This is a genomic window from Flavobacterium sp., assembly GCF_043780635.1.
Classification (GTDB): domain Bacteria; phylum Bacteroidota; class Bacteroidia; order Flavobacteriales; family Flavobacteriaceae; genus Flavobacterium.
Window position 1 is genome coordinate 1 of sequence record NZ_JAYWCK010000136.1, and the last position, 57,671, is coordinate 57,671.

Genomic DNA, 57,671 nt, shown 5'->3' on the forward strand with positions numbered 1-57,671 from the left:
CGGTTTAGCGACTTCAAGATACTGAATTTCAGTATCTTGACCAATATTTATTCAATTTATTTTACTTTAAATAATTGCACCCAACGGGTTATATTTATATTTAAAACATTTCGTTTACAGCGAATATAATTGTTATTTTGTAGCTTCTTAATTATGACTCATTATGTTGAAAAACAACTTTAGATATATTCTGCTTTTACTTGTATTGGCAATGGCAAGTTGTGCCAAAAGAGGCAGTATCACCGGCGGTTTGAAAGATACTCTTGCGCCAGTTTTGAAAATGAGTTTTCCAAAAAATTTCAGCACCAATTTTAAAGGAAACGAAATTAAATTGACTTTTGATGAATACATCAAACTGAAAGACCTGAAAAAGCAATTGATTATTTCGCCACCAATGAAGAACGAACCTTTAATTTTACCTACAACTACAAGCAAATACCTTACTATAAAAATAAACGATACGCTAAAACCTAATACAACTTATAGTTTCAATTTTGGGCAAAGTATTGAAGATAACAATGAGGGAAATCCATATAATCAATTCAAATATATCTTTTCAACTGGTGCTTATATAGACTCTTTAACCCTTGGCGGGAGCGTCAAAGATGCATATAATAAAGAGGTGGAATCTTTTGTTTCCGTAATGCTGTATGATGTGAATGATAAATATAAGGATTCGGTGGTTTATAATCAAAATCCAAGATATATCACCAACACATTGGATAGTTTGAAAACCTTTAAATTAGAAAATTTAAAAGCCGGAAAATATCTTTTGGTTGCAATGAAAGATTACAATTCCAATAATAAATTCAATCCAAAAAAGGATAAAATCGGGTTTAGAAAACAGTTTATCACTATTCCAACAGATACAATCCAAGAAATAAAAATATTCAAGGAGGTGCTTCCTTTTAAAGCTTACAAGCCTTTTCAAACCTCGGGAAACAAATTGATTTTACCTTATGAAGGGAAATCAGATGATGTGAAAATTACTTTAAAAAACGGAACCGAAATCCTACCGACAATTATCACTAAGTTTCCAAAAAAAGATTCGCTTCAAGTTTGGTTTAAACCTTTGAAAGTAGATTCGTTGGCAATAGCTGTATCCAAAGACAAGTATCAAGCAAACTTCAATTTTAAAATGAAAGAGCAGAAAAAAGATACCTTAAACATTAGTGCCGTTCAGACAAGTTTGTTGAATTTTAGGGAACGATTTACTATAGAAAGCGCTACACCATTGACTAAATTTGACAATTCAAAAATAAAACTCATCAATAAAGATTCAGTTTCTGTGGATTTTAAAACTGAGTATGATGATTTTAACCAAAAACTGTATTTTGATTTCAAAAAGGAGCCTTCTGAAAAATATACTTTCAAGATTATGCCTGGTGCATTTACCGATTATTTGGAAAAATCGAATGACACGATTGTCTATAAGCTGAATACACAGAGCTTTTCTGATTACGGAAACCTTTCAGTAAAATTACAAAACGTAAAACATTTTCCTGTAATTGTTGAGCTGACAAATGAAAAAGGAGATGTTTTGGCTTCTGAATATTCTGAAAGTAATACTAAAATTGAATTTAATTTGGTTGAACCTACCTTATTTTGGCTTCGGTTAATTTATGACGATAACAAAAATAAGGAATGGGATTCTGGAAATTATTTAGAAAAACGCCAAGCTGAGGAAGTGATTTATTTTTCGAAAGGAATTGACGTCCGAGCTAATTGGGATGTAGATCAGGTTTTTGACGTGAGTATTCCTTATACTCCAGAGCCGAAAATAAAGGTCGAAAAAAAGAAAAAAGCTAAATCATCAATGGGACTTTAGTTCAAAAGTATCTCTATCGTTAAGAAATCCTAATTTTTTTCTGGTTTCAAGTAGTTTTTCTTTGTTTAATTCCAGGATGAAAACACCTTCTGTTTCTTGTGGCTCCAAAATATAATTTCCAAGAAAATCAACTGCTTGTGAATGCCCAACATATTCGAATTTACTGGCGTCAAAACCAATTCTATTCACGCCAATAGTATAACACATATTTTCCACAGCGCGTGCTTTGAGCAAAATATCCCAAGCATTGATGCGAGTTTTTGGCCAATTGGCAACATAAAGCAACAAGTCATACTCTTCTACATTTCGTGCAAAAACTGGAAATCGCAAGTCGTAACATACCAACGGGCAAATCTTCCATCCTAAATAATCTACAATCAATTTTTTAACTCCGGAAGTATAGACTTTATCTTCTCCAGCCAAGGTAAATAAATGTCGTTTGTTATAAAATTGTATTTCACCCGACGGAAAAACAAAAACTAATCTATTGTAGAAATTATTATTTTCCTTGACAATTAAGCTTCCAGTAATGGCGCTGTTCTTAGCTTTCGCCAAAGATTGAAGCCACAAAATCGTTTCTCCTTGCATTGTTTCGGCAAGACTTTTTGGATTCATTGAAAAACCAGTTGTAAACATTTCTGGAAGAACAATTAAATCAACTTTTTCATCAATGGTATTGATTTTTTCTTCGAAATAGTTTCGGTTGGCAGTTGGGTTTTCCCAGAATAAGGACGATTGAATAAGTGCGACTTTCATTTTATAAAATTAGTGAAATTTGGCACACAGATAACATAGATAAAAGGGATTTTAAATTTGTGCAAACAAAAAACGCATCCAAGTTAATGAATGCGTTTGGCTTTAAACCTTGTAACCATTAAAAAAACAGTAGCTTGAATCAGTTTGGAAAAAGTCACAAAGTAGTTTCAATTTTGCTAATACAAAACTAATTTCAAATTTTGTCCAAACCCCAATTACTTCATATGTCCATTGTTTATATGTTTTTTTAATCTAAATGCTATTTCCAAACTTTTGGTGTAAAAACAATGCAAAGCCCTAGTATAGAATAGAAAATAAATTCAGGAAGGTCAAATGAATTAAAAATGCCGTTGAATCTTATATATGTCCCATCATCTATAAAATACTGAGAGAAATTTTCACTTGGGTAACGAGCGGAATTATCAACAATAAATTCAGTAAAAGGGTAGAAATCTTCATTATATGTATCTCCAGTTAATCGTGGATTATAAAAAAACAAATATTGATATCTGCCATTACCAAAATCTATTTTACCTCCAACTTTTGCAGCATTCATAAAACATGCGAACCCACAAATTCCTAACCAAATAATAAGAAAGCGTTTTTCTTTTAATGTAATTATTGATTTTTTCAAGTTCTAAAGTGTTTTAGTTAAAATTTGATGCTGTCAATTAAAATGATCAAAATTGTGATTTTGCTACAGTAAAAGCTTCAATAACTTTGAGAAACATATCATCTGGTAATTTAACATTGAATCTGCTTGTTTCCTTATCATTTATGATATGAAAATATCCATTTTTATATTTTTCAATTTCTTTGACATCTTCGCTTAAGAGTTCAAACATTTTATCAAAAATTCTTTTTGTTATGAAGTCTGCTTCAAAATAATTTTTACTATTAATTGTAAAATCTTTTTTAATATCTGTCATAATATTTTCTCTTTTTAATCTTGTGTTTCATAAAAATTATACACAAAAACCTATAAGGTTTGATAGATTTTTATCCTTTCACACTTGCGCTCAAATATTCTCTGTTCATTTGTGCAATATATTCCAAAGAAATTCCTTTAGGACATTCCACTTCGCAAGCTCCAGTATTGGTACAGTTACCAAACCCTTCTGCATCCATTTGCGCAACCATATTCAAAACTCGCTCTGACGCTTCAACTCTTCCTTGTGGCAACAAAGCAAATTGAGATACTTTGGCAGCAACAAATAACATAGCCGAAGAGTTTTTACAAGTTGCAACACAAGCACCACAACCAATGCAAGTAGCTGCATCAAAAGCTCTGTCTGCATCGTGTTTTGGAATTGGAATAGTGTTAGCATCAACTGGATTTCCAGAAGTATTCACCGAAATAAATCCACCAGCGTGTTGAATTCTGTCAAAAGCACTTCTGTCAACCACTAAATCTTTGATTACCGGAAAAGCTTTAGCTCTAAAGGGTTCAATAAAGATTGTATCGCCATCTTTGAACATTCTCATGTGTAATTGACAAGTAGGTATTCCTCTGTCGGGTCCGTGCGCTTCTCCGTTGATAAACAAAGAACAAGTCCCGCAGATTCCTTCACGACAATCGTGGTCAAAAGATACTGGTTCGTCTCCTTTATTGATTAATTGTTCGTTAAGAACATCCAGCATTTCAAGGAAGGACATATCACCTTCGATGCCGTCTATTGGATATTCAACAATTTTTCCTTCTGCTTTGGCATTTTTTTGACGCCATATTTGTAATGTAAGTTTCATTGGTTTAGTCTTAATTTATTCTTTATTAATCTCTAAAATATTTGTTTCTCTATATTCGGCATTATATTTTTCATTAAAATATAATGCTTTGGATTTATTGGTTGCACTTGTAATTTTTGAACTTCTAAAGTTCATAACAACAATCATTTTCATTGTTTTGATACTTGGATATAAAGCTATAAAATGAGGAATAGTTATATCAAATTTTAAAACGGCATCATTCCTTTGACTACTTCGGTTTCTCATTTTAACATCTTTTGCTTCGATAAAATAAAATTCATTTTCAACAAAACAAATCCAATCACATTTTTTTAACTCATTTTGAGCCATTAAACAACCATCATTTTGAAAAAAATTAACAGTGGTTGAAGTGTTATTGTTCAAATTCAAATTCCATTTATCTACTTCTGACACAAAAGACGGAACATTGTTCAAATCATCATCATAAATAAAATATTGACCTTGATTTAATGGATAATAACAGTTAGATTTTAATAATTCCTGTATCATCTAACGTTTAATAAATCATCGAACTCATCATTCATTTCATCAGATACTTCATCAATAATATTGTCTGCAATTAATCCTATTTTTTTATCAAATATATCTAATGCTTCCCCTTCTTTTAATTCATAAACACTTAAATCATCAGGGTTTAACCAAGATTCTTTTTTTATTATTTTTTCAACTTCGGATTGATTTTTTTGTCCTTTTTTATAAGCTATTAACAAATCGTTTATTGCCGAAAGAAAATAAGGAGAATGTGTTGGTAACAAAAAGGAATGACCATTTAGATTAATATTCTCAATAAAAAATTCCATTAGTTTCTTTTGTGATTTAGGAAAAAGATTTAATTCAGGCTCTTCAACAATAAATGTTCTTTTTCTTCTTTCTACTTCTGTATAATATTTAATCGCTAAAACAATTGGTATAGTCGATTGATATCCACTTGCACCATTTCTTAAAGGATAAAAATTTTCTTCGTTTTTTTTACGAGTAAATCCTTGATTATTTTGGTATTTATAAAATATATTTAATGGCCCTATTTCAACTTCACTTTGGAAATTTTTATACGTTTTATCCAATAATGATAATTGATTAAACAATGAATCTGATAAATTTTGAATAGAATCTTTTCCGAGTGAAAAAATAGACTGTAAACCTCTTTCCGTGGGAAAATAAAAAGGATTATTCATTACTTCTTTAACTTCATTAAGCAAAAAAGTTGTAGGAATACTCCAATTTTGTGACAAATATTGAGTTAAGATCGTGCCATAATTAGTTTTTGATTTAATCTTATTTAATTCCCTGATTAAAAGCTTAAACTGTTCGGATTTTTCTTCTATTATTTTTGGTTGAAATTTAAGAAGGGGTTGTTGAATGTTTTTATCCAAATTGGTTAGAAATTCTCCATCGTGTACAATTGTAACTTCTAATTTATAATCTGAACAATCATATAAAAAATAACTTTGATCATTTACATATTCTTGAATTCCATAATCTTTAAAAATAACATCAAAATATAAATTTTCGATATGAAACAAATTATTAGTTACATCCGTTATAAAACTAAAATACCTACAAACCGCCAAAACTTTAGCAATCGTACTTTTCCCAGTAGCCTGTTCGCCAATCAGAACGGTAATTTTACCTAATTCTAATTCGACAGACTTAATTGGTCCAAAATTCCGTATGATTAATTTTTCTTTCATTGATTTTAAATAAGAGCTAACGAGTTTTAAAACTAGCTAGCTCTTTAAAAACTATTTATAACTTCTGGTTACTAATTTAATGTTTTCAAATACCAATGGTTCTTTGTGTAGAACCGCATCGCTAGGTTTTCCTTTGTATTCCCAAGCTGCAACATAAGCGAAATTTTCGTCGTCACGTTGTGCTTCTCCTTCTTCAGATTGGTATTCTTCACGGAAGTGACCTCCGCAAGATTCATTACGGTGTAAAGCATCTTTGGCAAACAATTCTCCTAATTCAAGGAAATCAGCAACACGTCCCGCTTTTTCTAATTCTTGGTTAAAACTATCAGCCGTTCCAGGAACTTTTACATCTTTATAAAATTCTTCACGTAAAGTGGCAATTTCTTCGATAGCTTCAGTTAACCCTTTTGCATTTCGAGCCATGCCTACTTTGTCCCACATAATTTTTCCTAATTTCTTGTGAAAATAATCAACAGAATGTGTTCCTTTATTGTTTATGAATTTTTCAATTTGTTCTTTAACTTTTTTCTCAGCTTCAACAAATTCAGGTAAATCGGTAGAGATTGTTCCTGTTTTGATATCTGGAGCTAAATAATCACCAATTGTATAAGGCAATACAAAATAACCATCAGCCAAACCTTGCATCAATGCCGAAGCACCTAATCTATTGGCTCCGTGATCTGAGAAATTTGATTCTCCAATAGAGAAACAACCCGGAATGGTAGTTTGTAAATTATAATCAACCCAAGTTCCACCCATTGTATAATGCACCGCTGGGTAAATCATCATTGGAGTTACGTATGGATTTTCATCAATAATTTTCTCATACATTTGGAACAAGTTCCCGTATTTATTCTCAACAACAGCCGCTCCTAAATCGATAACTAGTTTAGCGTCATTCGCATCCAAACCTTTTATATAAGCTTGCTCTTTTCCGTAACGTTGTATCGCTGAAGCAAAATCCAAATAAACGGCTTCACCAGTTTTGTTGACTCCAAAACCAGCATCACATCTTTCTTTAGCAGCACGAGAAGCAACATCACGAGGAACTAAATTTCCAAAAGACGGGTATCTTCTTTCCAAATAATAATCTCTGTCTTCTTCTTTTAAATCAGCTGGTTTTTTCTTTCCTTCACGAATTGCTTTTGCATCTTCTAATTTTGCAGGAACCCAAATACGACCGTCATTACGCAATGATTCTGACATCAAAGTTAATTTCGATTGGTGATCTCCTGATACAGGAATGCAAGTTGGGTGAATTTGCGTGTAACAAGGATTGGCAAAAAACGCTCCTTTTTTATGTATTTTCCAAGCTGCGGTTGCATTACTTCCCATAGCGTAAGTAGAAAGGAAAAATACATTTCCGTAACCACCTGAAGCAATAACTACAGCGTGAGCAGAATGTCTTTCGATTTCTCCTGTAACCAAATTACGAGCGATAATTCCACGAGCTTTTCCGTCTACCAATACTAAATCTAGCATTTCGTGACGTGTATTTGATTTTATTTTTCCACGACCAATTTGACGGTTCATAGCTGAATAAGCTCCCAATAACAATTGTTGTCCTGTTTGTCCTTTGGCATAAAATGTTCTGGCTACCAAAGTTCCTCCAAAAGAACGATTGTCTAATAATCCACCGTATTCACGTGCCAATGGTACGCCTTGCATAACACATTGGTCAATAATATTAGTAGAAACTTCGGCCAAACGGTGAACGTTTGCTTCACGAGAACGATAATCGCCTCCTTTTATAGTATCATAAAACAAACGGAAGGTTGAATCCCCGTCGCCTTGATAATTTTTTGCTGCATTAATTCCACCTTGTGCAGCAATTGAGTGTGCGCGACGTGGAGAATCTTGAAAGCAAAATGTTTTTACGTTATATCCTAATTCTGCCAATGTTGCAGCAGCAGAACCCCCAGCAAGTCCAGTTCCAACAACGATAATATCGATATTACGTTTGTTAGCCGGATTTACTAAATTAATATGATCTTTATAACTTGTCCATTTGTCCGATATTGGACCACTAGGAACTTTTGAATCTAATGCCATTATAATTGAATATTAAATTTGATTAAAATGATGAAATAATGCAATAAAAATGAACCCGAAAGGAACTACTATTGCAAAAGCATATCCTAGTTTATGTAGTGATTTTGAATATTTGTTATTAAACCCTACTGATTGAAAGGAAGAGTTGAAACCGTGCCATAAATGCAAGGACAATAATATAAAAGCCACACAATACAAACCAGTACGAATTGGACTTTCGAATTTGTGATTCAATTCTTCATAATATCTGGTTGGTTCGATTGAATTAACGTCTACATATTTGTAAACAATTTCTTGAACCCAGAAATCATAAAAATGCAATCCGATAAATGCTAAAACTACCAATCCAGAAATAATCATATTCCGAGATGCCCAAGAAGCATTTGCCGCTCCGTTGTAATTTACATAAGCAATTGGTCTGGCGCTTCGGTTTTTCACTTCTAAAACCATCCCCATAACGAAGTGAAAAATAACACCTGCAACTAAAACTGGCTGCATAACGAATTGAATTAATAGATTATAACCCATAAAATGTGACATCGCATTAAAAGTGTCGGCACTAAACACCGAAGTCATATTAATAAAAAAGTGCAGCGATAGAAATAGAATCAAAAAAATTCCAGAAAGTGCCATAGCCACTTTTTTTGCTATTGACGACTTCAACAACGTAGATTTTGCCATAAGAAATTTGAATAAAATTAAAAATTTAATGCAAAAATAAAGTAATTATTAGCGAACTACAACCTTTTCGTAACTATTTATAATGATTATTGAATTTATTGTGTAATAAATAATCTAACAGTATAATAGACTCTTCATTTTAGCATATTGTGATTTTTCATAACTTAAAAAAACTTGATGTATAAATTTTATTTGACTCAAAAATAGTATTTTCATCAATTAAAAAATTATTCATCAGATAATACAAATGGATTGATTAGACTCAATCCTTTTCTACCTAAAACACAAAATGTATTGAGAATACGTTCTATTATAAAGATCTCGATACATTTTTCAGTAAAAACATTCAAAATCTATTTAACTATACTTAGCCATGTATTGCTGTACGGTTAAATCTGTTTTTTCGTTTCTTGTTTTTTGTTCTAAATGGATGGGTTCCGAGGCTCTTTCTTGACAGTTTTTTACCGCACACGTTTCACAAGTCACACCAACAATCTGTTTTTGTAGCGAGGGATTATCAATGAATTTAAACTTTTTCTTCATCCCGGGTGTAATCAATATCCCAACTGTTATACTTCTTAAACAATCTTTCTTGAAAGGGTCTAAAGTTGCAGAGGAAAAAACCAGATATTCATTATTACTATTATCATAACGAGAAATCTGCGCATCGAAAAAATGGCTTTTATTTTGTTTCAAGGCTTCAACTATCGTTTTAATAGAAACCCATCTTCGGCAATAATGCTCATTCATTTCATTGGCATGCGGTTCTTGCTGATTCGTAATATGTAGTTCTTTCTTTATTTGATAGGTGTCAGCTCCTATTTGGTGAGACAGCCTAAGAAAAAATAAATTTTTTAACTGAAAATCTTTTGGTAAAATATTAGTAAGTCTTTGATAAAAAGATTCTGGAGAAACATTAAATTTTCCAATCAAATCAATCATTTCTTGGGGTTTTGGATCTGTTTTCGCCAAAAACAAATTCAATTCATCAATTAATGATTGTCTAGGTAAAAGCAAAGCCCCAGCAAAGTAGGAGGCATAAAAATTATTCAATACCTGGTCGAAATTATCAAACTTAATCCAACTAAAAGTATACAACCTTTCGGTGATTTCAAGATAGTTATAAGCAATTTCTTTGGCTAAAATAAATGCTTTTTGAGGTTCATCAATTTCCACTGACAATAGTAATGTTTTACTTTTTGGAACAAAAATAGATCTTAAATCCCCTAATTCCTCTTGCTCAGAAAAAGCAATTTCCTTAATTGTATATCCATACTCTTCAATCAGAATAGCACTTAATTCCTCTAAAGTAATCTGAGATTCAGTATTGATATGAAATGCTTTGCAAAACGACAGCACCTTTTCCTCTAAATCATCAAAATAATTATTGTGTGCTTCTTGGTACGAACGCAAAGAAGCTAAGAAAAAACTCTCGCGAGTTAAATTGTAATGCTGGGCGATTTCTATAATGGTACTTATAAACGCATTTACCTTTGCTGGAGCATTAGCAATAATATCAATTAAATCATTTTCCTGAATGCCAAAAATATCCAACGGAATCTCTTTTAAAATTCCAGATTTTAGGATTTCTCCAATTGGAGCCAGATTATTATCCAGCTTCAATGAAACCATATTGTCATAAGACACGTCTAATTTTTCAGACAAAAGAATAATTTTATCCGTCTTAGGATATTTTTTTCCTTTCTCAATTTCATTCAAATATGACTTGGAAAGGTCTGTTATTTTGGCTAAGCCAAATAAAGATAAATTTTTATTTGTTCGAGCCTGCTTGAGTTTAAGCCCGAAAATTAACTTGATGTAATCCTTTTCTATATTCATAATAATCAAATATAAGAATAAAAATATAATCCACAAAAAATATTTTTTTCATTTTTAGCGTACGTTCGCTTGTTTTGTAAAAAACTTTTTGTACTATTGCAGTGTTGAACAATTAATAATTGTCAACAAAACTTAATTATTGTTAAATTAAATACACTACGAGATGAATTTAGAAGAATTATACTCGACAAATTTGTTAAATTTTTCAGAAGAAACTACAGAACAGTATCCTGAAATCTTAACCGATGATGCTATGACTTTTTTGTCATTGCTTCACGAAAATTTTAATGAAAAAAGACTAGCTCTTTTAGAAGAAAGAAAAAGACAACAAGTATTATTCGATGAGGGCATATTGCCGACTTTTCCCGTCGAAACCAAAAGCATAAGAGAAAGCGATTGGGAAGCGTCAAAAACTCCAGAAGATCTTTTGGACCGTAGAGTTGAAATCACCGGACCCGTTGACAGAAAAATGGTTATAAATGCGCTAAACTCAGGAGCCAAAACATTTATGGCAGATTTTGAAGACAGCACTTCCCCTACTTGGAGCAATTTAATGGAAGGGCAACAAAATCTTAAAGATGCAGTTAACAAAACCATCACTTTAAATGACACTTTAAAAAATAAAAAATATGCGCTGAATGAAAATACGGCTGTATTAATTGTTCGCCCAAGAGGATTGCATCTAAATGAAAAACATCTTTTGATTGATAATCAAGAGGCCTCCGGATCACTAGTTGATTTTGGACTGTATGCTTTTCATAATCACAAGCAATTGATGGAGAATGGAACGGCTCCCTACTTTTATATTCCAAAATTGGAACACTATTTAGAAGCCAGATGGTGGAATGAAGTGTTTGAATTTACACAAGAATATTTAAAAGTAAAAAACGGAACATTCAAAGCAACTGTTTTAATCGAGACAATAACTGCTAGTTTTCAATTGGATGAAATAATCTTTGAGTTAAAAGATCATATTGTTGGACTGAATTGTGGAAGATGGGATTATATTTTTTCATACATCAAAAAATTTAGAAATAATCCAGCTTTTATTGTTCCAAATAGAGACCAAGTGACAATGACTTCTCCATTTATGAGTGCCTATTCACAATTAGTTATTCAAAGATGCCACAAAAGAAATATTCATGCTATTGGCGGAATGGCAGCGCAAATTCCAATAAAAAATGATGAAGAAGCAAACGAAATTGCTTTCAACAAAGTAAATGCAGACAAAGAACGTGAAGCGAAAAATGGTCACGATGGAACTTGGGTGGCGCATCCAGATTTAGTTTCAATTGCCAAGAATGTTTTTGATAAACAAATGCCGACTAAAAATCAAATCCATGTAAAAAGAGAAGATGTAAATGTCACCGAAGCTGATTTACTAGAAGCTCCAAAAGGAACGATTACTGAAGAAGGTATTAGAAAAAACATAAATGTATCCATTCTTTATCTTGCTTCGTGGCTTAACGGACAAGGCGCGGCTGCCTTACACCATTTAATGGAAGACGCTGCAACAGCAGAAATTTCTAGGTCACAATTATGGCAATGGCTTGAAAACAAAGTGACATTAGACAACGGCAAAGTGTTAAACGAAAAATACTATGATCGTTTAGCAATGGAAGAATTTGAAAAAATAAAAAGTTATGTCGGAGAAAACAATTATGAAAATGGTAAATACAGATTAGCAGAACAATTGTTAGACATTTTAGTTGTAAACCATAAATTCATAGACTTTTTAACAATACCAGGATACAAATACATTTAAAAAAACCACCAAAAAAAACAATAAATTATGAAAACCACAGAAACAAGAATTCAAGAATTAGTTACCGATTGGATTACAAATCCAAGATGGAAAGGTATCGAACGACCGTACACAGCAGAAGAAGTTGTAAAACTTCAAGGGTCATACCAAATAGAACATAGCGTTGCAAGAATTGGTGCCAACAAACTATGGAGCAAATTGAATTCTCAGGATTTTGTTGCCGGACTCGGAGCACTTACAGGAAATCAGGCTATTCAGGAGGTTGAGGCTGGTTTAGACGCAATATACTTAAGCGGATGGCAAGTTGCTGCTGATGCAAATGTTGCCGGAGAAATGTATCCTGACCAATCTTTGTATCCTGCAAACAGCGTTCCATTGGTTGTAAAAAGAATTAACAACGCCCTTTTACGTGCAGACCAAATACAAGTTGTAAACGGAACAACTGACAAAAAAGATTATTTAGTGCCAATCGTTGCCGATGCCGAAGCTGGTTTTGGAGGAAATCTTAATGCTTTCGAATTGATGAAATCAATGATTGAAGCTGGTGCTGCCGGAGTTCACTTTGAAGATCAATTGAGTTCTGCAAAAAAATGTGGACACCTTGGCGGAAAAGTATTGGTTCCTACTCAAGAAGCAATCAACAAACTAATAGCAGCTAGACTAGCTGCCGATGTAATGGGAACTCCGACCATTGTTGTTGCTCGTACTGATGCTGATGCTGCCAATTTATTGACTAGTGATATTGATCCTAGAGATGCCAAATTCATCACAGGAGAAAAAACAGGTGAAGGATTTTTCTATGTTAACTGTGGTGTTGAGCAAGGGATTGATCGTGGGTTGAGTTATGCTCCTTATGCTGATTTGATCTGGATGGAGACAAGTAATCCTGATCTTGAATATGCAAGACAATTTGCAGAAGGAATTCACGCGCAATTTCCAGGAAAAATGTTGGCTTACAACTGTTCCCCTTCTTTCAACTGGGCTGCAAAATTATCAGTTGCTGAAATGGAAACATTCAGGGAAGATTTGGCTGCAATGGGATATAAATTTCAATTCATCACATTAGCGGGATTCCACGCGCTAAACACGAGCATGTTCGAATTGTCAATGGCTTACAAACAAAGAGGAATGGCAGGTTATTCTGAATTACAAGAAAGAGAATTTGCTTTGCAAAAACAAGGATTCAAAGCTGTAAAACACCAAGGATTCGTAGGAACTTCTTATTTTGATGCAGTACAAAATACAGTAACAATAGGGAAATCTACAACAACAGCAATGAAAGATTCTACCGAAACGGCTCAGTTTTAAGAAAAGGCTATTTACTATTTAACTCTTCACGCAATCGATTGAAATTAAAATTTTAATCGGTTGCGTTTTGATTTTTTTACATAAAAATTGATGAATTCACAACAAAAACGATTTAATCTTAGTATTTTTGAGTAATCAAAAGTAAAAATCAAAATGTTATGAAATACCATCAAATAGATCGACAACTTTTTATAAAAAATCGCGCCAAATTTACGGCTCAAATGAAGCCAAAAAGTTTAGCCGTTTTCAATTCCAATGATATTTATCCCGTTTCTGCCGATAGCACTTTGCCATTTGCACAACATCGCGATATTTTCTATTTAAGCGGTGTTGATCAGGAAGAAAGCATATTATTGCTTTTCCCGGACGCTCCTTATGAGAATCAGAGAGAAATGTTGTTTCTAAAAGAAACCAGCGAACATATTGCGATTTGGGAAGGTGAAAAACTGACCAAAGACCGAGCGTTTGAAGTTTCAGGGATCAAAACCGTTCATTGGTTGCAGGATTTCGAGAAAGTTCTATTCGAAATAATGACGCATTGCGATACAATTTACATCAACACTAACGAGCATTATCGTGCCTCCGTGGAAACCGAAACCCGCGAAGCGCGTTTTGTGAAATGGTGGAAAGCAAAATATCCGGCACACGCTGTTGCCAAAAGCAATCCAATTTTGCAACGCATTCGTTCTGTGAAAGAAACGGAAGAATTGGATTTAATCCAAAATGCTTGTGATATTACCGAAAAAGGGTTTAGAAGATTATTGTCATTCGTGAAACCAAATGTAACCGAATACGAAATCGAAGCCGAATTGATTCACGAATTTGTTCGAAATCGTTCCAAAGGCTTTGCTTATACACCAATTATCGCTTCGGGTAACAATGCCAATGTCTTGCATTATATCGAAAACAACCAACAATGTAAAGCTGGAGATTTGGTTTTACTTGACGTTGCCGCAGAATACGCCAATTATTCCAGCGATATGACAAGAATGATTCCGGTTTCAGGAAAATTTACCAATAGACAAAAAGCAGTTTACAATGCCGTTTTACGAGTAAAAAATGAAGCAACAAAAATGCTTACTCCTGGAACATTTTGGAAACAATATCAAATTGAAGTAGGAAAAATAATGACTTCGGAATTACTTGGTTTAGGACTTATTGACAAAGCCGATGTTCAAAATGAAAACCCGGAGTGGCCAGCCTACAAAAAATATTTTATGCACGGAACATCCCACCATATGGGATTAGACACGCACGATTACGGAATTCTGACCGAGCCCATGAAAGCCAATATGGTTTTTACTGTCGAGCCAGGAATTTATATTCCAGCCGAAGGTTTCGGAATTAGACTAGAAGATAATCTTGTTGTTCAGGAAACTGGAGAACCATTAAACTTGATGAGAAATATTCCAATTGAAGTGGAAGAAATTGAGAGCTTGATGAATTCTTAAAAAGCAAACAGATAATAGAATATAGATAATAAACGGTTTGCAGTAATGTAAGCCGTTTTTTATGTACTATATAAGGCAATTAAGAACATTTAAGATTTTCATATATGAACTTATTTTTCTTATATGGTTTAAAAATTTTAGCCTTATTTTTGCTTCAAGTTTACAACGATGAAACAAATCCTCTACAAAAACACTAAAATCTCTTGTTCTGATACTGGAAAAGGCAATGCTATTGTGTTACTTCACGGTTTCTTGGAAAACCAAACAATGTGGTCTGATTTAATTCCAGAAATTAGCAAAAAACATCGTGTTATAGCCATTGATTTGTTGGGTCACGGCGAATCGGGTTGCTTGGGTTATTTACATTCTATGGAAGAAAATGCTGCTGCGGTTCGAGCGGTTTTGTCGGAATTTAGAATTCGAAAAGCAATTTTCGTTGGGCATTCTATGGGTGGTTACGTCGCTTTGGCTTTCGCCGAAATGTTTCCTGCAAAAGTAAAAGGATTGGTTTTATTAAATTCGACTTCAAAAGCTGACAGCGAAGAACGAAAAACAAACCGTGATCGTGCGATAAAAGCCGTGAAAAAAGATTACATTGGTTTTGTTAGGCTTTCAATCGCTAATTTATTCAATCCTGACAATCGCGAAAGACTGGCAGATGAAATAGAAAAGGTAAAAACCGAAGCAACAAAAACACCTTTGCAAGGCATTGTTGCTTCACTCGAAGGGATGAAAATCAGGAAAGATCGAGAAATAGTATTGCATTCAGCTACTTATCCTATGTTGTTAATATTAGGAAAAAAAGACCCCGTTTTGAATTATGAAGACGGTCTGAAACAAATTGAAAATACATCTTTAAAACTTGTCACTTTTTCCGACGGACATATGAGTCATATTGAAAACAAGGATGAATTGAAAACCGTTTTATTGGAGTTTTTTAAAGGAATTTAAACCTTTTCCGCAAAAGGAATTTCTTCATCCAGAATTTCATTTAACAACAAAACCATTTGCTCTAAATAATTATCCAAAATTCCTTCATCAATTATTGTGCTTTCTTCTTTTCCTTCTTTGAAATTAAATCGCAAAAACCCAGATTTCAAATTTTTGAAAGAGATAATCCCAGCTTCGATTGGTTTACCATTGGCTTCATTTTCATACATATAGGCATAAGCCAAAACTTGAATTATTTTGTCGTTTTTTATGTCTTGCGTTAAGTCTTTCCAAGATTTTAAAGTTACACTTGCTTTTTCAACTTTTCCGGTTTTGTAATCGATAATTCGAATGTTTCCATTGCGCTCTTCAATTCGGTCAACCGAACCACCAATTTTCACTGGAAATGGCAAACTGGGATGTTCCAAAATTCGTTCGAATCGCTGTTCCAATGCTAGGATTTTTATTGCATCTCCGTTTTTTATGCTTTCCAATTCTACTTTCAGAAAATTGGAAACATTACGTTTAGCAACTTCAAAAGCCAAAAGATTCCTGCCTTTTTTAATTTCCCCTTCTTTGTAAACGAGTTTGAATTGTTTTAGAACCTCATTATCCAAAAGTTTGAAACAAGTAAGAAGGTCATTTTCGGACAAGAATTTGCCAATAAAAGGTTCATACAAAACTTTCAAGGTTTCGTGAATAATTGTACCCAAAGTGTTTAACGCGATGTTTTCTTCAACTTCTTCGACCTCGCTAATACGCAAAATCTTTTGGAAATAAAACTGAATCGGATTCCTGATATAACTCGTCAATGCTGATGGTGAAAAACCTTTATCGGCAATCTCTTTCAATCGCAATATCACTAATTCCGATTTTGGAATAACCATTTGTTGATAAGCAGTTTCTGGTAAAACAGCATTGTAAATTTCGTGAGTCAACGTATGTTTTGGCTGTTTTTCAACTTCTAATTGAGTGATGAACCGACTTTTTTCACCTGCGTCCAATCCTTCACTTTCGGTATTGTATATCAAATAGATATTCTTGGCACGTTGTAATAAATGGTAAAAATGATAGGTATAAATGGCGTCTTTTTCTTTGAAGGTTGGCAAACCTAATTCTTTTTTCACATCATAAGGAATAAACGAATTTTGAGATTTTCCAGCAGGCAATTTTCCCTCGTTCATCGATGTGATTATCACGGTTTCAAAATCCAAAACACGGCTTTCCAAAACGCCCATAATTTGTAATCCATTCAACGGTTCTCCTTCAAAAGACACTTCGGCCAAATCGATTACTTGTTTGTAAATGGCATAAAGAGTTTCAATCTTATCGATATGTTCGTGTTTCGAATAGTAATTAATTAATTTGTTGATGACTTTAAAAATTGAGTAAACAAAAGCTTTGGTGATTTTCTCTTCTTCATTGTCGTTACTCAAATTAGTTTTGATTGTTAGCAATAAAGCAGAAATAGTTTCTAAAACTGCCATCGAACCATTTTCCCATTTTTGGAATAGTAAAAGAAACAGATCACTTGGCTTTGGATTCAATTCCAATAATTTATGATGCGTTATAAACGTATAATTATTCTGATTGATAATGCCTACTAACGAACTAGTTTTCGCATAAGGTTCAACTAATGGATGTGTCAAAATATCTAAAACATCTTTGTAATATAACACATAACTTTTGGCATTTCTGGACAAAGCATTCGTGTGCATTTTGAACAATTTGGCAATTAAAATCTGTGCGGGATTGTTCTTACTCGAATAACCCATTGTAATATTTAGAGCCCCAACACTTGAAGGTAACGAATATAAAAGTGGCACTAACAAGTTTTCCTCTCCAAGAACGACAGCAACTTTGTCTAATGTAGCATTAGGATTAGTATTGACAATATTTTCTAAAATGCTTCCGGCAATTTTGGCTTGACCGATGGTTTTTGGGGTGCCAATAATTTGTATGTTTTTCGATTGAGAAAAATCATCCACAATCCATTCAAAAGGATTAGACTTATAATGTTTCCAACTTTCTTTGAAACGGCGCACAAACAATCCTGCATCGTGAAACGGGTCATTAAGAAAAGTATGGTCAACGTCCCAATAAATTCTGGCTTGTTCAGAAGCCATTAAATGCTGAACAATTCTTTCTTCGGCAGTATTCAAGGCATTGAAACCCGCAAAAACAAATTGTTTTTCTTTGATAGAATCTGAAAAATGGTTGAGATTGTTAACAGCTTCCCGATAAATTAATCCTTGATAACCAATTCCTTTATTGAGTAAATGATTGTAAAGTGATTGATAATAATTAGGTAACATCTTCCAAAAATCAATGTAATTTTCGAGTAGTTGGGTTTTATTCTCAACTTCAATTCCCCATTTTTTAATATCTTCAATATCTTTTAGATACGAAAGAACGTGTGATGGCACTAATAAGTAACGGTCAATTTCGTTGAAATCTTGTAAAAGTGTTTTAGCCCAATTGGCAAAAAGTTCAAATGATTGTTGGTTTGCTTTTTCAGTAATCGACAGATAAACTTGATAGAATTCAAATAGTAATTCAATCTGATCAACGGCACGAATACTTGCAATGTCTTGAATAAATTCCTCAATACTAATAATATTGGGAGATAGAATATTAGTGTCAATTTGGTTTTTTAGAGCCTCGACCAGGAATATTTTAGCGCGTTTGTTTGGGAAAACGACAATTGTATTTGATAGTTTTCCTGAATAGTCATCAATTAAAACTTTTGCTATTTTATCTAAAAAAGAAGTATTTGTCATTCTATAAATATAAAAAAAGCCATTCAATTAAGAATGGCTTTTTAAAATTATTTATAAAAGTAAATTACAATTTACCTTCGTATATAGAACCTACGTGTCTAACTTCAGTTCTTCTGTTTTGAGCTTTACCAGCTTTAGTCTTGTTTGTAGCTATTGGTTTAGTTTCACCAAAACCTACAGCAGTCAAGTTATTTCCATTAACTCCTCTTTCTAACAAAGCATTTCTAACAGCATTAGCTCTGTCATCAGAAAGTTTTTGATTATATGCGTTAGAACCATCACTATCTGTATGTCCTTCAATGCTGAATTTAGCATTAGGATAGTTTCTAAGAATTTCTCTCATAGCGTCTAAACTAGCAATTGTAGCAGCATCTCCAGCTTTGAATGTTGATTTAGCTGTATCAAAGAAAACTGATCTAGCTTGGATTTTAAGACTTTCGATAACTTCTACAGTTACTTCAGGACAACCTCTATTGCTGATAGGACCAGCTACAGTAGGACAATCATCTTCTAAATCTGGAACACCATCTTTGTCAGCATCTAATATTGGACAACCTTGATTGCTTATAGGACCAGCTACAGTAGGACATTTGTCATCTTTATCTGCAAGACCATCTCCATCAGTATCAGGACAACCGTTGAATTTAGCTAAACCAGCAGTATCTGGACAAGCATCATCTTTATCAGCAATTCCGTCTCCGTCTTTATCTGGACAACCGTTCAAAGCAGCTAAACCAAATTCAGTTGGACAAGCATCACTTCCGTCAATGATTCCATCTCCATCAGTATCAGGACAACCGTTGAATTGTTTTAAACCAGCAACTTCTGGACAAGCGTCATCTTTGTCATAAATTCCATCTCCGTCAGTATCTTTACCTCCAAATTGGAAAGTAATACCAGCTGTATGTTGGAAATGAGAACGAACATTTGGATCTGTATCGCTACCAAATGCTTTTTTATAAGAAGTCCCTAAAGCGAGTCCCACGTTTTCAGTAAACCAGAAAGTCAAACCAGCACCTGGATTAACAGTTCCAAAACTACTATCACCCAAGAATGTATAACCTCCACCAAGACTTAGGGAAGGATCAATCACTTTAGATTTAATCAAAGACATAAAACTATATTTAACACTTACGTCAATTCCGTAATACATCAGGTCTCCTGGATTTACTACTACATATCCGCTAGAGTTATGACCTGGTGCAGTAGGATCAAAAATTACCATTTTATCAATTTTGTTGATAGATCCTTGAAGTCCAACAGAGAAATTGTTCCCAACTGATCTAGCGATGCTTAGATAAGAAACAGAAGGAAGAATGTTCCAGTTTTCATTTACATTGAAGGCTTGAGAAAAGTGTCGGTCAGCCCAATTTTTTCCTCCACCAGCACTAGTTCGTGTGTCAACTGCGTTAACGCCAAACGAAAGCGCCCAAGGATTGTTGTCGTTTTGTGCATGAGAGCTCATAGCTAACACCATCATTACGGCAAGTAAAAGTTTGTTAAGATGTTTCATACTTTAATTTAGTTAAATTACTATTAGTTAATTTTAAAACAAAAGTAATACGTAATTTTTTAACTACAAAAGAAAAAGTTAAAAAAAACACGGAAAAACCAATAAAAACGTGAATTATACAACATTTAGATTCATTCCAACTTCCGCAAAAGCTTGAATCGCTCTATCCAAATGTTCTTTTGTGTGTGAAGCTGAAAGTTGCACCCTAATTCTTGCTTTATCCTTTGGCACAACTGGAAAAAAGAAGCCAATAACGTAAATCCCTTTTTTCAACAATTCATTGGCCATATTCTGGGCTAATTTTGCATCATATAACATCACTGGAACAATGGCAGAATCCCCATTTACAATATCAAAACCCGCTTTCTTCATTCCTGCCTTGAAATAATTCGTGTTCCATTCGAGTTTGTCTCGAAGTATTGTGTCTTTTTCCAATAATTCAAAAACCTTGATGGAAGCTCCAACTATAGCTGGCGCCAAGGAATTTGAAAATAAGTAAGGTCTTGAACGTTGACGCAACAATTCTATAATTTCTTTTTTAGCTGTGGTGTAACCTCCCATTGCACCACCAAGTGCTTTTCCTAATGTTCCCGTAATTATGTCTACCCTTCCCATTACTCCTTTTGCTTCAAGCGTTCCTTTTCCGGTTGGCCCAATAAATCCTGCGGCGTGACATTCATCTACCATAACCATAGCATCATATTTATCGGCTAGATCACAAATTTTGTCTAAAGGCGCCACAACACCATCCATAGAGAAAACACCATCGGTAACAATCAATTTAAAACGAGACCCTGCATCATTGGCTTTTATTAATTGTTGTTCCAAATCTTCCATATTAGAATTTTCATAGCGATAACGTGACGCTTTACACAAACGAACACCGTCAATAATAGACGCGTGATTCAAGCTGTCCGAAATTATGGCATCATTTTCATTTAACAAAGGTTCAAAAACGCCTCCGTTAGCATCAAAAGCGGCAGCATAAAGAATCGTGTCTTCAGTTCCGTAGAATTCTGAAATCTTTTTTTCCAAAGTTTTATGAATATCCTGCGTTCCGCAAATAAAACGAACCGATGACATTCCAAAACCGTGTGTGTCCATCGTGTCTTTGGCAGCCTGAATCACTTCGGGATGCGAAGAAAGTCCGAGGTAATTATTGGCACAAAAATTCAAAACCGTTTCTCCATTGACAGTAATTTCAGCTCCCTGTGGCGAAGTTATAATTCTTTCTTTTTTAAAAATTCCGCTGTCCTCAATAGTTTGAAGTTCGATTTGCAAGTATTGTTGAATTTTTCCGTACATATTTTTGTTTCTTACGTTTAATGCTAAAGATTTTTTACAAATTTACCACATTGATTTGTTCTCCTATGTAAATAAGTGCTTTTTTTACCACTTTATAACCCATCAATTCAATCGCATTTTTATAATTCTCCAATTGCAATTGATATTTAGGATTATGCGTTCCTGTTTTATAATCCAACAAAAAAACCTCTTTTTTATTTGTTAAAACCATTCGGTCAGGCTTGATTGAGTTTCCAAGTTTTTGAATAATTGTTTGCTCGTTCAGCACCTCGTTTCCTTCGGCAAAATAATTTGAAAGTTCTGAGTGATTTACGATTTCCTGAATGGTTTTATAAACCACTTCTTTTTGATTAATGGTAATTAATCCGCTTTCTATAGATTTTATTATTGCCAAATCAATATCATCTTTAGTTTTCACAAAAGCTAAAATCTCGTGAACCACATTTCCATATTCTATAGCTTCTTGCTGATGCGTTCCCCACATTAAGGCTTCTCGTTGGGCAATTTTTATATTTTTAGGATTCAAAATTTCAGAAACTAAAGGAATGGTTTTCAAAGTATCGACGTGTTTATTCTCGTTTGACAATTTGGTTGGGTTTCCAAATTCATATTCAAATTTATCTTCTTCAAATTGCTCTTTGTTAACCAAATAATTCACAAAAAAGGTAGACATATTGTTTTTTCTCACAACGCCTTTGGAATCCAAATTCATATTCGAAATCACATACAATTGTTCTTCGGCTCTAGTCAAAGCCACGTATAAAATATTAATATTGTCTAATAATTCTTCCTGAGATTTCTGATCATAAACTAATTTTGCCGCTTCTCCAAAACCTTCAACCGCTTTGCTGTTATCAACCAAAACTTTTGGCAAACCAAAAGCCTCTACTTCTGCGTCAATCCATAATTTATTTTTTGGACTGCGACTATAATCTTCATCGGCAAATGGCATAATCACAACTGGGAATTCCAATCCTTTTGAAGTATGAATAGTCATTATCCGAGCTGCATTGTTCCCTTCTGGCGAAGGAATGCTGAATTTCTCTGAATTTTTGTCCCAAAAATTCAAAAAATCCGAGATGCCAGCTTGATTCCGAATATCTCGTTCGAGTACTATATCCATAAAATACTGAACGTAAGCATTGCTTTTTTTGAGATTAAGGAATTTAGAAACAATAAGTTCCACTGCTTCATACAAAGATTTTTTTCTGATGTTTTGAAAAGATAAACTAACATCAAAACTCTCGAGCCAGTTCTCGAAATCTATTTCATTTACATAACCCATTCCTTGTGCTATAAAGTCGTGAATGGGCAATTTGTCTTGACTATTTTGTGCTAAATAGTGCAAGAAATAAGCTTTTGATTCTTTATCCGAATTGTTTTTTAAATACTTTAATAAATGGATAATGAATCGAACTTCGGTGGCGCTTTTAATCATCAAAGTTTCTGATGACAAAAGCGGAATTCCTTGCTCCGTCAAATAATTAGCAACTGCAATTCCTTGACTTCGTTTTCTGGTAAGAATTACAATATCCTTGTATTCGAAACCCTGTTTTACTACTTTTTGAATGGTGTTTAAAGTCGCCAAAACGTATAATCCCGTTTTGTCCAACGCATCTTCGTCGTCTTCTGCGTTTTCCACTTTTGGAATGAAAGATATATTTACATAACCGCCTGTTTTGTCATTACTTTTTTGATGACTGTGATTTTCGTATAAATCTTTGTAATCTTCGTGCTCAAATTCATTGGACAACAATTGAAAAAACTCGTTGTTGAAATCAATTATTTGTGAATAAGAACGGTAATTTTTGTCTAAATGCTCTAAAACTTTATCGGGATTATTGAACGGATTTTTGTCTTTGCTCAACGCAATAAACTGTTCGGCTTTACCTCCCCGCCAGCGATAAATGGACTGTTTCGGGTCGCCAACAATCATCAAGGTTCCTTTTTCGCCATCAATTTCGCTTGAAGTGGCGTTGTCAATCAACGGAATCAGGTTTTGCCACTGCATTTCGGAAGTATCCTGAAATTCATCGATGAAAAAATGACGGTAACGTTCGCCCAATCGTTCATAAATGAATGGAGCTGGCTGGTTCTGAATTTCCCGATGAATAATGGCGTTGAATTCAGAAATGGAAAGCACGTTCTGTTCTTCCTGAATTTTTGCCAATTCATTACTAACTGTGTTCAACAACGATAATGGCGTAATGTTTTTCAGGAATGCTTTGTAGAAATCTCTCTTTTCAAAATTTTTGTAAATAGTGCCGAGAATTTGCAATAATTCAGGAATAATATTTTCGATAATCACTCCGTCTTTGGCGGTTTTATTGATTTTTATATCATCAATTTCGTGGTAGGTTTTGTTTTTTGGATTAAATTTTCCCTCTTGAATGCTTTGTAAATGTTTTGGAAAATAAGATCCTGAAAAGGATTTGGTGTCAATTCCGTTTTTTTCAATTAACAATAAAGCGCTTTCAGCAATTGCTGCGTTTTCTTTTTCCAAAACTTTACTGGCTTCGGCTAGTTTCTTTTTAATTTCGACGAATTGAGCGATGGTTTTATCGTGAAAATGAGTGATTTCATTTCTATTATTTTCATTGAGAACCAAACGACCTGTTTCAAGAATCTCTCGTGAAATGTCCCAAGATTTGTCGTCATCTGTTTTTTCCATCGTGAAATCGATGAGCAATTTGGTTAGCGTTTCATCTTCGCCAGCTTGCGCAATGATGGCATCAACGGCTTCAATGAGCAGATTTTCGGTGTCCAAAGTCACTTCAAAAGTCATTGGCAAACCTAAATCGTGAGCAAAAGCACGAATCACTTTGTGCGTAAATTTATCGATGGTGGAAATATCAAAAGCAGCATAATTATGAATAATATGCTTGATGATTTGCTGCGATTTGGTTTTGATTTGGATGAGGGAAAGTTGGGTTTCAATTGCCAAATGTTGCATTAAATCATGTGCTTTTTCGCTTGGATTGTCTTTTGAAAACTCGGATAAACTGCCCACAATCCTGCTTTTCATTTCGTGAACCGCTTTGTTGGTAAACGTAATGGCGAGAATGTTGCGATAGGCATCATTCTTTTTGGCAACCAGAATAATTTTAAGGTATTCTTTGACGAGTGCATAGGTTTTTCCGGAACCTGCCGATGCGTCGTATATAGAGAATGATGGTCTTTGCATATTATCTGATTTTAACACCGAAGCCCTAGCCCCGATTGAAGTGGAAATCCTTTTTTCACGCTTTTTTGCGTGGGAAAAGATTGTAACGGAAAGCGGGAAAAGCTCCTGAAAACAGCACTATCAATTAATTTAATAAAACTATAACTAAATAGAATTTCCTTTTCCAAAGTTAAATGTTTAATTTTGAATAAAATATTTATAAATCACTTAAACAACAATATTATGGCTTTTGAATTACCACAATTACCTTATGCGTATGACGCATTGGAACCACATATTGATGCCCGTACTATGGAAATCCATCACACAAAGCATCATAATGCTTATATCACTAACGTAAATGCTGCTATTGCTGGAACGGATTTAGAAGGAAAAAGCATCGAAGATATTTTGACAAATCTTGATATGAAAAATATGGCTGTTCGTAACAACGGCGGTGGACATTTTAATCACAGTTTGTTTTGGACAGTGATGTCTCCAAATGGTGGCGGATTGCCAACAGGAGAATTAGCTGCTGCTATTGATAGCGCTTTTGGTTCTTTTGATGTATTTAAAGCTGCTTTCGCAAAAGCTGGAGCTACACAATTTGGTTCAGGATGGGCTTGGTTATGTGTAAAAGATGGTAAACTTGAAGTTTGTGGAACACCTAATCAAGACAATACTTTAATGCCAGGTGTAGGTTGTGGCGGAAGACCAATCCTAGGAATGGATGTTTGGGAGCACGCTTATTATTTGAATTATCAAAATAGAAGACCAGATTATATTGAAGCTTTCTTTAATGTAATTAACTGGGCTGAAGTGGCTAGAAGATATGCTTTAGAAAAATAGTCTAGAAGATAATAGACTTTTAGATAATAGACGGATGGACTTGAATGAGTTTATTCGTCTATTTTTTTTATTAAGAATCCTTGAGTTTATTCCAATAAAAAAGGTGAAATTGCTTTCACCTCTTTGCCCCAAAATCTACCATAAACTTAATCTACTAAATTACGGTAATGCAAAGTTAATAATCTTGTAGTTTTATCTGATTTTTTATTTGAAATATATTGGGATGAATCCCAAATCAGTGTGTAAACATCTGTTTTTTAGATTATTTGAGTTTATTCCAATAAAAAAGGTGAAATTGCTTTCACCCTTTTTGCCCCAAATCTACCATAAACTTAACCTACTAATATTATGGTGAAACAAAGATATAATCACAATACGCTTACTACAAATAAATTAGATGAAATACCTAAAAAGTCGATGAACTACTTAATTATCACTTTTTTTTAGTAAGCTCTTGCATTTTTACCTTCATAAAAATTCATAAACGCCTTATTTACAACACGATTGCCTCCAGGAGTTGGATAATCTCCAGTGAAGTACCAATCTCCTAAATTTTTAGGACAAGCAATATGTAAATTCTCAACCGTTTGGAAAATAATTTTCACTTCGGCATTGATTTCTGGCGAACTTAAAAGTTGTGCTATTTTATCAGAAATTTCCTGTGGCTGAAATGGCGCATAGATTTCAGTGACAAAATTAACAACTTCGTGATCCATTAAATCCTCCTGCTCTTTACATTTGGCATAAACCTCATCTACGATGTGATATAAGTTTCTGTCTTTTAAAAGGTCTAATGCTGCTCTGAATGCTACCAATCCTTCGAGCTTTGCCATATCAATTCCATAACAATCCGGATATCTAATTTGTGGAGCCGATGAAACTACAACAATACTTTTTGGTTTCAAGCGGTCCATCATTTTGATAATACTCATTTTGAGCGTTGTTCCACGAACAATACTGTCATCAATAATTACCAAATTATCTGTTGGTTTTATTACACCATAAGTCACATCATAAACGTGGGCAACCAAGTCATCTCGACTACTGTCTTCGGTGATAAAAGTTCGCAATTTTGCATCTTTGATAGCTACTTTTTCAGTTCTGATTTTTACCGAAAGGATTTCCTCGAGTTTTTCTCTTGTTAGTTTTTTTCTATTTTCGAGTATGTAATTATTTTTCCTTTGATTTAGGAAATCCTGAGCCGCTTCGACCATTCCGTAAAAAGAAGTTTCGGCTGTATTTGGAATATAAGAAAAAACGGTGTTGTCCGTATCGTTCTCAATGGCGTCTAAAACTGCTGGAAGAATTAGTTTTCCCAAGTTTTTTCTTTCTTGATATATTTCGGCATCGCTTCCACGAGAGAAATAAATTCTTTCAAAAGAACAGGCTTTTTTAACCGTTGCTGGAAGTATTTCTTCTTCTGTAACTTTTCCATTTTTCTTGATTATTAAAGCATTTCCAGGTTGAAGTTCTTTTACTTTTTCGAAATCTACATTGAAAACTGTTTGAATAACCGGACGTTCTGATGCTACTACCACAATTTCATCATCCTCATAAAAATAGGCAGGGCGAATTCCAGCAGGGTCTCTAAAAACAAAAGCGTCTCCATGACCCAATAATCCAGCCATTGCATAACCACCATCTAAGTTTTTAGAGGCTCTGTTTAAAATTTTCGCTATATCTAATTTTTCAGCAATTACAGGAGATGCTTCTCTTTTTGTCAAACCATTATTTTTGCATTCTTGGTATAAATCTGTTACTGCATTGTCTAGAAAATGTCCAATTTTTTCCATTACAGTAACGGTATCCGTCATTTCTTTTGGATGCTGACCTAAATCAACAAGATTTTGAAAAAGTTCTTTTACATTAGTCATGTTAAAATTTCCAGCCAAAATCAGATTTCTATGCATCCAATTGTTTTGACGTAAAAATGGGTGAACACTTTCAATGCTATTTTTTCCAAAGGTTCCGTAACGAACGTGTCCTAAAAATAATTCGCCTAAATAGGGGATTTTTCTTTTTTGCAAAGCTACATCATCCAAATATTCGGGATGTGAAGCCATTTCCTCATTTATCCTGTCATTTATTTGAGCAAAAACATCCTGAATAGGTTGTGCGTCATTCGACCGAACTCTGCTTATATATCGTTCTCCAGGTTCCACATCAAGTTTGATGCTTGCAAAACCTGCTCCATCTTGTCCTCGATTGTGCTGCTTTTCCATTAGGAGATACATTTTTTGTATTCCGTAGAAAGCTGTCCCGTATTTTTCTTTGTAGAATTCTAACGGTTTTTTTAATCTTAAAAGGGCAATGCCACATTCGTGTTTAATTGCGTCGCTCATTGTGTTGTTGTAATTTGTAGTTAATTTTTTTAACGCAGTTTGCAAATTAAAATCTGTAAATCTGCGGCTATTCTTAATAAAAAATGCCCCGAAATACGAGGCACACTTTATTATATTTCTATATCAAATTGAGTTAGAGATTTAAATTGCTGCAACCTAGCTATCACTTCGTCTTTTTCAAGGTCAACCATTCTTTCGGTTCCAAATTTTTCTACACAAAAGGAAGCTAAATTAGAACCAAAAATTATGGCACTTTTCATATTTTCGAAAGATACGTTTTCGCTTTGTGTAATATATCCTGCAAATCCTCCTGCAAATGTGTCTCCAGCTCCAGTTGGATCGAAAACTTCTTCTAATGGCAAAGCTGGGGCAAAGAAAATTTTGTGGTCGTGAAACAACAAAGCACCGTGCTCTCCTTTTTTGATAACCACATATTCTGGTCCCATTGTATGGATTTTTGCTGCTGCTTTTACCAATGAATATTCTCCTGAAAGTTGTCTTGCTTCTTCATCATTAATTGTAATAACATCAATACGTTTTATTACAGCTAACAGCTCCGGTAAAGCACAATCCATCCAAAAATTCATTGTGTCGAGAACCACTAATTTTGGCTTAACGTCCATTTGATCTAAAACACTGCTTTGTACTAATGGATGCAAGTTTCCTAGCATTACGACATCGGCAGTTTTGAAATTCTGAGGAACTTTTGGTTGAAAATCAGCTAATACATTTAATTGGGTGTCCAATGTGTCTCTTGAATTCAAATCGTTATGGTAACGACCGCTCCAAAAGAAGGTTTTCCCACCTTTGACCACTTCAAGACCTGAAATATCAATATTCTTTGATACTAATAAATCCAAGTATTCTTGCGGAAAATCATCGCCAACAACCGAAACAATAGCAGATTGAAGTTTAAAATGAGAAGCCGAAAGTCCTATGTAAGTTCCTGCACCGCCTAAAATTTTATCTGTTTTGCCAAAAGGCGTTTCAATAGCGTCGAAAGCAACGGTTCCAACAATCAATAATTTATTCATTATATGTGATTCGAATTAAGCGGCAAAGATAGTTTATAAGTTTGAAGTTTGAAAATGTATGCGATTAGAAGTTTTGAGGTTTTTTTATGGTAGATTTGTTATGAGAATATAAATGATAAAATATGAGAAAAAAATTAGTAGTGTCCGGAATAATTTTAGTTGTTTTCCTATTTGCTTTCATTTATTTTAAATACATCTTTGGATGGCAAGAACTTAGAAGTAATAATTACACTTCAAAAGAGTATAAATCGTTAATAAACATTTCTAAAGAACAATATTTTAAAGACAGTTTGACTTTAGTTTCAATTATTAGAAAGAACATAAATAATCATGAAGAACCATACACTGCTGCTATTCGAGTAAATGAAAAACTAGAATTTATAAATGATAGTTTTACTAAAATATATATTGACAGCATTTTTTATAGTCCGAATGTAAATAGAATTGCCTTTCTAGTAATTGTTGAAAATGATAATAAAAAACAATACAAAGGAATGACAAGAAAAGAAGCAGATGGCTGGGAAAAGGAAGGAAATTTACCTTATGAAGGCACATTCTTTGATGGCAATTGTTTTGTCGCAGAAAGGATAAATAATAATCTTAAAAGCTCTTTTTATGGATATTCCTTCACAAATTCAAGAAGTTATAAAGAAAATTCAGATGCCTTAAGAAATGCTTGTTTAAATCAACTAGAAGAAAAAAACACAAAAAAGCAAACCTATAATATTGATGATATTCGTTTTTGGAATAGTACTTTTTGGAATACAGAAAAATAAGCAGTTTAGTTTCTATAACCATTTATCCTTTTCCTTCTCATAAAAAACATCCACAGAGAGCTCTTTTTGACTGGACGCAAAAACCGCCAATTCATCACAACGTTCGTTTTGAGAATGGTTATTGTGTCCTTTTATCCATTTGAAATCGACTTGGTGTTTTCTGTAAACTGCCAAAAAACGTTTCCATAAATCAGGGTTTTTCTTTCCAGCAAAACCTTTTTTCTCCCAGCCAAAAACCCATTTTTTCAAAACAGAATCCACTACGTATTTAGAATCCGAAACTATCAAAACCTTCATATTAGGATTTTTCAGCTTTTCGAGACCCACAATTACGGCTAACAATTCCATTCTGTTATTAGTAGTATGACGGAACCCTTCGTAGAATTCCTTTTTATGTGGCGTTCCCACGAGTTCCATAACAACGCCGTAACCACCCCGTCCAGGATTTCCCTTGGCAGCGCCATCCGTATAAATATGTACGACGTGTTGAGCGTCCAAAATTATAAGTTATGAGTTATAAAGTTTTCAATCACTTCCGGAAAATAACGTTGTTCGAGTTCGTGAATTTTTTCAGCTACACTTTCAGGTGAATCTGTTTCTGTTAAAGGCACGGTTTTCTGAAAAATAACATTTCCTTCGTCATAATTTTCGTTGACAAAATGAATCGTGATTCCCGTTTCTCTTTCTCGATTTTCGACAATCGCTTTGTGCACATTCATGCCATACATTCCTTTTCCACCATATTTGGGCAACAAAGCAGGATGAATATTTATTATGGTATTAAGATACGATTCAATCATACTTTTGGGCAATTTTAATAAAAATCCGGCGAGAACTATCAAATCGGGTTGAATTACATTTAGTTTCTGTAGTATTTTACCTTCATATAATTCCTCTTTGTTGAAGATTTCTGTTGGAACTTGAAAGTTTTTGGCTCTCTCAAGAACTTTCGCATTTGGATTATTGGTAAAAACGGCAACAACAGTTCCTATCTCTTTAGATTGAAAATATTTTATAATGTTTTCGGCATTAGTCCCCGAACCAGAAGCAAAAATTACTATTTTCTTCATAACCAAAGTGATTTCATTTATGCAAAAAAAAGAATAAAAAGTGATAATAAATAACATTATGAAGTCTTTGTGAAATTTATTTTATAAATTAGCTGTCACATTTATTAACTAAATAGTTGTTTTAAAATAAAGTTTTTTATTTTTGCCAACAAATTAAATTTTAAAATTAAAGATTATGTCAGACATTGCATCAAGAGTAAAAGCGATTATCGTAGACAAATTAGGCGTTGACGAAAACGAAGTTGTAACAGAAGCTAGCTTCACTAATGATTTAGGAGCTGATTCATTAGACACAGTAGAACTTATTATGGAATTCGAAAAAGAATTTGACATTCAAATTCCAGACGATCAAGCAGAAAACATTGCTACTGTAGGTCAAGCGATTTCTTATATCGAAGAAGCTAAGAAATAATAAAAAAACACCCGTTTGCTTCATTGTTAACGGGTGTTATTATTTTTAAAACTAAATTTCGGATTGAATTTCAATCACAATAATATTTAAAATAGAATTACCCATGGCTCTTTTGTAGTAATAATACAGGAAAGAAAGCGTGGGTTTTATTTGTTGAAATATATAAAAAACACCCTAGGTTATGGTATTAAAAAGAGTTGTAGTTACAGGTTTGGGTGCGCTTACTCCAATAGGAAATAATATTCAAGAATATTGGAACGGCCTTATTAACGGTGTTAGTGGAGCCGCAAACATAACTCATTATGATGCTTCAAAGCATAAAACACAGTTTGCTTGTGAAGTGAAAAACTTCAATGCTGAAGACTTCATAGACCGAAAAGAAGCCCGAAAAATGGATCGATATGCACAATATGCTATAGTTACTGCAGAAGAAGCTGTAAAAGATGCTGGTTTCGATTTAGAAAAATTAGATAAAGACAGAGTTGGTGTTATCTGGGGTTCAGGAATTGGTGGGTTGGAAACATTTCAAAATGAAATGCTTGATTTTGCCAAAGGCGATGGAACACCTCGTTTCAATCCTTTCTTTATTCCGAAAATGATTGCTGATATTGCTGGTGGTCATATCTCTATAAAATACGGCTTTAGAGGTCCAAATTTCACAACCGTTTCTGCTTGTGCTTCCTCTACAAATGCTATTATTGATGCTTTCAATTATATTCGATTGGGTCATGCAGATGCAATGGTAACCGGTGGTTCAGAAGCTGCAGTAACAATTGCAGGAATGGGCGGATTTAATGCCATGCACGCACTTTCAACAAGAAATGACGATCCAAAAACCGCTTCAAGACCAATGGATAAAGACCGCGACGGTTTTGTTTTAGGCGAAGGCGCTGGCGCTTTAATTCTTGAAGAATACGAACACGCCGTAGCACGGGGAGCAAAAATATATTGCGAAATTGGCGGAGGCGGAATGTCTGCTGATGCTTATCATATTACAGCCCCACATCCTGAAGGATTAGGAGCAAAAAATGTAATGCTAAACTGTTTGAGAGACGCAGGGTTAAAACCTACTGATGTTGATGGTGTAAATATGCACGGAACTTCGACTCCTCTTGGCGATTTAGCAGAATCAAAAGCAATTTTACATGTTTTTGGTGAACATGCTTACACAATGAATTTGAACTCTACAAAATCAATGACTGGCCATTTACTTGGAGCAGCTGGTGCTATAGAAACCATTTCGTCTATTCTTTCGATAAAACACGGAATTGTTCCTCCTACCATAAATCATTTTACAGATGACGAAAACATTGATCCTAAATTAAACTTTACTTTTAATGTTGCCCAAAAAAGAGAAATGAATGTTCTGATAAGCAACACTTTTGGTTTTGGCGGACATAATGCTTGTGTATTAGTTAAAAGATTAGACATCTAATTACAATGAGAATAATTAGAAAAATATTTTCGAAATCCCGTTCTCTTGAAGACGGGATTTTTTTTGATTCTATGAGTGAAATACTAGGGTTTGTTCCAATTAATCTGGATAACTTTAAGAAAGCGTTCACGCATCGTTCCTCTAATAAGCAGGACGAAAAAGGGAATGCAATTAATTATGAACGATTAGAATTTCTTGGAGATGCTATGTTAAGCTCAGTTATTGCTGCGCATTTATTTAACAAAGCTCCAGCTGGCGACGAAGGTTATTTAACAAAAATGCGTTCAAAAATTGTTAGTAGAGAGCATTTAAACGAACTGGGAAAAGATTTAAATCTCGTTGGATTTATACAAAGTAAAGTTCCCGTACAACATTTTGGAGATAACATCCACGGCAATCTTTTTGAATCTTTAATAGGGGCAATTTATCTTGACCGAAGCTATGAATACTGCGAAAAGTTTATTCAAAAAAGAGTCATTATTCCTTATGTAGATATCGCCAGACTTGAGGGAAAAGTGATCAGTTACAAAAGTCTGCTGATTGAATGGTGCCAAAAGGAAAAGAAACAATTTCACTATGATATTTTTGAGGATAACGGAATCGATGGACAACGCTTTTTTGGGGTAAAGCTGAGTATCGACGATAAAGTAATTGCAAAAGCAAGAGCAACCTCCAAAAAGAAAGCGGAAGAAAAAGCATCTCAACGTGCCTATTTTGCATTTCAAAATAAAATTGATAATAAATAGGTGAAATTTCTCTATACTATAACGTTTTCGTTTTTAAAATAGAAAAAACATCCGTTTTATGAGGTCCATACTTCAATAGAAATACTATATTTACACCTTATTTTTTTCTTGAAATGGCTATTCATAAATTAGATTTTGGCGAATTTGACGAGATAGATTATCATCTTATTGCTATTCATACTTCATTAGAAGACTATAGATTAGCCTATTTTATCAATCAAAAACTTCCAATAAATTTAAGCAAAAACAAGAATGAGATTCAAATTAATATAAAAGAAGGAGAGACAAAATTCTCGAGATTTTATTTTTATGATACCGAAAAAGCAATTTCTTGGAATTTGATTCAAAATAAAAACGAAGTGATTCAACAAAAAAACGAGATTAGCCAAAATCTATTTTCGAATATAAGCCTGGAAGTTTCAACAAAAGTATATTTACTTCCGGAATTTAAAAAAGTCGATTATTTTTTAAAAATAGAAAACATAGAAGAAGGGATGAATGTGGCAGAAATTCAGCTTCTATTAAATACAATCGACAGCATATCGACGGTTTATAAAGTCGAAACAAATAAAATAAAATCAAAAAATAATTTAATTTTTTAATATCAATGTCAACAAACAAAAAAACAAAAATTGTAGCCACACTTGGACCTGCATGTAGTACGCGTGAAATCATAAAAGACATGATCGACGCAGGTGTAAACGTGTTTAGAATCAATTTTTCGCATGCTGATTATGATGATGTAAAAACAAAAATTGCTCTTATTAGAGGACTCAACGATGAGTTTGGTTATACTACTGCAATTCTTGGCGATTTACAAGGTCCAAAACTTCGTGTAGGCGTTATGGAAGATGGTGTAACCGTTAATGATGGAGATTTAATTACGTTTACAACTGCCGAGGACATCCTTGGAACTGCCGAAAAAGTTTTTATGAAATACCAAAATTTTCCAAACGATGTAAATCCCGGAGAACGTATTTTGCTCGATGACGGAAAACTTATTTTCGAAATTGTTGAAACTGACAAAAAAACAGAAGTTATTGCCCGAGTAATTCAAGGTGGTGAATTGAAATCTAAAAAAGGGGTTAATCTTCCGAACACAAAAATATCGCTTCCTGCTATGACAGAGAAAGATATTGCAGATGCTATTTTTGCTATTGGACAAAATGTAGACTGGATTGCGCTTTCATTTGTAAAAACACCAAGAGATCTTCAGGATTTACAGGAATTAATTGCAGAACATTCAGACCATAAAATTCCTATTATTGCCAAAATAGAAATGCCGGAAGCACTGGAAAATATCGATAAAATTGTTGCATATTGTGATGCTTTGATGGTTGCTCGCGGTGATTTAGGAGTTGAACTTCCAGCGCAAGAAGTGCCACTTGTACAAAAAGAATTAATTCTTAGAGCAAAAACAGCTCGAATTCCGGTAATTGTTGCCACACAAATGATGGAAACCATGATTACCAGCTTGACACCAACTCGTGCCGAAGTAAATGATGTTGCCAACTCTGTTATGGATGGTGCTGATGCAGTTATGCTTTCCGGTGAAACAGCTACTGGTCTTTATCCTGTTCAGGTTATTGAAAAAATGACTCAAATCATTGAAGCTGTTGAAGATTCTCCACTTATTAAAGTGCCACAAAACACACCTCAAGTAAGAACAAACCGTTTTATCACAAAAACGATTTGTCATCATGCAGCACTTATGGCAAATATTATCGAAGCAAAAGCAATTTGTACTTTAACTAATAGTGGTTATACAGCGTTCCAGATTTCTGCTTGGAGACCATCTGCTCATATTCTTGTTTTTACATCCAATAAAAGAATCCTTACCCAACTCAATTTATTATGGGGCGTAAAATCTTATTTTTACGATAAGATGAAAAGTACTGATGAAACTATTGCTGATGTTAATGAAATCGCAAGAGAAAAAGGATATGTTACCAAAGGTGAGTTTCTAATTAATTTGGCTGCAATGCCATTAAAAGATAAAGGAATGGTCAACACATTGAGAGTTTCTGAAATTTCATAGAAATATCTTTACTCAAACAAATCCGCCTGTTTAAAAATTAAACAAGGCGGATTTTTTTTGGACTTATTTTATTTTTTAATATATCTTTGAAAAAAACAAATCTAAAATAGTATGGCCTTCAAATCGAACAATCCGTTTTTAAACAATAAATCTTTTTCAGCGACAACAGCTTCGAAAAATGATGAAGTGCATCACGCAACACTTATTGATTATAACCAAGATATGACTTTGTCTGGAACAATCAATAAAACTTTAATCTTGTTCTTATTGCTTTCAGCATCTGCCATTGTTATTTGGTGGATGACTTTTAACGGAATGAACCCTATTGTTCCGGCTTTTGGAGGTGCAATTGTGGGATTAATTTTAGTTGTAATTGCTGCTTTTAAACCACAGTACTCACCCATTTTAGCTCCTGGTTATGCCTTATTTGAAGGTTTATTTATTGGTGGCGTTTCGGCAATTTTCGAAACTAAATATCCAGGAATTGTGATTCAGGCCGTTGGCGCCACATTTGTAACATTTGCTGTCTGTTTAGGATTGTATAAATTTAAAATTGTAAAAGTTACTGAGCAGTTCAAATCGGTTGTTGTAGCAGCAACACTGGCCATAGCTACCTATTACTTAATTTCTTGGCTGTTCTCCATGTTTACCAGTTTTGTTCCTGTTCATTACGGCAATTCGATGATGAGCATTGGTATCAGTGTTTTTGTTATTGTAATTGCAGCATTAAATTTATTCTTAGATTTTGACCGAATGGAAAAAGGAGTAGAACAAAAAATGCCAAAGTTTATGGAATGGTTCGCTGCTATGGGATTAATAATAACTTTAGTTTGGTTGTATATTGAGTTTTTAAGATTGCTTTCTAAGCTAAGCCGAAAATAAATCAAAACTTCTTGTTAAGTTTCAAAACCACGCTTTTCGGCGTGGTTTTTTATTAAAATGCAAATTTCAATTGCACCACGACGGTCTTTTTCTCTTCCGTATTTAAATTACTTAAAGATATTCCCAGCAAACGGACGGAATCTTTCATTCGTTCCTGATATAAAAGCTCTTTCACGGTTTCTATAATCAATCCTTTGTCGGAAATAAAATAAGGCAAGCTTTTACTTCGGGTTTGTTGCGTAAAATCGCTGTATTTTATTTTTAACGTAACCGTTTTTCCTGCTATATTGTATTTTTTTAAGCGTTTTTCCAATGAATTTGCAATATTTTCCAATTGCTCCATCATAAAAATTTCGGAAGATAAATTGATGTCAAAAGTATGTTCTGCTGCTACTGATTTAGTAATCCGGTCTGATTTTACTTCACTGTTATGAATGCCTCGAACGACATTATAATAGAAATTTCCAGATTTCCCGAAATGCTTCTCCAGAAATTCCAAAGATTTACTTTTTAATTCCAATCCGGTAAAAATGCCCAATTGATACATTTTTTCGGTGGTTACTTTACCCACGCCATAAAATTTCCGGATGGGCAATACTTCCAAAAAAGAAATAACCTCATCAGGATTTACCGTTTTTTGACCATTTGGCTTATTATAATCACTGGCTATTTTCGCCACAAATTTATTGACCGAAATCCCTGCGGAAGCAGTTAAACCAACTTCATTTAAGATTCGAAATCTAATTTCTTGTGCCAATAAAGTGGCGCTCGGATTCCCTTTTTTATTTATCGTTACATCAAGATACGCTTCATCAAGCGAAAGTGGCTCAACCAAATCCGTGTATTCGTTAAAGATTTTTCGAATTTTATTTGAAATCTCTTTGTAACGTTCAAATCGAGGTCGTACAAAAATTAAATCAGGACAATTCTTCTTAGCCAAAACACCACTAATGGCACTTCGAACCCCAAACTTTCTGGCTTCATAACTTGCAGCAGCAACCACGCCACGGTTTTCTGCTCCACCAACAGCGACAGGTTTTCCGCGCAACGCAGGATTATCCATTTGCTCCACCGAAGCAAAGAAAGCGTCCATATCAATATGGATAATTTTTCTATTTTGATTCATTTCTGACATAAAGCAAATTTATGTAAAAACTATTAGCTAGTGATAGCCAAAGATTTTTAATACATTTGAAGTTCATAAACTAGCCCAGATAGCAACGGAAATCCTTTTATCACGCTTTTTTGCGTGATAAAAGATTGAAGTGGAAAGCTGGAAATAGCTCATAAGAAATGATAGAAATAGAAAGAAAATTCCTCACGACTTCAGATGCTTTCAAAAAAGAAGCGTTTGCAAAAAACCGAATTACACAAGGTTATTTGAGCTCCATTCCGGAACGCACTGTTAGAGTTCGGATAAAAGGAGATAAAGGATTTCTGACCATAAAAGGAGCTTCAAACGAGTCGGGTATTACGCGTTTTGAATGGGAAAAGGAAATTCCGGTTAATGAAGCACAAAAATTATTGCTCCTTTGTGAAAAAGGCGTTATCGATAAAATCCGATTTGAAGTAAAAGTGGGCACACACCTCTTTGAAGTTGATGAGTTTTATGGCGAAAATGAAGGTCTGATTGTTGCCGAAATCGAACTAGGTTCTGAAAACGAAACTTTCGAAAAACCTTTTTGGCTTGGTAAAGAAGTGACCAATGATACTAGATATTATAATTCTTATTTGAGCAATAATCCTTTTTCGAAATGGGAATAATTATTTTTGTAGCACCTCAATAGTCACTATTACTGCTCCAGAAGATTTATTGCTTGCAATATCCATAAAAGCTCTTTTTGAGAGGTCAATCTCTCTCGACTTTACAAAGGGTCCTCTGTCAGTGATTTCTACAGTTACAGCTTTTCCGTTGGCTTCATTAGTTACCTTTACTATAGTTCCAAAGGGTAGTTTTTTGTGTGCCGCAGTGTATTTGTTATTATCAAATCTTCTTCCGCTTGAAGTTTTTTTACCGTTAAATTTATTGGCATAATAAGAGGCATGGGCTTTTTTCTTATAGAATTTGAAGTTTCCATTTACAATAAATAAACTATCCGCTGCGATTTCTGGTGACAAAACAAGCATTTTACTTTTTTTGATAGTGTCTTTAGATGCAGCAGATTTTTGTTTGTCTGTAATCAAGTTTTGACTCATTACAAGACCAACAATTGCTATTGAAAGAAAAAGTGTTATTAATTTTTTCATTTTAAACTTTTAGTTAAACTCCATTTAGCAAAAACCATACCTAGGTAAAAAAAGTCCTTTTCAGGACTTTTCTTTGTTTTTTAAAACCACAATCCCCAAGGAATTTTACTCAAAATTATTACTAAACCTAAACCATAATAAATAGAAAAAGTTTTGAATTTTGATTCGCTCGTTGTCAATTTTTTATGTTTCATCCAACCAATGGTAATCAATGTAATCCCAATTAAATTCATTAATGGATGCTCTAACGAAGTTAGTCTTAGCGCTGCATCTTTCATTTGACCTAAAGAAGCAAAGCCTAATGGAGAAACAAAATAAACAACTAAACCAATCAATAATTGAGTGTGTATTGCTGCTAAACCAAATAGTGCAATTTTCCGGTCTTTTTCAGTAAAATCTTTTTTGAAAAATAGACCAACGAATGAATTGACAACGGCAACTACTAATAATAAAAAGGCTAAATAAGCAAAGCCAGAATGCAATTTTTGAATGATTTCGTACATAAAATAAATTTTTGTTTTTACAAATATATATTAAAAACATAAAAAAAACCTCATCTTGACAGAATCAAGTGAGGTTTTATAGAAAAATATTTATCAAAAAATTACTTTCCGAAAATATATCTTAAAGAAATTTGTGCTTGCCAAACATCAAATATAGAACCATTTTTCTGGAAAGTGTCTTTTATAAGAAATCTGTTTCCTGATGCATCTGTTTGAGTTGCCAATTGATAGAAAGGTACGTTGGCGGTAGTTGTTCTGTAATTCAAAACGTTTCTGTTAGTAGCTCTTTGAGAAACTCCCCAATCTTTATTTAACAAATTGGTAAAATTCAAGATGTCTGCTCTAATTTGGAAATTGTTATTTTTCCCAGCAATTTTCACAAAAAGATCTTGTGTTACAGAAAGATCAAGTCTGTGCAACATAGGAAGAGTTAGTGCGTTTCTTTCAGCATACTGACCTCTTCTTCCTGATAAATAAGAGTCTTGGTTGATGTAACTATCAAAAGCTATACGTTGTTGTGCTTCTGTGTAAATAGTAGTTACTCCATTACTTACAACTGTTAAAGGTTGAAAACGAACTTCATTAGCTGATTTAGGAATGTACATCAAGTCATTAAATGAAACCCTGTCACCATTCATATCACCATTATAGGTATAAGAAAATACCCCAGCTTGTTCTCCAATATATCCTAAGTTGATTGAAGTTGAACCACCAAATTTATCACCATAATTAATTTTGTATCCAAGAATACCAACTATTCTGTGTGGTGTATCATTACTTGCGGCAGATACTAACAAATCATTATTTCCGTTTACAGAATTTGCACCTGTCCAAGATCCAGAAGCTATTGATCCTGCTGACATTAACTCAGTAGCTGCAGAATGCGTGTATGCAACTGAACCCCAAAGTCCATTTTTATATGGGTATTCTAATTTAAAAGTCGTAGAATAAAAATAACCTTCGTTTGTATTAGAAAGAACAATAGCATTAGATACATTGTCATTGATACGAACTCCATTATCATTACGAGCAAACATTGGTCTGTTATCAGTTCCTGTAAAAGTTCCAGTAGGCTTTTCTAAGTTTGCGTTATAATAATAAATAGCATTGATATTTTTGCTAAAAAGTCCTTCGATAGTACCTACAAAACCAAAAGGTAATTTTTGATCAACAGCTATATTTGTTTTCCAAGATTGAGGAAATTTGAATTCTCGGTCAGTAAGGGCAAGATCAACAGTTGCAGGCAATGTAGCAACAGCTGGAGTAAAATAATCCTGTGGATTAGGAGTAAATCCGTAACCTCCAGTAGCAACAGCCGCTCCACTTACATCAATAAATCCTGTCAAAACCCCATTGTTTCCAATCGCATTTGATAAAAATACTGCTGGTGGTCGTCCTGTAAACACTCCACTACCTCCACGAACTTGAGTTGTAGCCTCTCCTGTTACATCTAAATTAAAACCAACTCTAGGTTCAAACACAACTTGACTCTTTGGCATTAAACCAGTGTTAAATTTCTCGCCATTAGCAAAAGTTAAAGAATTAACTAATGGGTTTTCAAGAGCTGTATCTTCAAAAGTTACCAGTGTTGCACGAATCCCTGCTGTAATTCTAAATTGATCACTTACTTTGATTTCATCTTGCGCATATAAATCAAATTTGTTGTATTTCAAAACTTGCAATGGATCTACTCCTCCTGGCAAAGCCGAGTATCTGTATTGAAAACGAGACGGAAGATTAGCAGTTGTCAAGTCTGGTTTGTTTCCATTTGCTGCTGATGCAGTAGCTGCAGCCGTGAAAGCGGCCAATGAATCAAAAACATATACTCCATTAGAGGCAGGGAAAAAAGAGTTATTAGAAATGAATCTTTCATAATTTGCTCCAAACACAAAAGTGTGTTTACCAAAACGTCCTGTTACATTATCTGTAAAATGTAATGTAGAATAATCCAATAAATTTCCTGGTGTAAATGGATCTAATCCTACCGAGATTAATGTGGCAGCGTTTGCACCATTATTTCTAATATCGATTGTTGGAAAAATTCCACCACCTTGTAAACCTCTGTTTTCTTCTTGCAAATCATATCCTCCGATAAAAGTATTGCTCCATTTTTCAGAAAACTTGCTATTTACCTCAAGAACGATAGATTTTGTATTGTCCTCAATCACATATCCACTATTCTTAAAAGACATTGCAAGTGGTGATGTTCTTCTGTTTCCTAAACCAGCTGATTGAGAATTAGAAGTTAGTTCGTCTGATGATGAATTGTGTTGTACATAACGCAAAGATACTTTGTGATTGTCATTAACATTCCAGTCTAATCTAGCCAAGAATTTTGTTGATTCGCTTACAGCATCATAATTTTCCCACGGTCCTGTTTGGTATCCAAATTTATCTGCCATAAGCTTAGATAAATCTGCCATCTGAGTATAGGTTGGTAAAGAAACTTGAGCACTTCCGTTAGGTGATCCAGTAGAAGTCCAGGTTGTGGCTGGAGATGTTTTTTGTATAGTCTCAAAGTTTCCGAAAAAGAACAGTTTATTTTTAATAATTGGCGCTCCTAATCTAGCTCCCCAAATGTTTTCATCAAATTTACCAGGTATAATTGTTACATTCCCGGCTTTAGTCCCTACAAAATTTTTCCCATTATTACGAAAAGAATTATATACAGATCCTTCTATCTCATTTGTCCCACTTCTAGTAACAGCATTTATACCAGAACCTGTAAAACCTGATTGACGAACATCGTAAGGCGCAATATTTACTTGTAATTGCTCAATAGCGTCAAGAGAGATAGCTGTAGAGCCTGTTCTACCACCTGCTTGTGAATCATTTCCAAGACCAAATCCGTTATTAAAAACCGATCCATCAATTGTAAAATTATTTGCTCTTGAATCCTGACCTCCAAAAGAACCATTAGCACCAGCATTTGGACTATATTTAGTAACTGAATTGATAGATCTTGATCCTAATATTGGAATAGCGGCGATTTGTCTTTCGGAAAACTGTGTAGAAGCCCCTGTTTTACCTTTTGAAAACACACCACTTGTACTTGATTTTGTAACTACAACCTCCTCAAGTGCATTAATATCATTTACCATCTCAACGTTTACGGTTATATTATTACCCAAAGGAGCATTAATGTCAGTAATTTCAGAGATTTTATACCCAACGTACGTGGTCTTAACTGTGTAAGGACCTCCTGGTCTAATAGAAGGAATTGCATAACCTCCTTGACCATCTGTTGTGGCATAATACTTTGAACCCGTTGGCTTGTGTATCGCTTCAACAGTAGCTCCTGGAAGCCTTTCTCCGTTACTACTCTTTACAGTTCCACTTATACTAGAATTTGTAACCTGAGCATATCCGACGATGGATAGAAAAAAAATAAAAAGGATTGAAATTTTTTTCATTTTTGTTTTTGTTTTTTATTTAGTAATTTTTGGCAAAATTCTAACATTTTATCCATATAAATGTTAAGGAAATGTTAATAAAAGCAACTTTTGAACATCTGTTATTAACAAATATAACTTTACGCTATAAATATGTTAAAAATTTTTCTGTAAAAAATTGATATTCAATTGAATAACTATTACTAGCGCTATGCTAATTGTTGATAAAAAAGTAAGCAAAACCAGTCTAAATAAGGAGAAAAACAGTTGTTATTACACCTAATACAAAAAAACCTTAACTTTTTATAAAATTAAGGTTTTATTCACATTTACTTTTATAAACAAAAAAATAAAGTTGTTATTTATTGTCTAAAAAATGTTTCAATAAAAATTCGGTAGAACTATCGTGTTTATTTACATTTTTTGAATGTATTTCATCAAGAATTGAGTTGGCTAATTGCTTGCCTAATTCAACACCCCATTGGTCATAACTAAAAATGTTCCAAATAATACCTTGTACAAAAATCTTGTGTTCATATAATGCAACCAAAGAACCCAAAGTTTTAGGTGTTAATTTTTGAATAAGAATTGTATTTGTTGGTTTGTTTCCACTGAATACTTTAAAAGGTAAAAGAAATTTTGCTTTTTCTTCAGAAAGTCCTTGCTTGTCAAATTCTGCCTGGACTTTTTCCTTTGTTTTACCATTCATTAATGCTTCCGTTTGTGCAAAAAAGTTTGACATCAATTTATTGTGATGGTCTTCATTTCCATACAATGGTTTTACAAATCCAATAAAATCCGTCGGAATCAACTTGGTTCCTTGATGAATCAATTGAAAGAAAGCATGTTGTGCATTGGTCCCAGGTTCGCCCCAAATAATAGTCCCTGTTTGGTAATCTACCGGTTTTCCGTCACGTCCAATACTTTTTCCATTACTTTCCATAGTTCCTTGTTGTAAATAAGGAGCTAGTTTTTGTAAATATTGCGTATATGGAATCAAAGCTTCACTTTCTGAGCCAAAAAAGTTGTTATACCAAATGCTTAACAAAGCCAAAACTACAGGAATATTTTCATTGAAATCTGCAGTTTTGAAATGAGTGTCCATTTCATTGGCACCCGTTAATAATTCATCAAAATTATCAAACCCAACAGCTAAACTTATGGAAAGACCAACGGCGCTCCAAAGAGAAAAACGACCTCCAACCCAGTCCCACATAGGAAAAACATTCTCAGGATTAATTCCAAATTCGGTTACTTTTTGCATATTGGTTGAAACCGCCACAAAATGTTTGGCAACATCTTCTTGTTTTGCTGATTTCAAAAACCATTCTCTAATCGTTTCAGAATTAGTTAATGTTTCTTGAGTAGTAAACGTTTTAGAAACAATAACAAAAAGAGTAGTTTCAGGATTAATCTTTTTAATGACTTCGTTTACATGATCACCATCAACATTTGACACAAAATGAACGTTCAAATGATTTTTATAATATTGTAAAGCTTCGACAACCATCACAGGACCAAGGTCTGAACCACCGATGCCAATATTAACGATATCCGTAAATGGTTTTCCTGTATATCCTTTTCTATCTCCGCTTAAGACTTCACTCGTAAAGTTTTTTATTTTGCTCTTAACTTCAAAAATCTCTGGAATTACGTTTTCTCCGTCAACTTTTATATTTGAAGTTGCAGTTGCTCGCAAAGCAGTATGTAAAACTGCCCTGTTTTCGGTTTGATTGATGATATCGCCATCAAAATATTTAGCAATTGCATCTTTTAATTGTGTTTCGTTTGCTAATTCAAGTAACAAATCCATTGTATCCTTGTTGATGATATTCTTAGAATAATCAACTAAAAAATCGTTCCATTGTAAATGAAATTGTGATGTTCTTGTATTGTCTTCATTGAACATTGCTGACATAGAAGCATTTTGCATTTCATTAAAATGTTTCTGAAGTTTTTGCCAAGCTAATGTGGTAGTGGGGTTTGTATTTTGTAATGCCATTGTAAATTTTATTTTTGAAGGTGCAAATTTACACTATTTAGTTTGTAAAATAAACAATGCTGTTCTATTTCATTGAAAACAGTTTTTCAAATTATAAATTAGCAATGCTATCTAATTCCCACTTCAAAGGTTCTATTTTAGCTTTAAAACGAGGTAAATTTTTCTTGTCCATAGGTTGAGAATTGGGTAGTTTTAATCTTAAGGCATCAACTTGAACCCCGTTTTTCCAAAATCGGTAGCATACGTGTGGTCCAGTTGCCAAACCTGTGCTTCCAACCTTTCCAATAATACTTCCCTGAGCAACTCTTTGTCCTCTACGAACCAAAATCCTTGACATATGTAGATATTGCGTTGAGTACGTTTTATCGTGTTTTACTTTAACAAAATTTCCGTTTCCTGCCGTATAACCAGTTTGCTCAACAATTCCGGATGCAGTTGTCATAATTGGTGTTCCGGTTGGCGCAGCATAATCTGTTCCTTTGTGTGCTTTCCAAATAAGTTGCACAGGATGAAATCTATTTTTAGTAAAGTGCGATGTAATATTTACAAATTTAAGCGGCGCTTTGAGGAAAAAATTCTTAAGTGCTTTTCCTTGTTCATCATAATAATCCAATTTCCCGGAATTTGGATTTTGGGCAAAAGGAAAAGCATAAATTAACTTTCCTTTGTATTCAAAAAAGGCTGCCTTTAAACTGTCAACTCCATCATAAATGGTGTCATCAATATATCTTTCGGTAAAAGTTATACCAAATTTGTCTCCTTTTTTCAACTTGAAAAAGTCAATTGACCAAGCATATACTTTTGTTAATTTACTAGCCAAAGCCACATCAACTCCTTGCTTGTCTAAAGCCTCTGACAAGGAACCGTCTAATTTTCCGGTGATAGTTCTTTGTTTAATTCTGATGGGTCTGATTGTTTTGTAGACTTTAACTGAATCTCTCAAATCTATAACATAATAACTCCCTCTATCAGGCTGATAAACTAACACCTGTAATTTTTTATAACGGTCTTTTGACCTTAAAAAAGTAAAAGGTTTTCCAACTCTAATAGTTCTTACATCAAAACTATCTTTTACTTTTTCGATAATGTCATAAACCTGTTTATCTCCAAGATTTTGATTTTCTATTATACTGCCAAATGTGTCTCCTCTTTGAATGGTATCGTGAAAAACATTAAAATCATTGAGATTAAACCCAAAATTATTAATTTCTGGAAGTGGTTTTTGATCTGGAATTATGCTTACAGAATCAGAATTTTTACAAGAAAACACTGAAAATAAAACCATAATAAATAGAAATACTTTTTTCAAATTGGATATATTATTCAATTATTTTTCTTTTACAAAGTCACAATTTCACATGAATTATAGTTGCTATTCAAACTCTATTTCGGTTAAAACATAAACCGAATATCAATTGCTCTTATTTTATTTTTACTTTAAAAGGGTATTTTAATCCTTTGAAGGCCTCTAAATCTGCTTTAATTGAACCCACAAGAAGATTCGCTTTTATTCGAACAGGTATTTTATTGTCATCATCCGATATCCAAACGGTTAAACTTTCTTCTTCTTTGAAAATGCGTCCAGTTTGAACAAATGGTCGAAAAATCATTGTTGAAATAACCCCAAATTTAGTTGTAATATCCTCACGACCTATAAACTTTAACCTAAATTTAGTGATTGCATCATCCAAAAACATATCAATAGCCATGAATTCTCCTGGTTTCATTTTGTCAATATTTTGATAATTTCGCAAATAATAAAAAGATGACAAAATGTCCTGAGCATTTTTGGTTGTAGCAACAGTTTTTTCTGTAGCGTGTTTATAATCTTTTACGAGAATATTGTTCTCTGAATGATTAAAAAATCCTTCTTGGTTTTTTGTGTAGCCTCCTTCATTAATTTTTCTGACAAACTGATATGGATTTCCTGTTTCCTTGTCAATGTAGCTTTCATATAAGTCACTTACATTAAAAAAAAGTTTAGACACTCCAGTAGTGTACCCTCTGCCAATTACATGAAAAACATTTTTTTTGTTTAAGGTGGCGTCTCTAACTTCCATAGTGGCATAACCCGCATTTACAAACTGATAATGTATTCGAAATTTAAACCATTCGCCAGCCGTAAAAGCATCCTCTCTTGGGGATTTAAAGCCTAAAGCAGTAATAAATAGTAATAATAAAAATATTTTTTTCATTGTCATATTGGACTATTTATTGACTGCAAAAGCAAATTTTGTTCCAAATGTATTAAAACAAAAAAACTCAGTCAAATAATGACTGAGAATTAATGCTATTAACTAACCAAAAAATATAAATTATGAAAATTTATATGAAATCAGGAAGGAAACCACCCCATCCCTTTTTGCGAGTGCAAAGATATTTTATAAATCAAAAATGTTTTAGAAAAAAATAAAGTTTAACACATTGCATGCTAAGGCAAATACTGTTTGTTGGTTATTTTTTCACATTGTATAAAAAAAACCTACTTTTTCAACTTTCTTCGTAATTTTAATTTCTTCGTTTTACGTTAAACGAGTTTCAAATTTTAAATTAAAACCAAAATCCAATACTGAACCAAGTATATCCTTTACTCGTTTCTGGAGACCATGTATATTTAATTTCCAAAGGGCCAACTATTGTTTCCATCCCATAGCCCAGCGCATATCCCGAATATTTTGGCAGGGAAATCCAGTCAAGAGAATCAAAATAATTGTTTCCAATATTTGCATAATTAGCCGAAAAATTTAAATGGTTTTTCTTAAAAATCTCATAGTCAATCGTTGCGGACGATTTTAAATAACTATTACCTGCAATACTCAAGAAATCATATCCATAAAAAGATCTGAAATTATTTATTGGAACAAAACCATAACCGCCCAAAACAAAATTAAAAAAAGGAACGCTTTCGTCTCCAACGGAGAAACCCGCTTCCGTTTGAAACTTGAATGTGGTTTTTTTTAAAATTTTGACTGCAATCCCAATATCAGCTTTAGCTATCGAAAAAGGATTAAATTTTCCGGTATAATCTGAAGACAATAAATAATTATGCAAGTCAGCGGCAAAATACCACCCTTTTTTAGGGAAGTATTGATTGTCAAAAGAATCATATTTCATATAAGCATAAACACTTCCATAATTACTTCTATCAAGCACTGGATTAGTTGTGGCAAGAGTTTCTGATTTTATCTCCAAGTATTTATGTTCCAAACCAGCTCCTATCAGAAATTTTTGAGCAAATATGGATTGAAAATATAACTGATTTGTGAGGTCAACAAAATCTATGTTTATGTAATTTACACCTGCTAATGGATTAATAGATAGACTACTTATTTGGCTGGTTACATTTTTATTAAATTTATTTAACTGAGAATTAAAACCAACACTCAAATTATATCCATTATCAATATAATAGTCTAAATTATATCGCACATTATCGCCAATAATTAAATCGAATGAAGCAACATCATTTTTAAAAAGCATTTTTTTATTCGTAATATTTGCCAAAACCGCACTTTTGTAAAGTCCGTCATAATGCAGTCCGAATTTTAAATACGTTTTTATAGGGTTTTCTATCAAGTTAAGAACCAAGTCATCTCCCAATCCATTTGGCTCCAATGAATACGTTACTGTTCCAAAATTATGAGTTGCATCAATATTATTTATTCCTTTTTCTAAATCTCTATACCTGATTTTAGTTCTTGATTTGAACTTTAATTTTCCTTCAATATAGGCTTTTGAATAATTGTCCAAATTATCGCACACAATGTTTACAATGTTTAAACTGTCAGATTCAATTTTTAATTTCGGTTTTTGATACAGATTTGACTTATCCGCTAATTTATCAATTTCTTCGTAAATAGAGAATGCAGCGTCTTCTCCCCTAAGAATAATTTCTTTCGCTTTTTCAAAGGATACAACCCCAAAATCTTTAATATCTGGTTTTATATAAATATCTGTTTTTTGTGAATTCATCTTCATTTTTTCAATCATCTGAAGATTCGTAATTTGAAATAAAATCTTTGTGGCATCTTTAAGTTGCGCTCTGTCTCGCAGCCCGCTTTGGACATCAACACCAATGATGATATCGGCTCCAAGTTTCCGAATTTCTTCTATTGGATAATTATTGGTAACACCACCATCAACCAAAAGTTTTCCATCTAGTACTACGGGCGAAAACACAGAAGGTAAAGCTGAACTGGCAAATAAAGCTTGCGCCAAAACTCCTTTGTCTAATACAACTTGCTCTCCTAATTCAATGTCTGTAGCGATACATAAAAAAGGAATTGGTAGTTGGTTAAAATCTCTTAAATGCCTTACGTGCAAAGTAAGCCTATTAAATAAATTGTAGTTAAACATCCCTTTCGAAAGTGATTGTGGAATTTCAATTTTGAATCTATTAAACGGAAGTACCAAAGCATATAACTCATCATTCCTTTTTTCATAAAAACTTTTAGAAGAACGCGGAACATAATCAATTAATAAGTTGTCAAAATTGGTCACTGAAACAATCGAATCAATTTGAGCTGCATTATATCCAGAGGCATAAAGTCCGCCAACAACTGCGCCCATACTTGTTCCACCAATAAAATCTATTTTAATGCCAGCTGCTTCTAAAACTTTCAAAACTCCAACGTGAGCAAATCCTTTTGCGCCTCCACCACTAAGAACCAATCCAATTTTGGGTCTTTTGATAGTGTCTTGCGAAAAAGACTGCAGAAATGTGAAAAACAGAAAAAAGAAGACTATTAATCTTTTCATTTTGACTCGCTGTTGGTTTTGTAAAAGTCGGTAATTTTTTTTGCTTTTGATATACCTATAACGTCAGAAATTTCTTTTTCGGTGGCTAATTTCAATCTTTTAACACTTTTGAAATGTTGAATCAACGCGAGCATTGTCTTTTCGCCAATTCCCGGAATGCTTTCTATTGAAGAATTGAGCGATGATTTACTCCGTTTGTCCCGATGAAAAGTAATCCCAAAACGGTGTGCTTCGTTCCGCAATTGCTGAATTACTTTTAATGTTTCGGACTTCTTGTCTAAATACAACGGAATCGAATCTCCTGGATAAAAGAGCTCTTCCAATCGTTTTGCTATTCCAATTATCGTGATTTTTCCTCGCAACCCTAATTCATCAATACTTTTCAAAGCCGCTGACAATTGCCCTTTTCCGCCATCAATAATTATGAGTTGCGGCAATGGTTGGTTTTCATATAATAACCGTTTGTATCTTCTATAAACCACTTCAGTCATCGAAGCAAAGTCATCCGGCCCTACAACTGTTTTTATATTGAAATGACGATAGTCTTTTTTGCTGGGTTTTCCATCTTTGAAAACTACGCAAGCCGCAACAGGATTGGTTCCTTGTATATTTGAATTATCGAAACATTCGATGTGTCGCGGTTCAACCGGCAATCGCAAATCCTTTTGCATTTGTGCCATAATTCGGTTGGCGTGACGATCCGGATCTACAATTTGTAGCTGTTTTAATTGTTCGATTCGATAAAACTTGGCGTTGCGAATGGACAAATCCAAAATCTGTTTTTTATCTCCCAATTGTGGAACAATAACTTTGATGTTTTCGCCAACTTCAACTGTAAACGGAACTATTATTTCTTTTGAAAGTAATTGAAAACGCTCTCTTAGTTCAATTATCGCCAACTCCAATAATTCTTCGTCAGTTTCGTCCAGTTTCTTTTTGATTTCCATCGTATAGGATCGAATGATGGAACCGTGAGAAATTTGCAGAAAGTTTACAAAGGCAGCACTTTCGTCAGAAACTATCGAAAACACGTCGATATTGGTGATTTTTGGATTTACAATAGTGGAACGCGATTGGTAATTTTCGAGAATTTCGATTTTCTCCTTTATTTTTTGGGCTTCTTCAAAGTGCATCTCCCGAGCTAAATCAGTCATCAGCTTTTTGAAATCTTTCATAGATTCCTTAAAATTTCCTTTCAAAATTTCCCTGATTGCATCCACTTTTTTTTGATAATTTTCCAATGATTCAAGTCCCTCGCAAGGTCCTTTGCAATTGCCAATATGATATTCCAGACACACCTTGAATTTACCGTTTTCAATATTTGATTTACTCAAATCATAATTGCAAGTCCGCAATTGATACAATTCTTTTATCAATTCTAAAATAGTGCTCACCGTCTTAAAACTCGTATAAGGACCATAATATTCTGAGCCATCCTTGATTAATCTTCTAGTGGAAAATATTCTGGGAAAAGGTTCTTTTTTAATACAAATCCAAGGATAACTTTTGTCGTCACGCAACAAAACATTATACCTTGGCATAAGCGTTTTTATAAGGTTATTTTCCAATAAAAGCGCATCAGTTTCGGTAGGAACAACGATGTGTTTTATAGTTACAATCTTCTTGACAAGCACATTGGTTTTGGCCGTGTCGTGAATCTTATTAAAGTAAGAAGCGACCCTCTTTTTTAAGTTTTTGGCTTTGCCTACGTATAGAATTTTCCCTTCCTTATCATAATATTGATACACGCCTGGACCGTCAGGCAAGGTTTGAATTTGAAGTTCGAGAGTTGGGTTGTTCATTTAACAAAGTTAACTGAAAAACTTCAAGTTCCAAATTCTGAAATAGTATAAAACTGATGATTATCATATTTATAAAGATTTATAAAATTATCTTTGTGAAAAATATTTTAGCAATGATTCACTGGAAAAAACTTTCACAAGAAGAACGAAAAAATAGAATTGAAAGAGCCTTGGACGAAAATGTGAATTTCTCCAAAGATGCGTCACTTGGTTATCCTGCTTCAAAACTGGATGGAAAAGTATTTTATGATGACGCCCCTTTTTTGCAAGATGCTCCAACCTTGAAAACATACGTAGCAAACCCTAATCACATTGGCTGCCATACTTTAGGAACTTCCGAGAAAGCTTTTAAGGGAACCCAGGAAATGGAACGCGAAGTTTTAAACGTCATTGCAGTTGATATTTTTAAAGCGGAACCCGATTCGATTGACGGCTATATTTCTCCTGGAGGAACCGAAGCAAACATTCAAGCTATGTGGATGTATCGCAATTTTTTTATGTATCAAAAAGGGGCTAAATTAGAAGAAATCGCCATATTGGCTTCCGAAGATACCCATTATTCTATCCCTAAAGGGGCGAATGTTTTAATGCTGGATTGGTTAAAAATTCCCGTTTCTTTCGAAAAAAGAGAAATAGACAAAAAGGAATTGGAAAATGAAATCATCAGCGCCAAACAAAACGGAAAAAAATATTTTATTGTGGTTGCCAATATGGGAACGACAATGTTTGGCTCAATTGACAATCCCGAAGATTATACTACGCTTTTAGAAAAACACAATGCCGAGTACAAACTCCATATTGACGGAGCTTATGGCGGTTTTGTTTATCCTTTTAGCAACCAGAAATCATCCATTAATTTTAGTAATCCAAAGATAAGTTCTATCACAATTGACGCGCATAAAATGTTGCAATCACCTTATGGAACGGGAGTTTTTGTTTGCCGAAAAGGTCTGGTTGAAAATGTTTTGACCAAAGAAGCCGAATATGTCGAAGGAATGGATTTAACCCTTTGCGGAAGTCGTTCCGGCGCAAATGCAGTGGCTGTTTGGATGATTTTGTTTACGTATGGACCTTTTGGCTGGTTCGAAAAAGTGAGCGTTTTGCAAATGCGAACCCAGTTTTTGTGCCACGAACTTGACAAATTGAACATCAAATATTTCAGAGAACCTTTTATGAATATCGTGACTATTCATTCTGAATATATTCCTGAGGAAATTGCAGTAAAATTTGATTTGGTTCCCGAACAACATAATGAAAACAACAAGTGGTATAAAATTGTACTTATGGATCACGTAGAAGTGCAACATTTGACCTCTTTTATAAACGAATTGAAAGCAACAATTCATGCTTAAAAAGGAATTACGGGCAAAATACAAAGCCTTACGAAACCAACTTCCCGAAAGTGATTTGGAGGAAATGAGTTTGGATATTGCCAATAAAATTTTGACACTTCCTATTTGGGAGAAAACATATTTCCATATTTTCCTTCCAATCATTGAACATAAAGAAGTCAATACAGAGTTTATTCTCCATTTACTTTCCGGAAAAGACAAGGAAATCGTGATTTCAAAATGTGATTTCGAAAGTTGTCATTTAGTTCATTTTCTATTGACAGACAATACCAAAATCAAGAAAAACCAGTACAACATTCCGGAACCCGTTGATGGATTAGAAGTTCCAACCAATAAAATTGATGTAGTATTTGTACCGCTTTTGGCTTTTGACAAAACGGGACATCGAGCAGGATACGGCAAAGGATTTTACGACAAATTCTTGACGGAATGCAAACCCGAAACCATAAAAATTGGACTTTCCTTCTTTAAACCCGAAGAAAAAATTGAAGATGTTTTTGAAAATGACGTGAAGCTGGATTATTGCGTGACTCCAAATGAGATTTATGAATTTTAAAATGTATTTTAGCATTCTCAAAATTTTATAAAATTATGAAAAAATTTAAGCTCATTAGATTTGGAATGACAATTCTGGTTATTCTATTCGCCTTTTCAGTATCAAATTGCCATGTTCAAATGGGAACACACAAATCAAAAAGTCTTCCTCCAGGACAAGCTAAAAAAATCAATGGAGACAAAAGTGCCAAAAAATATGCCCCAGGCCAAAATAAATAAAAAAAGTAGACCTATTTCGTTATAAGAAATAGGTCTTTTTTATTTTGTGAAATATGAAAATTATTTTTGCTCTAAAGTACTCCTAATGGTGGTGATGAAATGCTTTTCTGTTGAAAACAATCAAAATCCCAACGCCTGTAGAAATCGCCATATCGGCAATGTTGAAAATCGCATTGAAGAATTTAAAGTGGTGACCACCCCAAACTGGGAACCATTCTGGCCAGTTTCCTTCAAATAATGGAAAATACAACATATCAACCACTTTGCCGTGAAACCAAGTCCCATAAGGTTTGTCTGTGAATAAAGTAGCCAAATGACCGTAGCTATCATCGAAAATTACACCATAAAAAACTGAGTCAATAATATTACCAAAAGCGCCTGCAAGAATAAGGGAAATTGCCACAATTAGGTAGTTTGAACTGTGTTTTCTTTCGACAGAATCCCAAAGCCAATATGCAATTCCCGTAACGGCAACGAGTCTAAAAACAGTAAGAAACAATTTTCCATAAATGCCCGGAATCACGGTTCCCCAAGCCATTCCTTCGTTTTCTATCAATAGGATTTTGAACCATCCGGTAACATCAATTTGTCCGCTTTCGCCGTAAATGAAATTGGTTTTAATGTATAATTTGGTAATCTGGTCAACAATTAAGATGAGGAAAACTATCAGATAAGCTTTTCGTAATGTCATTTTGTAAATTTTAATGCCGCAAAAGTAGTGTTATTTTCTAAAAAAAACGCTCCAAACGGAGCGTTAATTGCTTTATGACAAGTGAATTATCGTTGCAAGTTTTTTGCTTCGATACTCATTGTAGCATGAGGAACAATCAATAATCTTTCTTTGCTGATCAATTTTCCTGTTACTTTACACGTTCCATAAGTTTTATTTTCTACACGGAAGAGTGCGTTTTTCAAGTCACGAATAAACTTCTCCTGACGGATTGCCAACTGTGAATTAGCTTCCTTAGACATTGTTTCGCTTCCTTCTTCAAATGCTTTGAAAGTAGGCGAAGTATCGTCAGTTCCGTTATTTAAATCGTTCATATAGGCACTTTTTATCAAATCTAGATCTGCTTGTGCTTTGTTAATTTTTTTAATAATAAGCTCTTTGAACTCTGCTAAATCAGCGTCTGAGTATCTTGCAATTTCATCTATCATTTTGGTTCTATTTTGTAATTGTTATTTTGGTTTTTATCTCGTCAAATTCTATTTCCGCACCATTGCTTATGGCATCTTCAAATAGTAATGTTTCTGTTAATGTTTCTGATTTAATATATGCTTCATTTGCCTTTACGGCTTTTTCCAATTCGGAATTTTTTTGCAAATGTACTTTAATTTTATCAGTAACTTCAAATCCTGAATCTTTTCTTATGTTCTGAATTCTATTTACCAATTCTCTGGCAATTCCTTCGTCCTTTAATTCCTCAGAAATGGTAATATCCAGCGCAACTGTTATTCCGTTTGAGTTGGCAACCAGCCAGCCCTCGATATCTTGAGAAGAAATCTCTACTTCTTCTAATGATAAAATTATACTTTTTCCGGATATAACAATACTTAGGCTTCCTTCCTTGTCTAATAGACTGATTTGTTGCGCCGAAAAATTTTGTATCTCGTTGGCAATCAATCCCATATCTTTTCCGAACCGTGGTCCAAGTGCTTTAAAATTAGGTTTAATTTGCTTCACCAAAATCCCCGAAGCATCGTCTAAAAGCACGATTTCTTTGACGTTAACTTCCGCTTTTATGAGGTCAGAAACTGCCTCAATTTCAGCTCTAAAACCTTCGTCAAGTACTGGAATCATTATCTTTTGCAACGGTTGGCGTACCTTTATCATTTCCTTTTTTCGCAGTGATAAAACTAGTGACGAAATGGTCTGCGCTTTCTGCATTTTGCTCTCCAACAATTTATCAACAAAGTTTCCAACATATTTTGGAAATTCTGCCAAGTGAACACTGTCAAATTTTTCCGATTTCGTAGCCAAAGTTAAATCTCTGTAAAGCTTGTCCATAAAGAACGGAGCGATTGGCGCACCCAGTTTGCTTATGGTCAATAAACAGGTATATAAAGTTTGATAAGCCGCGATTTTGTCCTGTGCATATTCGCCTTTCCAAAAACGACGACGACACAAACGAACGTACCAGTTACTCAAGTTTTCACTCACAAATTCCGAAATCGCGCGAGCTGCTTTCGTAGGTTCATAATCCGCATAAGCCTCATCAACCACTTTTACCAAAGTATTCAACTCTGAAATAATCCATTGATCGATTTCCGGTCTTTCGTTTAATGGAATTTCAGCTTCGGCGTAAGTAAATTTATCGATGTTAGCATACAACGCAAAGAAAGAATAAGTGTTGTATAATGTTCCAAAGAATTTTCGTCGGACCTCAGCAATTCCTTCTAAATCAAATTTCAAGTTGTCCCAAGGATTCGCATTTGAAATCATATACCAGCGCGTGGCATCGGGACCGTATTCATTTAATGTTTCGAATGGATCGGCTGCATTTCCTAGACGTTTAGACATTTTTTGTCCGTTTTTGTCTAAAACCAAACCGTTTGAAACTACATTTTTATAGGCTACTTTGTCGAAAACCAAAGTGGCGATTGCGTGCAAAGTATAAAACCAACCGCGAGTTTGATCTACTCCTTCGGCAATGAAATCAGCAGGAAAATCTTTATTTTCGTCAATTTTGTCTTTATTTTCAAAAGGATAATGCCATTGCGCATAAGGCATTGAACCCGAATCAAACCAAACATCAATTAAATCGGCTTCGCGTTTCATTGGTTTTCCAGAAGCAGAAACCAAGGTTATTTCATCGACCACATTTTTGTGTAGGTCAACCAAATCATAGTTTGCTTCGTCCATATTTCCAATTTCGAAACCTTTGAAAGGATTTGCTGCCTGGAAACCTGCCGCGATTGATTTTTCAATTTCGTTGTATAATTCTTCTACAGAACCAACTAAAATTTCTTCTGTTCCTTCTTCGTTTCTCCAAATTGGCAACGGAATTCCCCAAAAACGAGAACGCGATAAATTCCAGTCGTTGGCATTTTTAAGCCAATTCCCAAAACGTCCTTCACCAGTTGATTTTGGTTTCCAGTTGATAGTTTCGTTCAATTCGAACATTCTGTCACGAACTTTGGTAATTTCTATAAACCAAGAATCTAATGGATAATATAAAATTGGCGTGTCGGTTCTCCAACAATGTGGGTAACTGTGCACGTATTTCTCTACTTTGAATGCTTTATTTTCTTCTTTTAACTGGATGGCGAGTTCTACATCCATCGAGCGTTCTGGCGCTTCGCCTTCGGTATAATATTCATTTTTAACGTATTTTCCGGAATAACTTCCTAAACCATCAATGAATTTTCCTTGCAAATTTACCAATGGAACTGGATTTCCGTTTTCATCTAAAACTAGCATTGGTGGTACTTCAGGAATAGCTTCTTTGGCTACTTTTGCATCATCTGCACCAAAAGTTGGCGCTGTGTGTACAATTCCTGTTCCGTCTTCGGTAGTCACAAAATCTCCTGAAATTACTCGGAAAGCATTTTCTGGATTTTGGTACGGCAAAGTAAATGGTAATAATTGTTCGTAACGAATTCCAACTAAATCAGCTCCTTTGCATTCGGCAAGGATTTGGTAAGGTCTTCTTTTATTAACTAATTGAATATTACTTGCTTTTAATAATCTTATGGTTTCTTCGTTAAAATCGTATCCTGTTTGTTTAAATTTTAATGTTAATTCCCCTATATCTAAAGATTTATAGTTAACTAATAATGTCCAGAAATTTTGAAATTCAATATTATCAATAGTAATTAATTTTTTTCCAATTATTAACTCGATTCTTTCGGTCTCGTCAAGTTCACAATCCTCACTAGGAAAATCAACTGAATTTGGAATCTCAAAATATTTTCCTCCGAATTGTTTTCCAACCAAGTTTTTGGCTAAAACTACATTTGTAGGCAAAAAAGTGTATTGATTGAAAGTTCTAACTAAAACATAATCGATTTTTGGGCCAACGGTTAAAGCCGTGTTACTAGGCAAAGTCCAAGGTGTAGTTGTCCAAGCCAAAATATAAATGTCTCCAAAACCTTGAAGAGAACTCGGTAGAGTTTCAGGTAGAGCCTTAAATTGTGCCACAACAGTTGTATCTGTAACATCACGGTAACTTCCCGGTTGGTTCACTTCGTGAGAAGATAATCCGGTTCCGGCTTTTGGCGAATACGGTTGAATAGTGTAGCCTTTGTACATCAAATCCTTGTTGTAGATTTGTTTCAAAATCCACCAAACGGTTTCCATATATTTGGATTTGTAGGTAATGTATGGATCTTCCATATCCACCCAATACCCCATTTTTTCGGTCAAATCGTTCCACACATCGGTGTAACGCATCACGGTTTTTTTACAGGCTTCGTTGTATTCTTCTA

General features: G+C 34.0%; 46 protein-coding genes (1 of these 46 running past the window's edge). 17 read left to right on the plus strand and 29 right to left on the minus strand.

Features of this window, described 5'->3' with window-relative positions; all coding sequences use genetic code 11:
• Positions 1 to 163 precede the first annotated feature (163 nt).
• Complete coding sequence (locus ACH2BV_RS12165; protein ID WP_395051001.1) at positions 164 to 1,828, plus strand: Ig-like domain-containing protein; 1,665 nt, start codon at positions 164 to 166, stop codon at positions 1,826 to 1,828.
• Here ACH2BV_RS12165 and ACH2BV_RS12170 read toward each other — a convergent pair.
• From ACH2BV_RS12170 to ACH2BV_RS12210, 9 genes are all read right to left on the minus strand, one after another.
• Entirely contained in the window at positions 1,814 to 2,584 is a 771-nt protein-coding gene (locus ACH2BV_RS12170; protein WP_395051002.1) for a nitrilase family protein, read from the minus strand. The two genes, ACH2BV_RS12165 and ACH2BV_RS12170, sit on opposite strands and share 15 nt — an antisense overlap.
• 259 nt (positions 2,585 to 2,843) lie before the next feature.
• Positions 2,844 to 3,218: a hypothetical protein gene (locus ACH2BV_RS12175; RefSeq protein ID WP_395051003.1), complete on the minus strand. Its 375-nt coding sequence runs from the start codon at positions 3,216 to 3,218 to the stop codon at positions 2,844 to 2,846.
• 46 nt (positions 3,219 to 3,264) lie between these two features.
• Entirely contained in the window at positions 3,265 to 3,513 is a 249-nt protein-coding gene (locus ACH2BV_RS12180; protein ID WP_395051004.1) for a hypothetical protein, read from the minus strand.
• 70 nt (positions 3,514 to 3,583) lie between these two features.
• Positions 3,584 to 4,330, minus strand: a complete 747-nt coding sequence (locus tag ACH2BV_RS12185; RefSeq protein WP_395051005.1) for a succinate dehydrogenase/fumarate reductase iron-sulfur subunit — start codon at positions 4,328 to 4,330, stop codon at positions 3,584 to 3,586.
• A gap of 15 nt (positions 4,331 to 4,345) precedes the next feature.
• Entirely contained in the window at positions 4,346 to 4,840 is a 495-nt protein-coding gene (locus tag ACH2BV_RS12190; protein ID WP_395051006.1) for a hypothetical protein, read from the minus strand.
• On the minus strand, positions 4,837 to 6,042 hold the full coding sequence (locus ACH2BV_RS12195) for an AAA family ATPase (protein ID WP_395051007.1): 1,206 nt from the start codon (positions 6,040 to 6,042) through the stop codon (positions 4,837 to 4,839). Before ACH2BV_RS12195 ends, ACH2BV_RS12190 begins: the two co-directional genes overlap by 4 nt.
• A 51-nt stretch (positions 6,043 to 6,093) precedes the next feature.
• Entirely contained in the window at positions 6,094 to 8,094 is a 2,001-nt protein-coding gene (locus tag ACH2BV_RS12200) for a fumarate reductase/succinate dehydrogenase flavoprotein subunit (RefSeq protein WP_395051008.1), read from the minus strand.
• A 12-nt stretch (positions 8,095 to 8,106) separates the two neighbouring features.
• Positions 8,107 to 8,775, minus strand: a complete 669-nt coding sequence (locus ACH2BV_RS12205; protein WP_395051009.1) for a succinate dehydrogenase cytochrome b subunit — start codon at positions 8,773 to 8,775, stop codon at positions 8,107 to 8,109.
• A gap of 357 nt (positions 8,776 to 9,132) precedes the next feature.
• Positions 9,133 to 10,614 (minus strand): helix-turn-helix domain-containing protein, encoded by a 1,482-nt coding sequence (locus tag ACH2BV_RS12210; protein WP_395051010.1) that lies wholly within the window; start codon positions 10,612 to 10,614, stop codon positions 9,133 to 9,135.
• 163 nt (positions 10,615 to 10,777) lie between these two features.
• On the opposite strand from ACH2BV_RS12210, the gene aceB reads away from it, so the two are divergent.
• The 4 genes from aceB (at position 10,778) to ACH2BV_RS12230 (ending at position 16,089) form a co-directional block, all read left to right on the plus strand.
• Positions 10,778 to 12,379, plus strand: coding sequence for a malate synthase A (gene aceB / locus ACH2BV_RS12215; protein WP_395051011.1), 1,602 nt, complete (start codon positions 10,778 to 10,780; stop codon positions 12,377 to 12,379).
• 27 nt (positions 12,380 to 12,406) lie between these two features.
• Positions 12,407 to 13,687, plus strand: a complete 1,281-nt coding sequence (gene aceA, locus ACH2BV_RS12220; protein ID WP_395051012.1) for an isocitrate lyase — start codon at positions 12,407 to 12,409, stop codon at positions 13,685 to 13,687.
• A gap of 158 nt (positions 13,688 to 13,845) precedes the next feature.
• Positions 13,846 to 15,138, plus strand: a complete 1,293-nt coding sequence (locus ACH2BV_RS12225) for an aminopeptidase P family protein (RefSeq protein WP_395051013.1) — start codon at positions 13,846 to 13,848, stop codon at positions 15,136 to 15,138.
• Positions 15,139 to 15,306: 168 nt separating this feature from the next.
• On the plus strand, positions 15,307 to 16,089 hold the full coding sequence (locus ACH2BV_RS12230; RefSeq protein WP_395051014.1) for an alpha/beta fold hydrolase: 783 nt from the start codon (positions 15,307 to 15,309) through the stop codon (positions 16,087 to 16,089).
• Here the strand turns inward: ACH2BV_RS12230 and ACH2BV_RS12235 are convergent.
• The 4 genes from ACH2BV_RS12235 to ACH2BV_RS12250 form a co-directional block, all read right to left on the minus strand.
• Entirely contained in the window at positions 16,086 to 18,848 is a 2,763-nt protein-coding gene (locus tag ACH2BV_RS12235; RefSeq protein ID WP_395051015.1) for a PD-(D/E)XK nuclease family protein, read from the minus strand. The genes ACH2BV_RS12230 and ACH2BV_RS12235 overlap by 4 nt on opposite strands.
• A gap of 64 nt (positions 18,849 to 18,912) precedes the next feature.
• A complete protein-coding gene (locus tag ACH2BV_RS12240; protein WP_395051016.1) occupies positions 18,913 to 20,361 on the minus strand; it encodes an OmpA family protein in 1,449 nt (482 codons plus the stop codon).
• Between the two features lie 114 nt (positions 20,362 to 20,475).
• Positions 20,476 to 21,666 carry a glycine C-acetyltransferase gene (kbl, locus tag ACH2BV_RS12245; protein WP_395051017.1) on the minus strand — a complete coding sequence of 397 codons (1,191 nt, stop codon included), beginning with the start codon at positions 21,664 to 21,666 and terminating at the stop codon, positions 20,476 to 20,478.
• A gap of 34 nt (positions 21,667 to 21,700) precedes the next feature.
• Positions 21,701 to 24,850 carry a UvrD-helicase domain-containing protein gene (locus ACH2BV_RS12250; protein WP_395051018.1) on the minus strand — a complete coding sequence of 1,050 codons (3,150 nt, stop codon included), beginning with the start codon at positions 24,848 to 24,850 and terminating at the stop codon, positions 21,701 to 21,703.
• 222 nt (positions 24,851 to 25,072) lie between these two features.
• Here ACH2BV_RS12250 and ACH2BV_RS12255 point away from each other — a divergent pair, with 222 nt between their 5' ends.
• The gene (locus tag ACH2BV_RS12255) at positions 25,073 to 25,678 is read left to right on the plus strand and encodes a superoxide dismutase (RefSeq protein WP_395051019.1); all 606 of its coding nucleotides are present in this window, start codon (positions 25,073 to 25,075) and stop codon (positions 25,676 to 25,678) included.
• 443 nt (positions 25,679 to 26,121) lie between these two features.
• Here ACH2BV_RS12255 and ACH2BV_RS12260 read toward each other — a convergent pair whose 3' ends face one another.
• Positions 26,122 to 28,020: an amidophosphoribosyltransferase gene (locus ACH2BV_RS12260; RefSeq protein ID WP_395051020.1), complete on the minus strand. Its 1,899-nt coding sequence runs from the start codon at positions 28,018 to 28,020 to the stop codon at positions 26,122 to 26,124.
• A 110-nt stretch (positions 28,021 to 28,130) separates the two neighbouring features.
• Positions 28,131 to 29,054, minus strand: coding sequence for a PfkB family carbohydrate kinase (locus ACH2BV_RS12265; RefSeq protein ID WP_395051021.1), 924 nt, complete (start codon positions 29,052 to 29,054; stop codon positions 28,131 to 28,133).
• Positions 29,055 to 29,176: 122 nt separating this feature from the next.
• On the opposite strand from ACH2BV_RS12265, the gene ACH2BV_RS12270 reads away from it, so the two are divergent.
• Positions 29,177 to 29,830 carry a hypothetical protein gene (locus tag ACH2BV_RS12270; protein WP_395051022.1) on the plus strand — a complete coding sequence of 218 codons (654 nt, stop codon included), beginning with the start codon at positions 29,177 to 29,179 and terminating at the stop codon, positions 29,828 to 29,830.
• A 12-nt stretch (positions 29,831 to 29,842) separates the two neighbouring features.
• Here ACH2BV_RS12270 and rnhA read toward each other — a convergent pair whose 3' ends face one another.
• Positions 29,843 to 30,328, minus strand: a complete 486-nt coding sequence (gene rnhA / locus ACH2BV_RS12275; protein ID WP_395051023.1) for a ribonuclease HI — start codon at positions 30,326 to 30,328, stop codon at positions 29,843 to 29,845.
• A gap of 2 nt (positions 30,329 to 30,330) precedes the next feature.
• Positions 30,331 to 30,900 carry a phosphoribosylglycinamide formyltransferase gene (gene purN, locus ACH2BV_RS12280; protein WP_395051024.1) on the minus strand — a complete coding sequence of 190 codons (570 nt, stop codon included), beginning with the start codon at positions 30,898 to 30,900 and terminating at the stop codon, positions 30,331 to 30,333.
• Between the two features lie 175 nt (positions 30,901 to 31,075).
• Here purN and ACH2BV_RS12285 point away from each other — a divergent pair, with 175 nt between their 5' ends.
• From ACH2BV_RS12285 to ACH2BV_RS12310, 6 genes are all read left to right on the plus strand, one after another.
• The gene (locus ACH2BV_RS12285; protein ID WP_007137004.1) at positions 31,076 to 31,312 is read left to right on the plus strand and encodes an acyl carrier protein; all 237 of its coding nucleotides are present in this window, start codon (positions 31,076 to 31,078) and stop codon (positions 31,310 to 31,312) included.
• A 181-nt stretch (positions 31,313 to 31,493) separates the two neighbouring features.
• The gene (fabF, locus tag ACH2BV_RS12290) at positions 31,494 to 32,747 is read left to right on the plus strand and encodes a beta-ketoacyl-ACP synthase II (RefSeq protein ID WP_395051025.1); all 1,254 of its coding nucleotides are present in this window, start codon (positions 31,494 to 31,496) and stop codon (positions 32,745 to 32,747) included.
• 5 nt (positions 32,748 to 32,752) lie between these two features.
• Positions 32,753 to 33,493, plus strand: a complete 741-nt coding sequence (gene rnc, locus ACH2BV_RS12295) for a ribonuclease III (protein ID WP_395051026.1) — start codon at positions 32,753 to 32,755, stop codon at positions 33,491 to 33,493.
• Between the two features lie 113 nt (positions 33,494 to 33,606).
• Positions 33,607 to 34,095 (plus strand): IPExxxVDY family protein, encoded by a 489-nt coding sequence (locus ACH2BV_RS12300; RefSeq protein WP_395051027.1) that lies wholly within the window; start codon positions 33,607 to 33,609, stop codon positions 34,093 to 34,095.
• A 5-nt stretch (positions 34,096 to 34,100) separates the two neighbouring features.
• Positions 34,101 to 35,531 (plus strand): pyruvate kinase, encoded by a 1,431-nt coding sequence (gene pyk / locus ACH2BV_RS12305; RefSeq protein ID WP_395051028.1) that lies wholly within the window; start codon positions 34,101 to 34,103, stop codon positions 35,529 to 35,531.
• A gap of 111 nt (positions 35,532 to 35,642) precedes the next feature.
• The gene (locus ACH2BV_RS12310; RefSeq protein ID WP_395051029.1) at positions 35,643 to 36,413 is read left to right on the plus strand and encodes a Bax inhibitor-1/YccA family protein; all 771 of its coding nucleotides are present in this window, start codon (positions 35,643 to 35,645) and stop codon (positions 36,411 to 36,413) included.
• Positions 36,414 to 36,465: 52 nt separating this feature from the next.
• Here the strand turns inward: ACH2BV_RS12310 and dinB are convergent, their stop codons facing one another.
• Entirely contained in the window at positions 36,466 to 37,548 is a 1,083-nt protein-coding gene (dinB, locus tag ACH2BV_RS12315; protein ID WP_395051030.1) for a DNA polymerase IV, read from the minus strand.
• A gap of 158 nt (positions 37,549 to 37,706) precedes the next feature.
• Between dinB and ACH2BV_RS12320 the strand changes: the two genes are divergently transcribed.
• The gene (locus ACH2BV_RS12320; protein WP_395051031.1) at positions 37,707 to 38,177 is read left to right on the plus strand and encodes a CYTH domain-containing protein; all 471 of its coding nucleotides are present in this window, start codon (positions 37,707 to 37,709) and stop codon (positions 38,175 to 38,177) included.
• On the opposite strand, the gene ACH2BV_RS12325 is transcribed toward ACH2BV_RS12320, so the two are convergent.
• The 8 genes from ACH2BV_RS12325 to uvrC form a co-directional block, all read right to left on the minus strand.
• The gene (locus ACH2BV_RS12325; RefSeq protein ID WP_395051032.1) at positions 38,178 to 38,660 is read right to left on the minus strand and encodes a septal ring lytic transglycosylase RlpA family protein; all 483 of its coding nucleotides are present in this window, start codon (positions 38,658 to 38,660) and stop codon (positions 38,178 to 38,180) included. It lies immediately after the preceding gene.
• An 80-nt stretch (positions 38,661 to 38,740) separates the two neighbouring features.
• A complete protein-coding gene (locus ACH2BV_RS12330; RefSeq protein WP_395051033.1) occupies positions 38,741 to 39,163 on the minus strand; it encodes a hypothetical protein in 423 nt (140 codons plus the stop codon).
• 101 nt (positions 39,164 to 39,264) lie between these two features.
• Positions 39,265 to 42,576: a carboxypeptidase regulatory-like domain-containing protein gene (locus ACH2BV_RS12335; RefSeq protein ID WP_395051034.1), complete on the minus strand. Its 3,312-nt coding sequence runs from the start codon at positions 42,574 to 42,576 to the stop codon at positions 39,265 to 39,267.
• Between the two features lie 337 nt (positions 42,577 to 42,913).
• Positions 42,914 to 44,557 carry a glucose-6-phosphate isomerase gene (gene pgi, locus ACH2BV_RS12340; protein ID WP_395051035.1) on the minus strand — a complete coding sequence of 548 codons (1,644 nt, stop codon included), beginning with the start codon at positions 44,555 to 44,557 and terminating at the stop codon, positions 42,914 to 42,916.
• A 91-nt stretch (positions 44,558 to 44,648) separates the two neighbouring features.
• The gene (locus ACH2BV_RS12345) at positions 44,649 to 45,866 is read right to left on the minus strand and encodes a peptidoglycan DD-metalloendopeptidase family protein (RefSeq protein ID WP_395051044.1); all 1,218 of its coding nucleotides are present in this window, start codon (positions 45,864 to 45,866) and stop codon (positions 44,649 to 44,651) included.
• A gap of 112 nt (positions 45,867 to 45,978) precedes the next feature.
• The gene (locus ACH2BV_RS12350; protein WP_395051036.1) at positions 45,979 to 46,752 is read right to left on the minus strand and encodes a DUF3108 domain-containing protein; all 774 of its coding nucleotides are present in this window, start codon (positions 46,750 to 46,752) and stop codon (positions 45,979 to 45,981) included.
• A 355-nt stretch (positions 46,753 to 47,107) separates the two neighbouring features.
• The gene (locus tag ACH2BV_RS12355; protein ID WP_395051037.1) at positions 47,108 to 49,315 is read right to left on the minus strand and encodes a patatin-like phospholipase family protein; all 2,208 of its coding nucleotides are present in this window, start codon (positions 49,313 to 49,315) and stop codon (positions 47,108 to 47,110) included.
• Positions 49,312 to 51,117, minus strand: a complete 1,806-nt coding sequence (gene uvrC, locus ACH2BV_RS12360) for an excinuclease ABC subunit UvrC (RefSeq protein WP_395051038.1) — start codon at positions 51,115 to 51,117, stop codon at positions 49,312 to 49,314. Before uvrC ends, ACH2BV_RS12355 begins: the two co-directional genes overlap by 4 nt.
• A gap of 95 nt (positions 51,118 to 51,212) precedes the next feature.
• Between uvrC and ACH2BV_RS12365 the strand changes: the two genes are divergently transcribed.
• From ACH2BV_RS12365 to ACH2BV_RS12375, 3 genes are read left to right on the plus strand one after another with little or no spacing between them, the layout of a single operon-like run.
• Positions 51,213 to 52,469 carry an aminotransferase class I/II-fold pyridoxal phosphate-dependent enzyme gene (locus ACH2BV_RS12365; protein WP_395051039.1) on the plus strand — a complete coding sequence of 419 codons (1,257 nt, stop codon included), beginning with the start codon at positions 51,213 to 51,215 and terminating at the stop codon, positions 52,467 to 52,469.
• Positions 52,462 to 53,025, plus strand: a complete 564-nt coding sequence (locus tag ACH2BV_RS12370; RefSeq protein WP_395051040.1) for a 5-formyltetrahydrofolate cyclo-ligase — start codon at positions 52,462 to 52,464, stop codon at positions 53,023 to 53,025. The genes ACH2BV_RS12365 and ACH2BV_RS12370 overlap by 8 nt, the downstream gene beginning before the upstream one ends.
• A gap of 35 nt (positions 53,026 to 53,060) precedes the next feature.
• Entirely contained in the window at positions 53,061 to 53,243 is a 183-nt protein-coding gene (locus ACH2BV_RS12375; RefSeq protein WP_395051041.1) for a hypothetical protein, read from the plus strand.
• 82 nt (positions 53,244 to 53,325) lie between these two features.
• Here the strand turns inward: ACH2BV_RS12375 and ACH2BV_RS12380 are convergent, their stop codons facing one another.
• The 3 genes from ACH2BV_RS12380 to ileS form a co-directional block, all read right to left on the minus strand.
• Positions 53,326 to 53,934, minus strand: a complete 609-nt coding sequence (locus tag ACH2BV_RS12380; RefSeq protein ID WP_395051042.1) for a lipoprotein signal peptidase — start codon at positions 53,932 to 53,934, stop codon at positions 53,326 to 53,328.
• Between the two features lie 86 nt (positions 53,935 to 54,020).
• Positions 54,021 to 54,401: a TraR/DksA C4-type zinc finger protein gene (locus tag ACH2BV_RS12385; RefSeq protein WP_315147767.1), complete on the minus strand. Its 381-nt coding sequence runs from the start codon at positions 54,399 to 54,401 to the stop codon at positions 54,021 to 54,023.
• Positions 54,402 to 54,408: 7 nt separating this feature from the next.
• On the minus strand, positions 54,409 to 57,671 hold the 3' portion of the coding sequence (gene ileS / locus ACH2BV_RS12390) for an isoleucine--tRNA ligase (protein WP_395051043.1). It continues 343 nt past the right edge of the window; only the last 3,263 of its 3,606 coding nucleotides appear in the window; its start codon lies beyond the right edge, outside the window — the gene reads right to left on this strand; its stop codon occupies positions 54,409 to 54,411.

Coding starts and splice junctions, on each gene's coding strand:
- ACH2BV_RS12320 (WP_395051031.1), top strand. CDS start 37,707: ATGATAGAAATAGAAAGAAAATTCCTCACGACTTCAGATGCTTTCAAA.
- ACH2BV_RS12185 (WP_395051005.1), bottom strand. CDS start 4,330: ATGAAACTTACATTACAAATATGGCGTCAAAAAAATGCCAAAGCAGAA.
- ACH2BV_RS12250 (WP_395051018.1), bottom strand. CDS start 24,850: ATGCAAAGACCATCATTCTCTATATACGACGCATCGGCAGGTTCCGGA.
- ACH2BV_RS12375 (WP_395051041.1), top strand. CDS start 53,061: ATGAAAAAATTTAAGCTCATTAGATTTGGAATGACAATTCTGGTTATT.
- ACH2BV_RS12205 (WP_395051009.1), bottom strand. CDS start 8,775: ATGGCAAAATCTACGTTGTTGAAGTCGTCAATAGCAAAAAAAGTGGCT.
- ACH2BV_RS12165 (WP_395051001.1), top strand. CDS start 164: ATGTTGAAAAACAACTTTAGATATATTCTGCTTTTACTTGTATTGGCA.
- ACH2BV_RS12325 (WP_395051032.1), bottom strand. CDS start 38,660: ATGAAAAAATTAATAACACTTTTTCTTTCAATAGCAATTGTTGGTCTT.
- ACH2BV_RS12385 (WP_315147767.1), bottom strand. CDS start 54,401: ATGATAGATGAAATTGCAAGATACTCAGACGCTGATTTAGCAGAGTTC.
- ACH2BV_RS12335 (WP_395051034.1), bottom strand. CDS start 42,576: ATGAAAAAAATTTCAATCCTTTTTATTTTTTTTCTATCCATCGTCGGA.
- ACH2BV_RS12260 (WP_395051020.1), bottom strand. CDS start 28,020: ATGAGCGACGCAATTAAACACGAATGTGGCATTGCCCTTTTAAGATTA.
- fabF (WP_395051025.1), top strand. CDS start 31,494: ATGGTATTAAAAAGAGTTGTAGTTACAGGTTTGGGTGCGCTTACTCCA.
- uvrC (WP_395051038.1), bottom strand. CDS start 51,117: ATGAACAACCCAACTCTCGAACTTCAAATTCAAACCTTGCCTGACGGT.
- ACH2BV_RS12270 (WP_395051022.1), top strand. CDS start 29,177: ATGAGAAAAAAATTAGTAGTGTCCGGAATAATTTTAGTTGTTTTCCTA.
- ACH2BV_RS12350 (WP_395051036.1), bottom strand. CDS start 46,752: ATGAAAAAAATATTTTTATTATTACTATTTATTACTGCTTTAGGCTTT.
- pgi (WP_395051035.1), bottom strand. CDS start 44,557: ATGGCATTACAAAATACAAACCCCACTACCACATTAGCTTGGCAAAAA.
- ACH2BV_RS12330 (WP_395051033.1), bottom strand. CDS start 39,163: ATGTACGAAATCATTCAAAAATTGCATTCTGGCTTTGCTTATTTAGCC.
- ACH2BV_RS12210 (WP_395051010.1), bottom strand. CDS start 10,614: ATGAATATAGAAAAGGATTACATCAAGTTAATTTTCGGGCTTAAACTC.
- ACH2BV_RS12190 (WP_395051006.1), bottom strand. CDS start 4,840: ATGATACAGGAATTATTAAAATCTAACTGTTATTATCCATTAAATCAA.
- kbl (WP_395051017.1), bottom strand. CDS start 21,666: ATGTACGGAAAAATTCAACAATACTTGCAAATCGAACTTCAAACTATT.
- ACH2BV_RS12370 (WP_395051040.1), top strand. CDS start 52,462: ATGCTTAAAAAGGAATTACGGGCAAAATACAAAGCCTTACGAAACCAA.
- ACH2BV_RS12285 (WP_007137004.1), top strand. CDS start 31,076: ATGTCAGACATTGCATCAAGAGTAAAAGCGATTATCGTAGACAAATTA.
- aceA (WP_395051012.1), top strand. CDS start 12,407: ATGAAAACCACAGAAACAAGAATTCAAGAATTAGTTACCGATTGGATT.
- ACH2BV_RS12170 (WP_395051002.1), bottom strand. CDS start 2,584: ATGAAAGTCGCACTTATTCAATCGTCCTTATTCTGGGAAAACCCAACT.
- ACH2BV_RS12195 (WP_395051007.1), bottom strand. CDS start 6,042: ATGAAAGAAAAATTAATCATACGGAATTTTGGACCAATTAAGTCTGTC.
- pyk (WP_395051028.1), top strand. CDS start 34,101: ATGTCAACAAACAAAAAAACAAAAATTGTAGCCACACTTGGACCTGCA.
- ACH2BV_RS12180 (WP_395051004.1), bottom strand. CDS start 3,513: ATGACAGATATTAAAAAAGATTTTACAATTAATAGTAAAAATTATTTT.
- rnc (WP_395051026.1), top strand. CDS start 32,753: ATGAGAATAATTAGAAAAATATTTTCGAAATCCCGTTCTCTTGAAGAC.
- ACH2BV_RS12300 (WP_395051027.1), top strand. CDS start 33,607: ATGGCTATTCATAAATTAGATTTTGGCGAATTTGACGAGATAGATTAT.
- ACH2BV_RS12230 (WP_395051014.1), top strand. CDS start 15,307: ATGAAACAAATCCTCTACAAAAACACTAAAATCTCTTGTTCTGATACT.
- ACH2BV_RS12310 (WP_395051029.1), top strand. CDS start 35,643: ATGGCCTTCAAATCGAACAATCCGTTTTTAAACAATAAATCTTTTTCA.
- dinB (WP_395051030.1), bottom strand. CDS start 37,548: ATGTCAGAAATGAATCAAAATAGAAAAATTATCCATATTGATATGGAC.
- ACH2BV_RS12255 (WP_395051019.1), top strand. CDS start 25,073: ATGGCTTTTGAATTACCACAATTACCTTATGCGTATGACGCATTGGAA.
- ACH2BV_RS12225 (WP_395051013.1), top strand. CDS start 13,846: ATGAAATACCATCAAATAGATCGACAACTTTTTATAAAAAATCGCGCC.
- ACH2BV_RS12240 (WP_395051016.1), bottom strand. CDS start 20,361: ATGAAACATCTTAACAAACTTTTACTTGCCGTAATGATGGTGTTAGCT.
- ACH2BV_RS12380 (WP_395051042.1), bottom strand. CDS start 53,934: ATGACATTACGAAAAGCTTATCTGATAGTTTTCCTCATCTTAATTGTT.
- ACH2BV_RS12235 (WP_395051015.1), bottom strand. CDS start 18,848: ATGACAAATACTTCTTTTTTAGATAAAATAGCAAAAGTTTTAATTGAT.
- ACH2BV_RS12200 (WP_395051008.1), bottom strand. CDS start 8,094: ATGGCATTAGATTCAAAAGTTCCTAGTGGTCCAATATCGGACAAATGG.
- purN (WP_395051024.1), bottom strand. CDS start 30,900: ATGAAGAAAATAGTAATTTTTGCTTCTGGTTCGGGGACTAATGCCGAA.
- ACH2BV_RS12355 (WP_395051037.1), bottom strand. CDS start 49,315: ATGAAAAGATTAATAGTCTTCTTTTTTCTGTTTTTCACATTTCTGCAG.
- ACH2BV_RS12265 (WP_395051021.1), bottom strand. CDS start 29,054: ATGAATAAATTATTGATTGTTGGAACCGTTGCTTTCGACGCTATTGAA.
- aceB (WP_395051011.1), top strand. CDS start 10,778: ATGAATTTAGAAGAATTATACTCGACAAATTTGTTAAATTTTTCAGAA.